The following is a 41,419-nucleotide window of genomic DNA, read 5'->3' as shown; positions in this document are numbered from 1 at the left end:
CGGGACCGACGGCGCCGGGACCGACGGCGCCGGGACCGACGGCGCCGGGACGGCCGACGGCGGGACGCCCGGCGGGCCCGGTCCGGCCCGCGCACCGGAACACGAACTGACGGGAGCCTCCACGTGAGCGCCATGGCCGCCCGCACGCCCGGCGCCGCGGCCCGGCTCGCGGCCCTCCTCGCCGCCGGGCTGGCGGCCTGCGCCCTCGCGCTGCTGCCCGCGCCCCCGGCCGCCGCCGACGAGGGCGAGCCCGCCGTGGCGCTCTCGCTCCAGGAGGCCGCGAAGGGCACCGAGATCACCGTCACCGGGACCGGCTGGCGGCCCAAGACGCTCGTGATGCTGCTGGTCTGCGGCGAGAACATGATCGGCGGCACCAACAGCTGCGCCAACGCCGACGGGGTCGCCGTCGCGGTCGCCGACGACGGCCGCTTCACCGCCCGGCTGCCGGTCGTGGCCCCGCCCAAGCCCTGCCCGTGCGTCGTGAACGTCACCTCCGTCAACGGCGACCAGTCCACCGTCGCCGCCCCGCTGAAGATCACCGACCACCCGGTGGCCGAGTTGCCCGCCGCCTCCGGCACGGCCCGCCTCGCGATGCTCACCGGGGTGGAACTGGAGGGCGGGGACGGGGTCCTGACGTGGTTCGGCTCCCCGCCCTCACGGAAGTTCAAGGTCACCGTCGGCAACCTCGGCTCCGCCCCGGTCAAAGACCCCGTCTTCCAGCTCGGGATCGCCCACGGGGTGTTCGCGCCCCTGTGGGAGGAAGCCCGCTGGAAGGGCACCATCCCGCCGGGCGGGAAGGCGGAGATCGCCCTGGACGTCGCCCTCACCGCGGGTGCGTACGGCGACTACACGATCTCCCTCAAGTACGGGGACACGGTCGTCGCCGCCCAGCCCTGGGGCGTGGACCGCCCGTACGGGGTCCTGCTCTTCTGGGGTCTGCTCCTGGTGGTGGTCCCGGCCGCGGTCTTCCGCCTGGGCATGGCCGTGGTCGACCGGGTCCGGCCGCGCGCCGCCCCCGCCGGCGGGCGCCACCGCGGCGCCGACACGGCCGCGGCCGTCACGGCCCGGCTGCCCCGGATCCCGGCCGTACGCCGTCCCGCGCGAGCGGACCGCACCGGCCCGCAGCCGCCGTCGGCCCCGCCCCCACAGACCACCACGGCGGTCCTGCCGTGGTTCACCCCGGACAGCGCGCCGGAGACAGCACCACAGACGTCCGCACCGTCTGAGAACCGTTCGACGACGAAGGGACATTCGTGAAGACCCAACGGAGGGTAAGCGCGGCCGCGGTCGCGCTGCTGCTCGGCGGCGCGGGCATCGCCCTGGCGGCTTCTCCCGCCCTGGCGGCCGAGACCACGTACAAGGTCAAGTGCATCCCGCCGGCCGGCGGTGGCAGCCCGGTGGAGGGCGACACCACGGCCAAGATCACGGCTCCGGCCACCGCCAAGGTCGGTGACGAGGTCGACGTGGTCTGGGAGACGGTCAAGCCCGCCTCGAACAACACCGACCTGATGGTGATCCCCAAGGACTCCGTCCTGCCCACCGGGTGGATCGCGCTCGGCGGCGGGATGGGCGAGCTCAAGGTCGTCGGGGAGAAGAAGAACCCGGAGATCGCCAAGAAGGCCCCCATGGTGATGTCCGCCATGAAGGGCAAGCTGAAGCTCACCAAGGCCGGAAAGATCACCCTGAGCCCCGGCAAGTACGACGTCGCCGTCACCTTCTCCATCGGCACGTTCACCACCAAGTGCGCGCCGACGGGCGAGGTCGGCGCCGGCGCGACCATCGACGTGTCGGCCGGATCCACGGGCGGCGCGACGAACGGAGGCGCCACCAACGGAGGCGCGACGAACGGCGGCGCCACCAACGGCGGTACCACCGCCGGGGGCGGCGGCCAGACCGACTTCCCCGGCAAGGCCGTCGACGTGAAGTTCGACTGCGGCGAGACGGTCCCCGGCGGCATCACCACCCCGGTCACCGTCAGCGCCAAGAAGAACGGCGGCAGCTACGACCTGACGGTCAAGACCGCCAAGGACGCCATGAAGGCGCCGGTGCCCCTGCCCAAGGGCGCGCTCAAGCCCTCGATGCAGATCAAGCTCGGCGGCGCCGACAGCGGCGCGGTCACGGTCACCGGCCCGGCCAACGCCGAGCCGATCGGCCAGGGCGCGGGCGTCAGCCTCAGCGACATGACGGGCACCTACAAGCCCGGCAAGACGGGCAAGGTCACCCTCAGCCCGTCCGACATGACGATCGAGGTCACGATGGTCGCGGGGTCCAGCCCGCTCAGCGTCCCCTGCAAGGCGGCCACCAGCGCCGTCTCGCTGGAGCTGGACACCACCGCCCAGCAGGGCGGCTCCGGCGGCCCATCGTCTTCCGGTGGCTCCGGCAGCGCCGCCTCGGGCGGTCTCGCCGAGACCGGCGCGGAGGACGAGGGCGGCATCAAGGCCCTGGCCCTGGTCGCCGGCACGGTGGTCCTGCTCGGCGCGGCGGTCTTCACCTTCACCCCCTGGCGCCGCCTGCGCGGCACCCGGTAGGAGCGGGTCCGGACAACGCGACGGCCCGGCACACCTCGTGGTGTGCCGGGCCGTCGCGCGTGCGGGGCGGGACGCGTCAGTTCACGTCGCCCATCAGCGCGTTGACCTTCTTGCGGTACATGTAGATCGCGACACCGGCGAGCACGGCGGCGGCCGCCTGGAAGAGGATCACCCCTACGCCGTTCAGCTTCACGTCGGCCAGGCTGAGCAGACCAGTGATGCAGTCACCGGCGGTGACGGCCAGGAACCAGACGCCCATCATCTGGGAGGCGTACTTCTGCGGTGCCATCTTCGTCGTGACCGACAGGCCGACCGGCGAAAGGAACAGCTCGGCGATCGTGTGCATCAGGAAGATCAGCACCAGCCACCACATGGTGACCTTGGTGTCGTTGCCCGCGACCTGGCTCAGCGGCACGGCGAAGACGAAGAACGAGGCGCCGACGATGACCAAGGCGATCGAGAACTTCACGATGGTGCTGGGCTCGCGGTTGCGGCGGGCCAGGGCCACCCACACGGCGGCGAAGATCGGGGCCAGGGCCACGACGAAGAGCGGGTTCAGCGACTGGAAGACGACGGTCGGAACCTCCCAGCCGAGCAGGTTCCGCTCGGAGCTCTTGTCACCGAACAGAGAGAGGGTCGAACCGCCCTGGTCGTAGATCATCCAGAACACGGCGGCGGCCACGAAGAACCAGATGTAGGCGCTCATCCGGGTCTGCTCACCGACGGAGAGCTCCTTGTCCCGCTTGATGCGCACGAGCACCGTGACCGGAATGATCAGACCTGCGATCGTGATCGGGTACAGCGCCCACTTGATGGTGAACATGTCCGCCGCGACCACGGCGCCGTAGAAGACGGCGACGGCGGCCAGGACGGCGAGGGCCTTGACGATCACGGTCTTGCGCTCGGCGGGAGACAGCGGGTTCGGGACGATGCTGCTCTTCGGGCTCAGGGTCTTGCCGGCCAGCAGGAAGATGACCAGGCCCACGCCCATGCCGATGGCGGCGAGGAAGAAGCCGAGGTGCCAGTTGACGGTCTCGCCGATGGTGCCGATGGCGAGCGGCGCCGCGAAGGCACCCACGTTGATGCCGATGTAGAAGATCGTGAAGCCACTGTCACGGCGCGAGTCGTCCGCGTCCTTGTACAGGTGGCCGACCATCGTGGAGATGTTGGCTTTCAGCAGGCCGGAGCCGATCGCGACCAGCAGCAGGCCGACGAAGAACGCCAGCTGGCCGGGCACGGCGAGCGCCACGTGGCCCGCCATGATCACGAAGCTGGCGATGGCGACCGTCTTGCGGGCGCCCCAGACGCGGTCACCGAACCAGCCGCCGGGCATGGCCATGAGGTAGACCATGGCCACGTACACGGAGTAGATCGCCGTGGCCGTAGCCGCCGTGAAGCCGAGCCCGCCGCCCTGGCTTCCCGTCGCGGCGTCCACACCGCCGGAGACCAGGTACAGGACGAGAAGTGCACGCATGCCGTAGTAGGAGAACCGCTCCCACATCTCGGTCATGAACAGCGTGGCCAGGCCGATCGGGTGGCCGAGGACGGTCTTCTCGTGAGCGGGGCTCGGTGAGGCCGTCGTCAGGCTGGAAGCCATGGTCGATCCTTGCTTGCTCGGGACGCTGGGCTTCGTGAGCCTGGTAGCGCCCGGTGGGGGTGGCCGGCACCGGCGACCGGCGTTCCGCCCCACGCCTCGGGGTCCGCACCCGAGGGGGAGCGGTGGAACGTCCGTCGCAGGGATCCACGCCCGTCGCGCACCATCGCGCGCAGGGCCCGGCCCACAGGTCATTCACTGCCATCGCACCGGACAGGGCGGTCCGTCACGTCGGTGCGTGGGGACAGCCAATCCGGCCCGTGCAGAATCGAAGACCTCCGGCGCGCTTTTCGGCACAAAGGTCCCCTGAGTAGTGCATCAGGCGTCTCGCCACCATACGACACGACACTGCGGCATATGGAAGGACTTGAGACATGAATCACAGGATTTGAGGGAACCGTTCGGCTCTATTCGAAGGTCATTAGTCCCTCGTATGCCCAGTTCCAGAGGGCTATGCGAGCAGGCCCCAGGGGGGACTCCCTGCGGACTACCATCACCCACATGACGCGTGTACTGCTCGCCGAGGACGACGCATCCATCTCGGAGCCCCTGGCCCGCGCCCTGCGCCGGGAGGGGTACGAGGTCGAGGTCCGGGAGGACGGCCCCGGCGCCCTGGACGCGGGACTGCAGGGCGGCGTCGACCTCGTCGTCCTCGACCTCGGCCTGCCGGGCATGGACGGCCTCGAAGTCGCCCGCCGGCTGCGCGCCGAGGGCCACGGGTTCCCGATCCTCGTGCTCACCGCCCGCGCGGACGAGGTCGACACCGTCGTCGGTCTGGACGCGGGCGCCGACGACTACGTGACCAAGCCCTTCCGCCTCGCGGAGCTGCTCGCCCGGGTCCGGGCCCTGCTCCGGCGCGGGGCCACCGAGGCGGCCCAGCCGGCCGCCACCCACGGCGTCCGCATCGACGTCGAGTCGCACCGCGCCTGGATGGGGGAGGAGGAGCTCCAGCTCACGGCCAAGGAGTTCGACCTGCTGCGCGTCCTGGTCCGGGACGCGGGCCGGGTCGTCACCCGCGACCAGCTGATGCGCGAGGTGTGGGACACCACCTGGTGGTCCTCCACCAAGACCCTCGACATGCACATCTCCTGGCTGCGCAAGAAGCTCGGCGACGACGCCGCCAACCCGCGCTACATCGCCACCGTCCGCGGCGTCGGCTTCCGCTTCGAGAAGAGCTGAGCCCCCATCGGATGGGCTCTCGCCCCGCACCGGAAGGGCTGACCCCGTACCTGAAGAGCTGACCCCCGCACCTGGGGCATGCTCTAGGTCATGCGCCGCCGCCTGATCAACTCCACGCTCGCCGTGGTGCTCGTCGTCATCGCCGTCTTCGGGGTCTCCCTGGTCATCGTGGAGACCCGCACCATCAGCAGCAGCGCCCAGGACCGGATCGAGTCCGAAGCGCTCCGGCTGGTGGGCGTCGTCGAGTCCGACGTCCTGGAGAAGAAGCCGGTGGACACCGCCGCGCTCGCCGAACTGCTCGAAAGCGGCAAGTACGCGCGCATCACCATCCCCGGACAGCCCGCCGTCGAGGTGGGCGACCGCATCGACGAGGGCGTGATCCGCGGCACCGCGCGCGGAGAACAGGGCGAGGTGGTGGTCGTCGAGGAGGCCCGCTCCACGGTCACCCGGGAGGTCGTGCGGACCCTGGCCGTCGTCGGCGCCGTCGCCCTGCTGGCCGTCGTGGCCGCCGTACTCCTCGCCGTACGCCAGGCCAACCGGCTGGCCTCTCCGCTCACCGACCTCGCCGAGACGGCGGAACGCCTCGGATCGGGTGACCCGCGCCCCCGGCACAAGCGGTACGGGGTGCCCGAGCTGGACCGCGTCGCCGACGTGCTGGACTCCAGCGCCGAGCGGATCGGCCGCATGCTGACCGCCGAGCGGCGCCTGGCCGCTGACGCCTCCCACCAGCTGCGCACCCCGCTCACCGCCCTGTCCATGCGGCTGGAGGAGATCACGGTCACCGAGGACCTGGAGACCGTGCGGGAGGAGGCGACGATCGCCCTGACCCAGGTCGAGCGGCTCACGGACGTGGTGCAGCGGCTGCTCACGAACTCGCGGGACCCGCGGACCGGCTCGGCGGTCCCCTTCGACCTCGACGAGGTCGTCAAGCAGCAGGAGGAGGAGTGGCGCCCCGCCTACCGCAGCGCCGGCCGGGCCATCGTCCGGTCCGGAAAGCCGGGCGTACGGGCCGTGGGCACCCCCGGCGCCGTCTCGCAGGTCCTGGCCACCCTGGTGGAGAACGCACTGATGCACGGCGGCGGCACCGTCGCCCTGCGGACCCGGGTGATCGGCAACCAGGCGGTGTTGGAGGTCACCGACGAGGGCCCGGGCGTGCCCCCCGACCTCGGCAACCGGATCTTCGAGCGGGCCATCAGCGGCCGCAACTCCACCGGGATCGGCCTCGCCGTCGCCCGGGACCTCGCGGAGGCGGACGGCGGCCGCCTGGAGCTGCTCCAGGCGCAGCCGCCGGTGTTCGCGCTGTTCCTCAGCCGCACGGCCCCGGAGCGGTCCGATCCGGGGGCCACGGTCCGCTAGCGGGCCCGGTACGGGGCAGGCGTGTGCCGTACATCGCACTGCGGCCGGGGGACCGACGGCCCGCCGGAGTGACGTCTACCATGAACGGGTTGACGAAGAAGGGGCTGGACCACCACATGAGCACACCGAGGCACGGATCCGCCCTCGAACGGGTACGCGGACTCGCACGCGAGGTCGCCAAGTTCGGGGCGGTTGGCGGTCTGGGGGTGCTGGTCAACCTGGGTGTCTTCAACCTGATCCGGCACACGACCGACCTCCAGGTGGTGCGCGCGAGCGTCATAGCCACCGTCGTGGCCATCGCCACGAACTACCTCGGTTTCCGGTACTTCGCCTACCGGGACCGGGCGCAGAGCGGCCGCACGCGCGAGCTGGCCCTGTTCGCCGCCTTCAGCGGGATCGGCCTGGTGATCGAGAACGGCGTGCTGTACACCGCCACGTACGGGTTCGGCTGGGACGGCCCGGTCGCCTCCAACGTGTTCAAGTTCGTCGGCATCGGCACCGCCACCGTCTTCCGCTTCTGGTCGTACCGGTCCTGGGTCTTCAAGGCCCTGCCCGAGCCCGAGCCGGAGGCCGCGCAGCCCGCGGCCTCCGTACCGGCTCCGGCCGCGCCGCCGGCCCCCGCCGGCCCCGCCCACCCGGTCACCGGACCGGTGCCGGAGCCCGCGAACAACTAGGGCGCGCCGGGGTACCCGGTGCCTGCGGATACCCTGGACCGGTGACGTTCCCGGTAGTCGGCATGGTCGGCGGCGGACAGCTCGCCCGCATGACCCACGAGGCGGGCATCCCCCTCGGCATCAAATTCAAGATCCTCAGTGACACCCCACAGGACTCGGCGGCCCAGGTCGTGAGCGACGTCGTCATCGGCGACTATCGCGATCTGGAGACACTGCGCGCCTTCGCGCGCGGCTGCGACGTGATCACCTTCGATCACGAGCACGTGCCCACCGAGCACCTCCGGGCGCTGGAAGCGGACGGCATCCCCGTCCGCCCGGGGCCCGACGCGCTGGTGCACGCCCAGGACAAGGGGGTGATGCGCGCCAGACTCGACGAGATCGGCGCGCCCAGCCCCCGCCACCGGATCGTGCGCGATCCGGCGGACGCGGCGGCCTTCGCGGACGAGGTGGGCGGCTTCCCCGTCATCCTCAAGACGGTGCGCGGCGGGTACGACGGCAAGGGCGTGTGGTTCGTCCGCACCCCCGAGGACGCGGAGGCCCCGTTCAAGGCGGGCGTCCCGGTCCTCGCGGAGGAGAAGGTCGAGTACGTCCGCGAGCTCGCGGCCAACATCGTCCGCTCCCCGCACGGCCAGGCGGTGGCCTACCCCGTCGTGGAGTCCGTCCAGGTGGACGGGGTCTGCGACACGGTGATCGCCCCCGCCCCGAACCTCTCCGAAGAGCTCGCGGGCGAGGCCCAGGCCCTCGCCCTGCGCATCGCCGGGGAACTCGGCGTGACCGGCCACCTGGCCGTCGAGCTGTTCGAGACCACCGACGGCCGCATCCTCGTCAACGAACTGGCCATGCGCCCGCACAACAGCGGCCACTGGACCCAGGACGGCGCCGTCACCTCCCAGTTCGCCAACCACGTGCGCGCGGTCCTGGACCTCCCGCTGGGCGACCCGCGCCCCCGCGCCCGCTGGACGGTCATGGCGAACGTCCTCGGCGGGGACTTCCCCGACATGTACGCCGCGTACCTGCACTGCATGGCCCACGACCCGCAGCTGAAGATCCACATGTACGGCAAGGACGTGAAGCCCGGACGCAAGGTCGGCCACGTCAACACCTACGGCGACGACCTGGACGACGTGCTGGAGCGCGCCCGCCACGCTGCCGACTACCTCAGAGGAACGGTCACCGAATGAGCACCTCCGCCACCGGGCCCGTCATCGGCATCGTCATGGGCTCCGACTCCGACTGGCCGGTCATGGAGGCCGCAGCCCAGGCCCTGGACGAGTTCGAGATCCCCTACGAGGTCGACGTCGTCTCCGCGCACCGGATGCCGCGCGAGATGATCGGGTACGGCGAGCAGGCCGCCGGCCGCGGCCTGAAGGCGATCATCGCCGGCGCGGGCGGGGCCGCCCACCTGCCGGGCATGCTCGCCTCCGTCACCCCGCTGCCGGTCATCGGCGTGCCGGTACCGCTGAAGTACCTCGACGGCATGGACTCGCTGCTGTCGATCGTCCAGATGCCCGCCGGGGTCCCCGTCGCCACCGTCTCGGTCGCCGGCGCGCGCAACGCCGGGCTGCTCGCCGTACGGATGCTCGCCGCCCACGACTCGGAGCTGCTGGGCCGGATGCGGGAGTTCCAGCAGGAGCTGAACGACCAGGCCACCGACAAGGGCAAGCGGCTGCGGACGAAGGTCGCGGGAGCGGACGCCTTCGGATTCGGCAAGTGAGCGCCGCGCAGCGCCTGGCCGAGGCGCGCGAGCTGCTGGCCGAGCACCCCGTCGTCGACGGCCACAACGACCTGCCCTGGGCGCTGCGCGAGCAGGTGCGCTACGACCTGGCGCGCCGGGACATCGCGGACGACCAGTCCGCCCACCTGCACACCGACATCCCCCGGCTGCGCGCCGGCGGGGTCGGCGCGCAGTTCTGGTCGGTGTACGTGCGCTCCGACTACGCGGGCGACGAGGCGGTCAGCGCCACCCTGGAGCAGATCGACGCCGTCGCCCAGCTGATCGACCGCTACCCCGGCGACCTGGTGCGGGCGCTGACGGCGGACGACATGGAGGCGGCCCGCGCCGACGGCCGGATCGCCTCGCTGATGGGAGCCGAGGGCGGCCACTCCATCAACAACTCGCTCGCCACCCTGCGGGCCCTGCACCGACTGGGCGTGCGGTACATGACGCTCACGCACAACGACACCATCGACTGGGCCGACTCGGCGACCGACGAGCCCCGGCACGGCGGCCTCAGCGACTTCGGCCGCGAGGTCGTCCGCGAGATGAACCGCGTCGGCATGCTGGTCGACCTCTCCCACGTGGCCGCCACGACGATGCGCGACGCGCTGGCCGTCTCGGCCGCCCCGGTGGTCTTCTCGCACTCCTCCGCGCGGGCCGTCTGCGACCACCCGCGCAACATCCCCGACGACGTGCTGGCGCTGCTGCCGGCCAACGGCGGGGTCGCGATGGTCACCTTCGTACCGAAGTTCATCCTCCCGGCCGCCGTCGAGTGGACCCTGGCCGCGGACGCGAACCTGCGCGCGCACGGCTTCCACCACCTGGATACCTCGCCCGCGGCGATGGCCCTGCACCGGGCCTTCGAGGCGGAGCGCCCGCGGCCGGTGGCCACGGCCGCGACGGTCGCGGATCACCTGGACCACATGCGGTCGGTGGCCGGGATCGACCACATCGGCATCGGCGGGGACTACGACGGCACGGCCTTCACCCCGTCCGGACTGGACGACGTGGCGGGCTACCCGAACCTGGTCGCGGAACTGCTGGACCGCGGCTGGTCGAAGGCCGACCTGGCGAAGCTGACCTGGTCCAACGCGGTACGGGTGCTGCGCGACGCGGAATCGGTGGCGCGCCGCCTGGCGGAGACCCGGGGCCCGTCGAACGCGGTGATCCCGGCGACGGCCACGGGCCCGGCTGCCGCGTGAGGCCCGCGCCCGGCGGCGCGTGAGCCGGCGCCCGGCGGCAGCGTGGAGCCCGGCGGCCGTGTGGAGCCCGGCGGCGGCGTGAGCCCGCGCCCGGTGGATGCGGTGACCTGGTGTGCCCGTCGGTTACACCCGAACGCCGCATCCGCCGGGCGACCCGGGCGTCCCACATGTCACGGTGGCACCACCTCTCCCCGCTGCCGCCGAGACCGGAGCGAACGCCATGGCCGACCTGCAGGATGAACCCCACTTCGTGGGCATCGGAGCGGAGCACCTCCCGGCTCCCCCGCTTCCCGCGGTTCCCACGGCAGTGCCCGGAGCCCTCGACCGGGCCGCCGCGCTGCTGTCCGTGCACCCCGTCGCGGACGGGTGCAACACGCTCGTCCGGACGCTGCGCCGGAGCCCGCACCACGACATCGGCACCCCCGACGCCGGCGTGGACACCGACATCCCGCGGCTGCGCGCCGGGGGAGTGGGGGCACAGTTCTGGTCCCTGCTCGCACCACCGGACGGCCGGGACGTCCTGGGCGGCCCGGACGGGGCCGCGGACACCGACCGGATCGTCTCCGACACCCTGGAACAGATCGACGTCGCGCTGACCCTGGTGCGCGGCTACCCCGACAGCCTCCTCCTCGGCCTGACCGCCGACGACATGGCCGACGCCCGCAACCGCGGCCGGATCGCCTCGTTCCTCGGTCCCGTCCCCGGTCGTACGCTCACCGACTCGCTCGGCGCGCTGCGCGCGTTCCACGCGCTGGGCGTGCGCCTGCTCGCGCCCGCCGGGGCGGCCTGGGCGCAGGACGGCCTGACGGCCTTCGGCCACGAGGTGGTCCGCGAGGCCAACCGGCTGGCCGTACTGCTGGACCTCACCGACTGCCCGCCGGAGACCGCCTGCCAGGTCGCCGGGTCCTCGAAGGCGCCGGTGATCATCTCGAACACGGGGGCGGCCGCCCTGAACCCGCACCCGGGCAACGTGACCGACGAGGTCCTGCTCGCGCTGCGGGCGGCGAACGGGCTGGCGATGGTCACCTTCGACCCCGCGCGCACCGGCGACTCCCTGCACGCGGTGGCGGACCACGTGGACCACGTACGGGCCGTGGCGGGCCCGCACGCCGTCGGCCTCGGCGCTGCCTTCGGCAGCGAACCGGGCCGCCCCCGCCCGGCGGGCCTCACGGATCCCGCCGGCTACCCGAAGCTGATCGCCGAGCTGCTGGAGCGGGGCTGGCCGGAGACCGACCTCGCCCTGCTGACCTGGGGCAACGCCCAACGGGTGGTGCGCGACGCGGAGTTCACCTCCCGCGCCGCCCAGCACCGCCGCCCGTCGCCCTAGGCCGCCACGACCCGAAAGGGACAGCCCTCAGCCGGCGCAGAGGCAGACCGGGTGACCGGCCGGGTCGGCGTAGACCCGCCAGCCCCGGCCGTGGTCGCCGGTGTCCAAGGGCACGGCCCCCAGGGCGAGGATGTGCTCCTCCGCCGCGTCGAGGTCCCGCACGGTCAGGTCCAGGTGGAACTGCTGCGAGCCCTCCGGCGCCGGCCACTTCGGCGGGACGTGGCCGGGGGCCAGCTGGAAGGCCAGCGGAGTGCCCCCGTGACCCTCCAGGTCCACCCAGGTGTCGTCCCCGGAGCTGGGCGTGCCGCCCAGCAGGCCGGCGTAGAAGGCGGCGAGGGCGTGCGGGTCGGGACAGTCGAGGACGACGGTGCCGAGCGTGGCGACGGCCATGGTTCTCTCCTTGCGGTTACCGGTAGATGACTTCAAGCGGTAACCGCACCCTACGCGTTACCTCCTGTCGAAGCCAAGAGGTAACGTCGTGTCCATGACTGGACGCGCACCGGCACCCGGCGGGCTCGCCCTGGTGGAACGACTCGTCAACACGCTGAGCGTGGACACGGGAGACGACCGCCTCGCGGCCGAATTCGGCCTGTCCGGCGCCGCCCTCGCGGACGCCGCGGAACTCCGCGAAGCCCTGCGCGACGCCCTGCTGGCGCACGCGGGCCACGCGTTCCCGGCCGGCGCGGCCGAGCGCCTGAACCGGCTGCTCGCCGCTGCCCCGCTGACCGTCCGCGTCGACGCGGACGGCGCCGCGGCCCTGGTCCCCGCGGGGGACCCGACCCTGGCCTCGGGGATCGCCGAAGCCGTCGCCGGGGCGGCCGCGGACGGCACCTGGCCCCGGCTGAAGGCCTGCGCGGCGGACGACTGCCGGTGGGCGTACTACGACCGCAGCCCGGCGGGCCGCGGCCGCTGGTGCAGCATGTCGGTCTGCGGCGCCCGCGCCAAGATGCGCACCTACCGCGCCCGCGGCTGACCGGCCGCGCCGGTGGCGCCGTACGCCGCGGCCGAAGACCGGCTACGCGCGGGGGCGGCCCATCGCGCGGTAGGTCCAGCCGGCGGCGCGCCAGCGCTCGGGGTCCAGGGCGTTGCGGCCGTCCAGGACGAGCGGATCGGTGACGACCGCGGCCAGCTCGGCCGGGTCGAGGTCGCGGAACTCGCGCCACTCGGTCAGGTGCAGGACCACCTCCGCGCCGCGGGCCGCCGCGAGCGCGGAGTCGGCGTACCCGAGGGTGGGGAAGACCCGCCGCGCGTTGTCCATGCCCTTGGGGTCGTAGACGGTGACCTGGCCGCCCTGGAGGTGGATCTGCCCGGCCACGTTCAGCGCGGGGGAGTCGCGGACGTCGTCCGAGTCGGGCTTGAACGTGGCCCCGAGCACGGCGACCCGCTTGCCGAGGAACGAGCCGCCGACCGCGTCGCGCGCCAGCTCCACCATGTGTCCGCGGCGCCGCATGTTGATGGAGTCGACCTCGCGCAGGAAGGTCAGCGCCTGGTCGGCGCCCAGCTCTCCGGCCCGCGCCATGAAGGCACGGATGTCCTTGGGCAGGCAGCCGCCGCCGAAGCCGATGCCCGCCCGGAGGAACTTCTTGCCGATCCGCTCGTCGTGCCCGATGGCCTCCGCCAGCTTCACCACGTCGCCGCCGGCGGCCTCGCAGACCTCCGCCATCGCGTTGATGAAGGAGATCTTGGTCGCGAGGAAGGAGTTGGCGGCCGTCTTGACCAGCTCGGCGGTCGGGAAGTCGGTGATGACCAGCGGGGTCCCCTCCGACATCGGCTTCTCGTACACCTCCCGCAGCAGCTTCTCCGCGCGCTCGCCCTGGACGCCGATCACGATCCGGTCCGGGTGCAGGGTGTCCTGTACGGCGAAGCCCTCGCGCAGGAACTCCGGGTTCCACGCCAGCTCCACGTCCGCGCCCGCCGGAGCCAGCTCGGCGAGCCTGGCCGCGAGGCGCTCCGCCGAACCCACCGGCACCGTGGACTTGCCGACCACCAGCACCGGGCGCGTCAGGTGCGGGGCGAGCGAGGCCATCGCCGCGTCCACGTAGGACATGTCGCAGGCGTACTCGCCGTGCTTCTGCGGAGTGTTCACGCACACGAAGTGGACGTCGCCGAACGCGCCGACCTCCTCCCAGGAGGTGGTGAACCGCAGCCGCCCCGTGGAGCCCGGAAGCCCGGCCACGTGCGCCGCGAGGAGGTCCTCCAGCCCGGGCTCGTACATCGGCACCCGGCCCGCCGCCAGCATGGCGACCTTCTCCGGCACCACGTCCAGCCCCAGCACCTCGAACCCCAGCTCCGCCATCGCCGCGGCGTGCGTGGCGCCGAGGTAACCGGTGCCGATCACAGTGATCCTGAGGGGGGCCATGAGTGCTCCAGAGGTGCGGGGCCGTTTGCGGCCACTGAGCATAGTCGGGCCCGGCAGGGGGGACGTTCCCCAGGACGGGCCCCCGCTGTCACGCACCTCACGTATGCGGCCCGTATCGCCATCCGGACGCCGGACACTAAGCTTCGGTTACTTAACGGTAGTTAGCATCACGCATCACCTTTGGGGAGTGAGAGTCTTGGCGGGTTCTGCCGACTTCGACCTGTACCGCCCGGCCGAGGAGCACGACATGCTCCGTGAGTCGGTCCGCTCGCTCGCCGAGGCGAAGATCCTGCCGTTCGCCGCCGCGGTCGACGAGGAGTCCCGCTTCCCGCAGGAGGCCCTCGACGCCCTGGTCGCCAGCGACCTGCACGCCGTCCACGTGCCCGAGACCTACGGCGGCGCGGGCGCCGACGCCCTCGCCACCGTGATCGTGATCGAGGAGGTGGCCCGCGTCTGCGCGTCCTCCTCCCTGATCCCGGCCGTGAACAAGCTCGGCTCGCTCCCGGTGATCCTGTCCGGTTCCGAGGAGCTCAAGGCCAAGTACCTCGGCCCGCTGGCCAAGGGCGACGCGATGTTCTCGTACGCCCTCTCCGAGCCGGACGCCGGCTCCGACGCCGCCGGCATGAAGACCCGCGCCGTGCGCGACGGGGACTTCTGGGTGCTCAACGGCGTCAAGCGCTGGATCACCAACGCGGGCGTCTCCGAGTACTACACGGTCATGGCCGTGACCGACCCCGAGAAGCGCTCCAAGGGCATCAGCGCCTTCGTCGTGGAGAAGGGCGACGAGGGCGTGTCCTTCGGCGCCCCGGAGAAGAAGCTCGGCATCAAGGGCTCCCCGACGCGCGAGGTCTACCTCGACAACGTCCGCATCCCGGCCGACCGCATGATCGGCGCCGAGGGCACCGGGTTCGCCACCGCGATGAAGACCCTGGACCACACCCGCATCACCATCGCCGCCCAGGCGCTCGGCATCGCCCAGGGCGCCCTGGACTACGCCAAGGGCTACGTCCAGGAGCGCAAGCAGTTCGGCAAGCCGATCGGCGACTTCCAGGGCGTGCAGTTCATGCTCGCGGACATGGCCATGAAGATCGAGGCCGCCCGCCAGCTCACCTACTCGGCGGCGGCCCGCTCGGAGCGCGTCTCCGGAGGCGGACCCCACGAGGACCTGACCTTCTTCGGCGCCGCGGCCAAGTGCTTCGCCTCCGACGTCGCGATGGAGGTCACCACGGACGCCGTCCAGCTCCTCGGCGGCTACGGGTACACCCGCGACTACCCGGTGGAGCGCATGATGCGCGATGCGAAGATCACGCAGATCTACGAGGGAACGAACCAGGTCCAGCGGATCGTGATGGCGCGAAACCTCCCGTAACACCCACACCACACGCATACGGGGCCCCCGGCAGCCGCCGGGGGCCTTCGCATCCGTGTCCGCCGGACCGACGAGCGCCGAGAACGCCGTCCTCCGGCGTTTCCCATTCCCCGGATGGGCTAACTTTGAACCTTCGTACGACCGAATCGGCTGGGGAGAGAACAATGACGGAAGCGATCCTGCTGGTCGGCGGGCAGGGGACGCGTCTGCGCCCCGTGACGGTGAACACCCCGAAGCCGATGGTCCCGGCCGCAGGTGTCCCGTTCCTCGCCCACCAGATAGCCAGGGCTGCTGCCGCCGGTGTCACGCACATCGTGATGGCCACCTGCTACCTCGCCGAGGTCTTCGAGCCGTACTTCGGCGACGGCGCCGCCTTCGGCCTCACCCTCGAATACGTCGTCGAGGACGAGCCCCTGGGCACCGGCGGCGCCATCCGCAACGCCGCGCAGCGCCTGACCGGCGGCCCGGACTCCTCCGTCCTTGTCTTCAACGGCGACATCCTCACCGGCCTCGACATCGCCGGCCTGGTCGCCTCCCACGAGAAGGCCGCGGCCGACGTCTCCCTGCACCTCGTGCAGGTCGAGGACCCGCGCGCCTTCGGCCTGGTCCCCACCGACCCCGACGGCCGGGTGCTGGCCTTCACCGAGAAGCCGCAGACCCCCGAAGAGATCATCACCGACCAGATCAACGCCGGCTGCTACGTGTTCCGCCGCAGCGTGATCGACTCCATCCCGGCCGGCCGCCCGGTCTCCGTCGAGCGCGAGACCTTCCCCGGTCTCCTCGCCGCCGGAGCCAAGCTGCACGGCGTCACCGAGAGCACCTACTGGCTGGACCTCGGCAAGCCCGAGTCCTTTGTCCAGGCTTCCGCCGATCTGGTGCGCGGTGTGGTCTCCTCCCCGGCGGTTCCCGGTCCCCGCAGCGAATTCCTGGTGCTTCCCGGTGCCCAGGTGGCGGACGGAGCGAAGCTTTCTGGAGGTACTGTGGTGGGCGCCGGTGCCCGCATCGAAGCCGGCGCGGTCGTCCAGGGCTCCATCGTGCTGGACGGCGCGATCATCGGTCCGGACGCACAGGTGCGCGCCAGTCTGATCGGAGCTCGTGCCTCGGTGGGATCGCGCACCGTACTGGACAGTGCGGTCATCGGCGACGGCGCGGTGGTCGGGGCCGACAACGAACTCCGCGCAGGGGTGCGGGTGTGGTGCGAGGCTGAACTGCCTCCCGCCACAGTCCGTTTCTCCTCGGACCGGTGATCCCGGGACGTGCGCGTACCGACCGACTTCAGTGAGGCATAGCCCTGTGATAGGTGAGCAGCAGACCCCCCGCGCGACGGACGTCGCGACCACCCAGCTCCCCGGCGCCTGGGCGCTGACCCCGCTCACGGTGGTCATGCCCACCTACAACGAGGCGGGCAACCTGCCGGGCATGGCCGAGCTCATCATGAGCCTGGACCAGCCCGGCCTGCGGCTGCTGATCGTCGACGACTCGTCGCCCGACGGCACGGGCCGGATCGCCGACGAGCTCGCCGAGGGCTACCGCACCGAGGACGGCTCCCCGCGGATGTCCGTACTGCACCGGACCGCGAAGGACGGCCTCGGCCGCGCCTACGCCGCCGGCATGGCCAAGGCCGTCGAGGACGGCGCCCAGTACGTCCTCCAGATGGACGCCGACGGCTCGCACCCGGCCGGGAAGATCGCCGAGATGCTCGGCGTGGCCCTGTCCACCGGAGCCGGCCTCGTCGTCGGCAGCCGCTACGTCCCCGGCGGCACCCTGTCCGACGCCTGGGGCGCGCACCGCAAGCTGCTCTCCCGCTGGGCCAACGCCTACGCGAGCACCATCCTGGGCACCCGCGTGCGTGACATCACGGGCGGCTTCAACCTGTGGAGCGCGGACGCGCTGCGCGCGATCGACCTGGAGTCGGTCGGCAGCGCGGGCTACAGCTTCCAGGTGGAGATGAAGTTCAAGGCCCTGCGCCGCGACTTCCAGGTGATGGAGGTCCCGATCCACTTCGAGGACCGCACCATCGGCGAGTCCAAGATGAACCTCGCGGTCCAGCTGGAGTCCATCGCCATGCCCTGGAAGCTGCGCGCCCGCGCCGGCAAGCGCTGACCCGCCCGTACCAGGACGGAAACCCGCACCACACCGAAGACCCGCACCACACGGAAAGGGGCACCCCCGAGGGGGTGCCCCTTTTCCGCGCCCGCCGCTCACTGTCCGCGGACGGTGACCTTCTCGTCGTTCTGGATCTGCTTCACCAGCTGCTGCACCTTCGCCTTGTCCCAGACGAGGTTGCCGCCGCGCTGGCCGGAGATCGGCATGTTCATCGAGACGCCGTCACCGCCGTTGACGCCCTTCATCGCGAAGAACATCTGGCCCATGTCCCACAGGCCCATGTCCTTGTCCACGATGAGCGTGTCCAGTCCCGCGCCCAGCATCGGGTACAGGGAGAACGGGTTGAGTACCGTGGACGGCGTCGCCGCCTGGGAGGCCAGCGCCGACAGGAACTTCTGCTGGTTCTTGGTCCGTTGCAGGTCCGACTCGGCGAAGGCGTACCGGGTCCGCACGAAGGCCAGCGACTGCTCGCCGTTGAGGGTCTGCTTCCCGGCCTGGAAGTCCGCGCCCGACTTCTCGTCCTTGAAGCCCTTCTCGATGTCGAGCTCCACCCCGCCCAGTGCGTCCACGATGTTCGCGAAGCCGGCGAAGCCGATCTCCGCGTAGTGGTCGATGCGCAGACCGGTGTTGTGCTCCACCGTCCGCACCAGCAGCTCCGGACCGTCCTCCGCGTACGCCGCGTTGAGCTTGACCCGCCGGCCCTGGCCGGCGAACTTCTTGCCCGACTGGGAGCCGACGAAGGACGGGATCTCCACGTCCGAGTCGCGCGGCAGCGAGATCATCGTGTTCCCGCTGGAGCACTTGGCGAGGATCATCATCGAGTCGGTCCGCTTGCCCTCGGCCGAACCGGTGTGGAGCTTCTTCTTCTCCTCCGCGGACATGCCCTCGCGGCTGTCGGAGCCCACGATCAGGTACGTGGTGCAGTCCCCCTCCTTCGGCCGCTCGACGACCTTGGCGAGGTCCACCTCCCGGCGCACCTTGGAGTCGGCCCAGAAGTAGGTGGCGACCGTGGTCACCAGCAGCGCGGAGACCAGCACGATCGAGCCGACCTTGATGCGCCTGCGCCAGTCCGGGGCCGGACCCGGGGCCCGTCCGGGGCGGCCGGGCCCCGAGGGCGGCTGCGCGGGCCCGCCGGGCCCGGCGGGCGCCCCGTAGACCTGCCCCGTGTTGTAGCCGCTGTCGAAGCCGCCGTAGGTGTCGTGGGCGCCCCCCGCCTGCTGCGGGGGCACCCCGGGCGCGGGCGGCGGGGTCCCGGGCCGCCGGGCGGGCGGCGGGACCGCCGGCTGCTGCCGCTGGACGTGCCGCATCCGCTGCGCGCCTTCGGGCTGCGCCTGCGCGCTGCCGCGTCCGTACCCGTCGTCACGGCGGTCGCGCTCGCCGCGCTCGCCGTTCCACCCTGCTGGCCAGTCATTCATGCGCCCTAGGATGCACGCCCGGGCGTGTCGTCCGACAGCCCGGGTGGCGTTCCGTACCGGTGCTGTTGCAGAGCTGATGCCTCCGGTACCCAACTAAGGTGTGCGTATGACAGACATACCGGTCGAGCTGCCGGGGAAGCCGACCTCGGCCTCCCGGACCACCCTCAGCCACATCATGACGGCCAACGACACCAACCTCCTGGGCACCGTGCACGGCGGCGTGATCATGAAGCTGGTGGACGACGCGGCCGGGGCCGTGGCCGGCCGCCATTCCGAGGGCCCCGCGGTCACCGCGTCCATGGACGAGATGGCCTTCCTGGCCCCCGTGCGGGTCGGCGACCTCGTCCACGTGAAGGCCCAGTGCAACTGGACCGGCCGCTCCTCCATGGAGATCGGCGTACGGGTCCTCGCGGAGCGCTGGAACGAGTCCACCCCCGCCACCCAGGTCGGCAGCGCCTACCTCGTCTTCGCGGCCGTGGACGCCGACGGCAAGCCCCGCACGGTCCCGCCCGTGCTCCCCGAGACCGAGCGGGACGAACGGCGCTACCAGGAGGCCCAGATCCGCCGCACCCACCGGCTCGCCCGGCGCCAGGCGATCACGGCCCTGCGCGAGGAGCGGGCCGCCCAGGGGTTCGACGACTGACCCCGTGTCCGCGTGTTTCGGATCACGGATCCGCCGCATGGCCGTGCACCTCTGCGGGCCGCCCTTAAGGTGGCGTCTGACGTCCCGGCGCGCTCGCAGGCGCATGCGACGTCGGATCCCTCAGCCGGACACATCGCGGAGTCGTCCCCCCATGTCAGCTGTCATACCGCCCCTGCCTGTGCACGACGCCGTGCCGGCCCAGCCGGCCCGCCCGGCCGCCGGAACGCCGAAACGGCCCCGGCTGTACGTGCTGGACGGGCTGCGCCTGATCGCGGCGCTCTCCGTGGTCGCCTTCCACTGGGCCGGCGTCAACATCCACCCCGAGGTGTGGGGCAACACCCCGCGGAACCTGATGCCGAGCGTCCACCGGGTCGCCTCGTACGGCTGGATGGGCGTCCAGCTGTTCTTCCTGATCAGCGGTTTCGTGATCTGCATGTCGTGCTGGGGCCGTTCGCCCCGGGACTACTTCACCTCCCGGATCGTGCGGCTCTACCCGGCCTACTGGGTCGGCATCATCATCACGACCCTCGTGGTGAACTTCGCCGCGACCGTCCGCGCCAGCCGCGAGCCGATGAGCGTCAGCGACGTGCTGACCAACCTCACGATGCTGGAGCGCCCCCTCGGCGTGACCGAGGCCGACGGCGTGTACTGGACGCTCTGGATCGAGCTCCGCTTCTACCTGCTGTTCGCGGTCGTGGCCGTCATGGGGCTGACCTACCGTCGGGTGCTGGCCTTCTGCGGCATCTGGACGATCCTCGCGGTGATCACGCCGGGCACCGACAGCAAGCTGATGGACACCGTCTTCATGCCGCAGGACGCCCCGTACTTCATCGCGGGCGTGGCCATGTACCTCATCTACCGGTTCGGTGTGAACCCGATGCTCCTCGGGGTGGTCGGCTTCTCCTGGCTGTACGCGCAGAACCGGCTGCACATCACGGTCGGCGCCTATGAGTACGAGGTCCACCACGGCCTGTCCTGGTGGGTGATGGCGGCCGTCTCGGCGGCGGCCTTCCTGGTGATGCTGGCTGCCGCCATGGGCACCCTCAACTGGATCCGCTGGAAGTGGCTCACGGTGGCCGGCGCGCTCACGTACCCCGTCTACCTGCTCCACCAGGAGCTCGGCTGGGCGATGATCCGCTGGGGCCGCGACCACGGCATCGCCCCCTTCCAGCTCCTGGCCCTGTGCCTGGCCGCCATCCTGCTGCTGTCCTGGCTCGTCCACCGGTTCGCCGAGCGGCCGTTGTCGGCGCTGCTCAAGCGGCTGCTGGACGGGGCGAAGGTCTCGCTGCCCAAGAGCGATCCGCCGGTGCGCCCCAGGTGACGCAAGCCCCCGGAGGCCGCCCGGGATTGGTTGCGGCCCCGGACACTGATCTACCCTGACACGTCGAGCTCGGTCCGGATCCTCATGCGACGGGGCCCACTCGCGCAGCTGCCCCCGATGGATCCGGAAGGTTCGTGCAATGACCATGAGCAGTGCTGCCGTCGCGGCCGGGGCCGGCTCCGACCGCCCCGCCGATGACGACGGGGTGGGGCGCCGCCCCGCTCCGCCCGCGACGGGCCGGGCCCGCTTCGACTGGCTCTGGGCCGCCGTACTGACCTTCGCCGCGGCCGTCGCGGGCAGCGGCACCCCGAACCTGTGGCGCGACGAGCTCGCCAGCTGGAACGCGGCCGTCCGCAGCACCGGCGACCTGGTCGAGATGCTCGGCAACGTCGACGCCGTCTCCGGGCTCTACTACCTGCTGCTGCACGGCTGGATATCCGTCTTCGGCGACTCCCAGACGATGCTCCGGATGCCGTCGGCACTCGCCATGGCCGGCGCCGCGGCCTTCGTCGTGCTCACCGCCCGCACGCTCTTCGACCGCCGCACCGCGGTCTTCGCGGGCCTGCTCTTCGCCCTGCTGCCCTCCGTCACCCGCTACGGCCAGGAGGCCCGTTCCTACGCCTTCGTGGTGTTCGCGGTCACCGCCGCCACCTGGCTGCTGCTGCGGGCGCTCAAGCGCCCGTCCCCGGCGCGCTGGGCCCCGTACGCCGTCGCCGTCGCGGCGGCCGGGCTGTTCCACATCGTCTCGCTGCTGTTCCTGCTGCCGCACGCCCTGATCGTGCTGATGCGATGGCGGCAGGACCGGCGGGGGCGCACGCTCGTCGGCTACGCGCTGACGGTCGCCGTAGCCCTGGTTCCGGTCGTCCCGCTGGTGCTGCTGGGCCAGCGCCAGGTGGGCCGGCAGATCAGCTGGATCAAGACCCCGCACCTGCGCAGCATCGCGGAGGTCTGGGACGCCCTCTTCGGCTCCCCGCTCATCGCGCTGGCCATCGCCGCGTTCGCGCTGCTCCCGCTCGCGTGGCGCCGGGGCCGACGGCCCGCGGTGGAGCTCGCACTGGTCGGAGCCGCCCCGATCGCGGCCGCCTGGGTCGTCTCCCAGGGCAGCACCTCGTACTTCATGGACCGCTACCTCCTCTTCACGATGCCCGCCTGGGTGGTGCTCGCCGCCGCCGGCCTGGCCGCGCTCCGGCCCCGGCCGGTGGGGGTGGCCGGCCTCGCCGCGGTGATCCTGCTCGGCCTCCCCGACCAGCGTCAGATCCGTACCGAGACGGTCAAGAGCGGCCGGGAGGGCGAGGAGGCGGCGGCCGTCATCGCCAAGGGCTACCGGCCCGGCGACGGCTTCGTGCCGGTCCGCGGGGCCGACACCGTCTACATGACCGACTTCCAGGTGGAGTACTCCCTGCCGGAGGGGGTCGTGCTCCGCGACGTGTTCGCCCAGCGCACGGCCGTGGCGAGCGACGACCTGTTCCCGGTGGAGTGCGAGCAGCCCGAGCAGTGCCTGGGCACCACCCGGCGGGTGTGGGTGGTCACCTGGAGCGGTACGGCGAACCCGTACCACAAGCTGCCCGACGCCCAGGCCCGGGCGCTGGAGAAGCATTACAAGGTGGTCCAGAAGACGAAGGTCCGCAGCCTCCAGGTCACCCTGGTGGAACGGGTCCGCTAGGCCGCTCCGGCCGCCGGACCGCCACCGCCGCCGCCACCGTCACCGCCGCCGTCCGGGACCGCCCGGGCGGCGGCGCGCTCATGTCCCGCAGACCACCTGGTCGCCGGTGACCGCCCCGGTCGCCCCGCCCTGGTACGGGTCCTCCGCGCGCACCGGGACCACCTTGCGGTAGTCCGCGCCCGCGAGCACCACCACCGTCCGCCCCTGCCCCGGCACCGCCCGCAGCTCGCTGCCGGGCAGGGCCGTGGACACCGTACGGGCGGAGCGGTCCCAGCGCGGGTCGTACGTGATCACCGTGCGCTTGACCTCGCGGCTGGCGCCGTTTCCCGGGGCCCGCGTGGTGTCGAAGCCGGTGGCGCGCAGGGCCGCGTCCACCCGGCCGCCCAAGCCGTCGATCCGCGTCCCGTTCTCCACCTGGACCCGGACCTGCTGCGGGGGGACGTCCACGGGCACGGACGCGGGCCGGCCCCGGTCCGGACCGGGGCGGACGGGGGCCAGCGGCCGGTCCTCCCGTACCGCGGCGAACAGCTTGGCCGCCTTCGCCTCGTCCCACTTCACGGTGGAGCCGATGCCCTTGACCCGGTGCGAGGGGCTGCCGATCGGCACCGAGGCGAACTCCGACGAGGACGGGGTGAAGTCCCGCATGGCCTGGCCGAGCGCGAGCATCTGCTCCGAACCGAAGCCGGTGTCGGCCCGGACCGAGCCGAGCAGGGTGGAGCTGACCTGCTTGAACTTGACGGGGTTCAGCAGCACGCCGCCGCCGGTCGCCTGCTTGATCAGGGCGGCGATGAACCGCTGCTGGCGCTGCATCCGGCCGAGGTCGGACGCCCCGTCGATGTGGCGCGAGCGCACGTACTGCAGGGCCTGGCCGCCGGTGAGCCGGTGCGTGCCGGGCAGCAGGTCCAAGCCGGTGGCGGTGTCGCGCATGGTCTTGGCGGTGCAGATCTCCACGCCGCCCATCGCGTCGACCGTCCTCATGAAGCTGGTGAAGTCGACCTCCAGGTAGTGGTCGATCTTCACCCGGGTCATGTTCTCCACGGTCCGCACGGTCAGGTTGGGCCCGCCCTCCGCGTACGCCGCGTTCAGCTTCACCGGGTGCGGTTTGTGGGCCTTGCCCGTGACCAGGTCCTGGTGCGCGGGCACTTCGGCGTAGCTGTCGCGGGGCAGGCTGATCACGCTGGCCCGCTCCCGGTCCGCCGACAGGTGCACCAGCATGATCGTGTCGGTGCAGTGGCAGGGCGCGCCGCCGAGGCGGTACTCGCGCTTCTCCTCCGGGGTGATCTTCTCGCGGCCGTCGGTGCCGACCAGCAGGAAGTTCATGCCGTGCCCCGCTTCGGGGCGGTTCTTCATGTCCTTGAACGGGTCCACCCGCTCGATCCCGGTGTCCAGCCCGGTCATCACGGCGTGCCCGACGGCTCCGGAGCCCAGCACCACCACCGACAGGCCGGCCGCGAGCCGCACCCCCCACCGGGGCCGGTCACCGCGGTGCCGGGCCGGGCCGCCGCCGGCTCCGCGCCGCGCGCGGCGCGGCTCGGGCGGCCTGGCGGGACGGGTGGGACGGTGCGGCTGGGGCACGGGGGACACCTCCGCGGGGACAGCAGGGGACGGTCGGCAGTTCCGTCTGATGCGGCAGAACAATAGGCCCATACGATCAGCCTCTGTCCGTACCGCTCGCTCGGCGCGCACCCGGTTCCCCCGTACGCGGTAACGTGACACCGATACCCGACCTTGAAGGACGACATGCCCGCCCAGCAGCCCGCAGTCTCGGTGATCATGCCGGTGCTCGACGAGGAGCACTACCTCCGCGAGTCCGTCCGCCACATCCTGGAACAGGAGTACGCGGGCGAGATGGAGGTGGTGATCGCCCTCGGGCCGTCCACGGACCGCACCGACGAGATCGCCGCCGCACTCGTCGCGGAGGACCCCCGCGTCCGCACCGTCCCGAACCCCACCGGCCGGACCCCGGCGGCCCTCAACGCCGCCATCAAAGCCTCGCGCCATCCCATCGTGGTGCGCGTCGACGGCCACGGCATGCTCTCGCCGAACTACATCGCCACCGCCGTCCGCCTCCTCGAAGAGACGGGCGCGCAGAACGTCGGCGGCATCATGCACGCCGAGGGCCAGAACGCCTGGGAGCAGGCGGTCGCCGCGGCGATGACCTCCCGGATCGGCGTCGGCAACGCGCCCTTCCACACCGGCGGCCTGGCCGGACCCGCCGAGACCGTCTACCTCGGCGTCTTCCGCCGCGAGGCGCTGGAGCAGCAGGGCGGCTACAACGAGGAGTTCATCCGCGCCCAGGACTGGGAGCTGAACTTCCGCATCCGCGGGGCCGGCGGCCTGATCTGGTTCTCGCCGGAGCTGAAGGTCCAGTACCGCCCGCGGCGTTCCGTACGGGCCCTGGCCAAGCAGTACAAGGACTACGGGCGCTGGCGCCACGTGGTGGCCCGTTACCACGCGGGCTCCATCAACCCTCGCTACCTCGCCCCGCCGACCCTCGTCTGCGGTCTCGCGGCGAGCGTGGTCGTCGGCGCGGCCGTCACCCCCTGGGCCTTCGCCGTCCCGGCCGGCTACCTGGCGGGCATCGTCGCCGGCGCGGTCCCGGCGGGCCGCGGCCTCCCGCTGAAGGCGCGGGCGCAGATCCCGGTGGCCCTCGCCACCATGCACCTGTGCTGGGGCTTCGGCTTCCTGACGAGCCCTCGCGCGCTGGCGAAGCGGGTGATCGCGAGCCGCCGCCCGGCGGTGCAGCGCGACGCCTCGCAGGTCTGACCCGTACCCGGACCGGCACGACGAAGGGGCCCGGCGACTGTGACCACACAGCCGCCGGGCCCCTTCGTCGCGTACGCGGCTACCAGGTGAAGCCGGGCTGGACCGGCATGCAGGCCTGGTCGTCGTCGCCGTTGAGCGGGCGGGCGGAGTCCGGGGCCTTGGTCGGGGCGGGCGGCGGCGCGGTCGGCGCGTCGCCGGTCCGCCAGTCCTTGCCGACGAACAGCACGATCCCGGACACCTCGTCGGACTTCTGCACCGAGGACGCCGGCAACCCGAGTGCGGTCGCCAGGGCGTTGGCACTGCCCGCCTGCTCCGCGGAGTTGAAGCGGACCACCGTCACGTCCTCGGCGCCGGTGCGGTTCTCCGCGGTGGCCTTGGTGTACCCCTTGGCGGCCAGCAGGGCGGTGACGTCACGTGCCCGGTTGCGGGCGGGGGCCTGGGAGCCGTCCTTGCCGCCGGTGGCGTTGCGGACGCCGACCGCGGTCCTCGCGGGCGGCTCGGGCGCGGCCGCCGGCGGGGCCGAGGGGGTGGCCGGGGCGCCGGTGGCGGCCGACGGGGAGGCGGTGGGGTCCGCGGGGGTACCGGAGCCCTTGCCGTCGAGCGCGATGTCCTCGCGGACCATCCGGAACAGGTCCTCGGCCTCGCCCGACTTGGGCTCGACCCGTCCGTTCATGCCGGGCCGGTTGCTGTAGACCCACGGCATGGTGGTCATGGTGATCCGTCCCGGCGGGACCTTCTTCAGCTCCATGCTGAGGTCGTACAGCTTGTCTATCTTGTTCAGGCCGGTGTCCACGACCATGGCGTCGATGGCGGCCTGCGCCAGGCTGTTGAGCTTCACCGGGTTGGTGAGCTTGGCGTTCTTGCGGAACTCGCGGGCCATCGAGTTCATGTACTGGTGCTGGGCGTGGGTGCGGCCGATGTCGGTGCCGTCCTCGAAGCCGTAGCGGGTGCGCAGCCACTGGAGGGCCTGCTCTCCCTGGATGACGCTCACGCCCTTCGGCAGCTTCAGGCCGGAGCCCTCGCCCGCGCTGTTGCGGGAGTAGACGTTCTGCTCGACGCAGACCGGGACGCCGCCGATGGCGTCCGCCATGGAGACCACGCCCTTGAAGTCGATCATCATGAAGTGATCGATGGGGATCTTCGTCAGTTCCGTCCAGGTGGCCACCGTGCAGCCCGGTCCGCCGCGGCCGAGGGACTCGTTGGTCTGGACGAGTCCCTTGCTGGCCTCGTGCACCTTGCCGTCCGGCTCGGTGCACTTGGGCATCATCAGGATGGTGTCGCGCGGCATCGACACCACGGACATGTTGCTGCGGTCCGCGGACAGGTGCAGCAGCATCTGCACGTCCGCGAGGGGCGGGCCGTCGAAGGTGTCGGTGGCGCCGCCGAGGGCCTGGTTGGCCGCGTCGTTGCGCGCGTCGGAGCCGATGAGCAGGATGTTCAGCGGGGTCTGGCCGAAGGCGTTGGGCTTGGAGCCGCCCAGTTTGTTCTCGCCGAGGTTGAGCGCGTCGGTCTGGATGCTGCCGTTCAGGTGGCGGTAGTAGAGGTACCCGGCCGCCGCCGTCCCGAGTATCAGCAGGGACAGGACGGAGGCCGTCCAGCGCAGCACGCGCCGCCGTCCCCGCCGTCCGGTGGCCGCACGCCTGCCGCCCGTCGCCCGTTTGCCACCGGCCGGCCGCCGGGCGGCCCGGGAGCCGCCTCGCGGTGCGGGCACCGCGCCGGTGGCGCCCGTATCGTCGCCGGACGTACCGTCGGCCGCGCCGTCGGTTATGCCGCCGGCTGCGTCACCGGCGGTCTGAGCGGTCGCCCCCTCCCCCCGCACGCTGCTGTGCCTCACGCGTCCCCCCATCAAGATCCCTTCGTGCTTCGTGTGGTGCCGGTCCTACCGGCCGTGGTCGGTCATTTCACGCAGACAGCCTTGTCCGCCTCGGTGCGCTGGACGTCCTGCGGCAGCTGCTGCGGCGGCGCAGGGGTGAGCGGGGTGCCCGGCTCCTTGAAGTCCGGCCCCAGCGTCAGCTTCATCGGGGTCTTCGCCGCCGCGTCCGCCGTGCCCACCTTCATGGCGGTCACCGGGAGGCCCAGCAGGTCCGCGAGCGCCCGGGCCTGGTCGGCCTGGTTGGGCGCGTACTCCAGCCGGGTGGCGTCGACCTTCGCGGGCGCGTTTCCGCGGTTGCTGCTCTTGGACACGCCCTTGGTGTTCTGCAGCCAGTTCAGGGTGGTGGAGGCCGAGCCCTTGGGCCCGCCCCCGTTGTACACGTCCACCCGTACGTCGGCCGCGGCCGCCCGGCCGCCCTGGAGGAGGGCGTCCTGCTTGGCCTTCGCGTCCGCGTCGGCCGCCTCCTTCGCGGCGGCCTCCTTCTTCTCGACCTCCGTGAGCGAGACGTCCCCCCGGATCATCTGCAGCAGCGGATCGGCGAGCCCCTGGTTGAGCACGACCGTCGCCTTGACCTTCTCGGCCGGGTTGTCGAGGACCGGCAGGGTGGTGAAGGTGACGTTCTTGAGGTCTATGTCCTTCAGTTCGCCCGCGAGGTCGGTGAGCTTGTCGATGGATCCCAGACCCTGGTCCACGGTCAGCGACTTGGTGGCCGCCTCCGCCAGCGAGAAGAACTTCTTCGGACTGGTCAGGGTCTCCTTCGATTTCATCTCGCGCATCATCGAGCTGAGGAACGCCTGCTGGGTCTTGATGCGGTCCAGGTCGCTCTCGTTGCCGAAGGCGTGCCGGGTCCGTACGAAGGCCAGCGCGTCCTCGCCCGCCAGGCGGTGTTCGCCGGCGCCCAGTTTGAGCTTGGAGTCCCTGTCGTCGACGGCCTTCTCCAGGCAGACGGGCACTCCGCCGACGGCCGTGCTCAGGTTCTTCACCGCGTTGAAGTCGACCATCATGAAGTTGTCGATCTCGATGCCGGTGAGCGCCTTGACCGTACGCATCGTGCAGCCCGCGTCGCGGCCCTCCTGCCCGAGGCTGTTGTTGAAGCGGGTGCCCTTGGTGGCCCCGATCTCCTTCGTCGAGCCGTCGGGCTGCTTCGTCGGGCAGGCCGGGATGTCCGTGATCAGGTCGCGGGGGATGGACAGCGCGGTCGCGTTGCTGCGGTCCTTCGCGACGTGGAACAGGATCGTGGTGTCGGCGTGGCCGACGCTGTTCGCGTCCCCGTAGCCCTCGTTGCCGGCGCCGCTGCGCTTGTCGGTGCCGATGACGAGGATGTTGATGGCCTCGTTCTTCCGGAAGCCGCCGGTGCCGGCGCCCGCCGTGTCCGTGATCGTGAGGTTGCCGTTCAGGTGCTGGTAGTAGAGGTACCCCGCCACCGAACCGCCGACCAGCAGGAACGCCAGGGCCCCGCCGGTGATGACCAGCGACTTCTTGCGTCCGCCACCGCCACCGCCCTTGCGGGAGCGGCCGGTACGCCGCCCGGGCGGGCCGTCGCCGCGGCGGGGCTTCGGGACGGCGGGGGAGGGGGCGGTCGGCGCGGGAGCCGTGGCGGATCTCGATCTGCGCGGGGCCGACACGGAGGGCCGCTGCTGCCGCTGTTGCTGCTCAACGGAGTTGCCCAGTCGCAGTTCGTAGTGGCCGGTGCGGGGGTTGATCACCCACTGGTCTGCGGGGTCGATCTCGTCGGCCCGCCCACGGCTTTGCGCATCCACGGTTGCTCGAATCCTCCGTCGGTGCCTCGCGACGCGCCTCCCCCGGGCGCACGGTCAACGATCCGGCTGGTGCGTGGCCTCTTGGTCGGCCGGGCACCGGATCGCTCACCCTATCCGTCAGGTTCGGCTGCAAACCATGCTGGTGACAAATTCCACTTCCCTGATAACGGGGCGAAACGCCCATCACGCTCGGTTCGGTCACCGGCTTTTGGGATTGCTTTACCGGCAGTCGGCCGGACCCGCCGTGGTCCCGGTGAAAGTGGGGACGGGGGTGGGGCCGGTTCCGGTTCCCGTGGGGGTGCCGGCGGGCTCCGACGGGGCCCCGGAGGGCTCGCCGGACGGCCGCGCGGAGGCCGGTCGCGAGGTGTCCTGCGGCTTCGGCGGGGTCACCGTCACGGCCCGGTCCATCCGCAGCCGCTCGAACAGCCGGTCCGCGTCCGGCTGTACCAGTTCGTCCCGGTTCGGATTGGACGGGTACGGGCGCCGCGGCACCGTGAGGAATTTGACCTGCTCCGTCGGTATGTCCCGTACGCTCCGCACGAGTTCGTACAGCCCGCGCAGCGAGGCCAGCCCCGGGTCGGTGGTCACCGAGGAGGTCGCCGCGTCCAGCAGCGGCACCAGGCGGGCCGGATTGAGCAGCACTCCGTTGCTCTGCACCTTCTTGACCAGCGAGCCGAGGAACTCCTGCTGGCGCAGCATCCGTTCGGTGTCGCTGCCGTTGCCCAGGCCGTGCCGGGCGCGGACGTAGCCGAGAGCCTGCTCGCCCCGCAGCGTGTGCAGTCCGGCGGGCAGCTTCGCCTTGGCGGCCGTGTCCTCCACCGGCTGTTCGAGGCAGACCTCCACCCCGCCGACCGCGTCGACCATCTTCTTGAAGCCGCCGAAGTCGACGACCATGTGGTGGTCGACGCGGATGCCGGTCAGCTTCTCCACCGTACGGATCGTGCAGGCGGCCCCGCCCCACTCGAAGGACCAGTTGAACTGCGCGTACCGGGGGGCGGTGCGGGTCCCGTCCGGCTTCAGGCAGGACGGGATGTCGCTCATCAGGTCCCGGGGTATCGAGACCGCCGTGGCGCTCTTCCGGTCCGCGGGCAGGTGCAGCAGGATCACGGTGTCCGAGCGCTGCGTGCCCTTGTCCGCCCCGTAGCGGGCGTTCTCCTTGCCGGAGCGCGAGTCCGAGCCGATCAGCAGGATGTTCTGGGCCCCGGTGGCGAAGTTCGCCGGGCGCTCGCGCTCGTAGCGCCGGAGCTCGGCCTCGGCCGAGTTGTCCGCGGTGATGTTCCCGTTGAGCCGGTCGTAGAGCCACCAGCCGGTGGCCGTGCCCGCCAGGACCACCACCGCGGCACCGAGGCAGCTCCAGCGCAGCAGCCGGCGCCTGGGGCCGTGCGGAGGCGGGGGAGTGCCTCCGCCCGTCCCGGCGCCGCCCGGTATGCCTGCGCTGTCCGTCACCCGCGTCAGTCCCCTCGCCGCTCCGGTCGCCGCTCCGGCAACAAGCCGTACGAGTGAGTGCGGCCATTGCCGATCCTGCCCCCGGTGCGCCGGGGCGGCCCGGGGGCGGGGTCCTGTCAAGGGCCGAGCGGGTGACAAATAGACCGTTCTCCGCGTGCGGAGCGGTACCGGAGTGCCCCGGGCCGCGGGAAACGCGGCAGGTCAGACGGGGTGCCGCAGACGCGGCGGTCAGATCCGGTGCGTCACGCGCTCGCTCTCGACCCGCTGGGCCAGCCCGTCCGCCGAGAGGGCGTCCAGGTTCCGGCACAGCACCACGGAGCCGCCGGACGCCAGGGCCGCGTACAGCCCGGCCGAGAGGCCCTCCCAGGTGTCGTAGCCGAGGCCGGTCAGCACCCGCGAACCGGCACCGAGCCCGAGCTTCGCGGCGTCCTCGCGGGCGCGGTCGGTCAGCTGCGCGTACGAGAGCTCCTCGCCGCCGACGGCCAGCCCGGGCCCCTCCGGGTCCACCGGGACGAAGGGCGCGAAGCGGTCGCCCTGCCCGGGCACCTCCACCGCGTAGTCCGCGAACCCGGCCGGCGGCTGCGGGAACCGCCCGCCCAGCGGCCGCAGGGCCAGCGCCACGCGCTCCCCGGAACAGGCGCGGGCCTCCTCCAGCGCGTCCGGCCCGCTGACCACGAGGTCGGCGCCGGCGGGATCGCCGCCCACCTCGGCGACGACACCGACCGAGGCGCAGGCGAGCAGCCACACGGCGCTCTGCCAGTGCGCGGGGAGCAGCAGCGCCAGCCGGTCGCCGGGCTCGGCGCCCAGGTCGCCCTGGAGCAGGTTGGCGGTCTTGGCCACCCAATTGGCGAAGGTGGCGACGGACAATTCGACGCGCTCGCCCGTGGCGTCGTCGTAGAAGGTGACGAGCGGGCGGCCCGGATCGGCGGCGAGCGCGGATCGCAGCAGGTCGGCAGGGGTGCGGTCAGTGGCGTTCACCCGGCACAGGGTACGCGGGCCCGTCCCCCGTACGAGGGGCCGCGGCTCCTCCGTACGGGGGAGGGGTGCGCGGGGTCAAGCGGACGGTTCGTCAGTTCTCGGATGGCGCCGGGGGGTACGGGTGCCCAGCATCCTTGTCATGCGTGGATTCCTTGCTTCCTCGATCGGCGTCGCGACGGCCGCCGTACTGGCCCTGCCCCTCGCGCTTCCTACTCCGGCCCTGGCCGCCACGTCCCCGGACGCGGTCTCCCCCGTGACACCCGCCGGGTCCACCCAGTCGCTGCCGCTCGTCCCCGTGGGACGCGCCGCGGACCGCAGCCCCGGCGTTCCCGGCATGAGCGCCTCGCCCCGCCTCCCCGAGACGCAGGGCCTGGCGGCCCGCGAGGTCACGACGTTCTCACTGGTCGGCGTCGTCTGGGACGACGCCGCCGCCCCGCTCCACGGCCGGGTCCAGGTCCGTACCCGCTCCGCGGTGACCTCCGTCTGGTCCGGCTGGCAGGACGTGGAGACCCACAACGACGAGCACGCGGCCGACCCCGACGCGGTGGAGCGCGGCTCCGGCCGCGTCCGCGGCGCCACCGCCCCGCTGTGGGTCGGCGCGTCCGACGGGGTGGAGGTCCGGGTCCAGGCCGAACCGGGCACCCCGGCCACCCGCGCACCGGCCCGGCTGCCGTCGGGCCTGCGGATCGAACTCGTCGACCCGGGCGCGGAGGCGCCGGTCCGGGGCACGGACGGCAAGAACGCCGGCCCCGGGGGCGACGACAAGGGCGACCTGGCCGTGCCGGGCATGACGATGGAGATGGCCGAGTCCTCCGCGGCCAACCTGCCGCACGCGGAGCTGGGCGCCACCGAGATCGGCGCCCTCGACAAGGCCGACTCCACCGCCGACGCGGTCTTCGCGAGCGACGGCAGACTGACGGCCGCGGCCGCCCCGTACATCGGTCCCCGCCCGCGGATCGTCACCCGTGCGGGCTGGGGCGCGGACGAGAAGCTGCGCGAGCCCGGCTTCGGCTACACGAACACCGTCAAAGCCGCCTTCGTCCACCACAGCGCCTCCGGCAACAACTACACCTGCAAGGACGCGCCGGCGGTGCTGCGCAGCCTGTACCGCTACCACGTGGTCAGCAGCGGCTGGCGGGACATCGGCTACAACTTCGCCGTCGACAAGTGCGGCACGGTCTACGAGGGCCGCGCGGGCGGCGTCTCCAAGGCGGTCCTGGGCGCGCACACCATGGGGTTCAACACGGACAGCATGGGCGTCGCGGTCATCGGCTCCTACACCGGCACGGCCCCTCCGGCGGCGGTCGTCGACTCGGTGGCCCGCCTCACGGCCTGGAAGCTCGGCCTGTTCGGCGCGGACCCGCGGGCGAAGACCACCCTGAAGTCGGGCGGCGGCAACCTGTACGCCAAGGGCAGCAACGTGAGGATGAACGTGATCGCGGGCCACCGGGACGGCTTCGCGACGGAGTGCCCCGGAAGGCTCCTGTACGGCAGGCTCCCCGCCACCCGCACGGCCTCGGCCCGGCTCCAGGGCCGCCCGTAACCACCCCCGGGACGTCCCGGCCCCCGGCGTTCGGGGCCGCGGGGCACGGGGCGGGGCCCGGGACCGGCGGGGGTCCGGGCCCCGCCCCGGGGAACGGGGGCGGGGCGGGGACCCGCCCCGCAGGGCTACGCTCGAAGGCATGGCCGGCCGCTTCGACCCCCTCACCCGCACCGCCGTACGCGGCGGCCGCACCACCGTGCCCGCCGTGCGGCCCGCGCCCCCCGCGGCGGCCCCGGCCGGGACGACCCCGCCCCGCGGCGGAGCCGTCCGGCGCCGCTGGACCCCCGACGGACCCCTCGACCTCGGGACCACCCTGGGCCCGCTCCGGCGCGGCCCCGGCGACCCCACCTTCCGCGCGGCCCCCGACGGCTCCGTGTGGCGCGCCAGCCGAACCCCGGCGGGCCCGGCCACCCTCCGGGTCTTCCGTACGGGCACGGGCAGCGACACGGAGATCGGTGCCGAGGCCTGGGGGCCGGGCGCCGACTGGATCCTCGAACACCTGCCGGCCCTGCTCGGCGCCGGCGACGACCCGGCGGTGTTCGTCCCCCGCCACCGGCTCGTCCACGCCAGCCACCGCCGCCGCCCGGGCCTGCGCCTCACCCGCACCGGCCTGGTCCTGGAGTCCCTGATCCCCACCGTCCTGGAGCAGAAGGTGACCGCCGACGAGGCCTACCGGGGGTGGCGCCGGCTCGTGCGCCAGTACGGCGAGCCCGCCCCGGGCCCCCAGGAGCTCGGCCTCCACGTCATGCCCGCCGCCCGGACCTGGGCCCTGATCCCGTCCTGGGACTGGCACCGGGCCGGGGTCGACGACAAGCGCGCCGCCACCATCGTCCGGGCCGCCCGCGTGGCGAACCGGATGGAGGAGGCCGCCGCGATGGAGCCCGGGCCGGCCGCCGCCCGGCTGGAGGCGGTCCCCGGCATCGGCCCCTGGACCTCCGCCGAGACGCTCCAGCGCAGCAACGGCGACCCGGACGCCGTCACCACCGGCGACCTCCACCTGCCCGGCATCATCGGCTACGCCCTCGCGGGGGACCGCGACGCCGACGACGCCGCCATGCTGGAGCTCCTCGCCCCGTACGCGGGACAGCGCCACCGGGCCGCCCGGCTCGTCCTCCTCGCCGGCCGCACCCCGCCCCGCCGCGCCCCCCGGATGCCGCGGAGCGACATCGGCAGGCTCTGACGGAACCCGCCGGACCCGGCGGCGTACGGCGGCCGCGCCGCCCGGCTTACCGGACCCCGGCTCAGCGGACCCCGGCTCAGCGGACCTCGATGAAGTCCGCCGCCACCCGTGCCGGCCGCTCCGGCGCGGCCGCGGCCGGGTGGCCCACCGCCACGGCACCCATCGGGTCCCAGTCGTCGGGCAGTCCCAGCACGCCGCGCACCACGTCACGGCAGAACATCGTCGAGGACACCCACGCCGAGCCCAGCCGCTCCCCGGCCAGCGCGACGAGCAGGTTCTGCACACCCGCGCCCATCGCGACCACGAACATCTCCCGCTCGGCCGCGTCGCGCCGCGCGTGCCCGTAGTCGTGCGCGCCGTCCGTCACCAGACAGGGCACCACCAGGTACGGGGCGGCCCGCAGCACGTCCCCGCGCCGGACCCGCCGCGCCACGGACTCCTCGGACTTCCCGTCCGCCCGCAGATCGGCGATCCACGCGTCCCGCATCGCGTCCAGCAGTTCCAGCCGGGCCGCGGCCGACTCCAGCAGGACGAACCGCCACGGCGTCGTGTGGTGCGGCGCCGGGGCCGTCACGGCCGCCGCCACCGCCCGCCGCACCGCGCCGGGGTCCACCGGCTCGGCGGTGAAGGACCGGACCGTACGGCGCTGCGTCACGGCCTCGCGGACCGCCTCCGAGGTGCCGAGGCGGAACATGTCGTCGGCCGGCGGGCGGACCAGGTCCCGGGCCGAGGAGCCCTCCCCCAGGACGTGGGCCAGCCCGCGCACGACGGCGACCGGCAGCCCGGCCGCCTTGCCCTTGACCAGGTCCCCGGCGGCGGCCAGCTCGTCGGCCGTGGCCACGACGGTGGCGCTCAGCGGATTGCCGTGCGTGTCCGTCCCGCCCCGCAGGTCGTCCAGGACCCGTACGCCGGCCGAGCCGATCGCCACGTCGGTGAGACCGGTGCGCCACGGCCGCCCGAACGTGTCCGTGACGACCACGCCCACGTCGGCGCCGAGGGCGTCGCGCAGCCCCGCACGGATCGCGGCGGCCGAGGCGTCGGGGTCGGCGGGCAGCATCAGCACCGTGCCGGGGGCGGTGTTGGAGGCGTCCACGCCGGCCGCGGCCATGACCAGACCCTGCCGGTTCTCGACGATCCGCAGCGGGCCCCGGCGCGCCACCACCCGTACCGTCTCGGCGTCTATGGCCTCCTCGCGCGAGGAGGCTTCGACGATCCGGCCCTCGGCCTTGGAGACGATCTTCGAGGTGACCAGCAGGACGTCGCCGTCGCGCAGGTCGGGCGCGGCCACCGCGATCAGCTTCGCCAGGTCGTCACCGGGCCTGACCTCGGGAATCCCCTCGACCGCCCGCACCTCGTACGCGGGACCGCGCCCGCGAGGGGGGTGCGCCGCCGTCACCGCGCGGCCCCGGCCAGCTCCAGCGCGGCGCGGGCCATCTCGGCGGTGGCCTCCAGGTCGGTCATCATCAGGGGCACCGCGCGGCAGGTGATACCGGCGGCCTCCACCTCGGCGACGGAGTCCGCGTCGGCGGTGTCCACCAGCCAGGCGTCCAGCAGCCCGGTCCCGTAGTGCAGGGCGACGGCCGCGGCCGTGGACTCGACGCCGACCGCGGCCAGCACCTTGTCGGCCATGCCGCGTACGGGCGCGCCCCCGACGATGGGGGAGAGGCCCACGACCGGCGCCGGGGCGGCGGCCACGGCCTCCCGGATGCCGGGCACGGACAGGATCGTCCCGACCGACACCACCGGGTTGGACGGCGGGAAGACGATCACGTCGGCGGCCGCGATGGCCTCCAGTACGCCGGGCGCGGGCTTGGCCTGCTCGGCGCCGACCGGTACGACGGCCTCCGCGTCGACCGAGGCGCGCAGCCTGACCCAGTACTCCTGGAAGTGGACGACCCGGCGCTCGCCGGTGCCCGCCTCGGTGATGGCGACGTGGGTCTCGACCCGGTCGTCGGACATGGGCAGCAGCCGGACGCCGGGCTGCCAGCGGTCGCAGAGGGCCTCGGTGACCGCGCTCAGCGGGAAGCCCGCGCCGAGCATCTGCGTACGGACGATGTGGGTGGCGAAGTCGCGGTCGCCCAGACCGAACCAGGTGGGTCCGACCCCGTAGGCGGCGAGCTCCTCCTTGACGGTGAAGGACTCGTCGGCGCGCCCCCAGCCCTGGTCCTCGTTGATGCCACCGCCGAGGGTGTACATCACCGTGTCCAGATCGGGGCACACCTTGAGCCCGAACAGGTGAATGTCGTCACCGGTGTTGCCGATGACCGTGATGTCCGCGTCGGGGACTGCCGACTTCAGTCCGCGGAGGAACCGGGCGCCGCCTATACCGCCGGCCAGAACAACAATGCGCATGGACCGAAGTCTGTCAGGCCGCGTCACGGTCAGACGGGAAGGGCCTCCGGCCGGGCCGGGGAGCAGCTGTGCATCGGCATCTCGGTCAGCCCGGGGAAGTAGACGTGCAGGCTGACCGCACCGTCGAGGGTGTCGTTGACGACCTCGTGGGCGTATCCGGGGGCGAAGACCCGCTGGGAGCCGGCGCCGAGGGAGAGCCGGCCGCGGGCGCTGTGCTCGGTGAGCTCGCCGTCGAGGACGGTCATCACGCCGGAGGAGCTGCCGTGGTCGTGCGGGCCGCTGCCCTGGCCGGGGACCCAGCTGAGCAGCCAGACCTCGTAGCCGGGGCCGGTGCGCAGCCGGTGGTACCAGCGGGTGGTGGCGTCGTAGCGGACCAGGTGCTCCCAGGAGGCGCGGTCCCCGGCGATGGAGCGGGCGAGGCCCACGAACTCGGCGACGGTGGCCGGGTGCTCGCGGGCGGGCTGGAGGAGGTGCTGGACGGCGAGGATGTCGCCGGCGATCTGGAGGTCGCTCTCGCCGCCCGTGGCGGGCGCCGGGGCGGTGACGGCGGGGATGGCGCTGTTCATCGTGGGGATACCTCGACGTATGTCAGTCGTGCTGGCGGTTGCTGTGGGGGGCCGGCCGGAGCTCAGCGGAGCCGGAGCTCCGAGGGCATCAACAGCTGCAACAGCAACAGCGAACCTGGGCAGCACGCAGGAACCCACGAATGGGGGTCCGGGTGGCGGCTGCGGTCGCTGACATGCGGACAAGGAGAGCGGGTCGGGGGCGGGACTGTCAACTCGGTGACCGTTTCGGGGCAAAAGTTTCACCTCATCCGGTTAACGCGTCCGGAGAAAGGTTTGTGCAGGCCGGACCAGGGGATGTGGCGCTGTGTCGCGACTCAAACCACCGCCCACCATCTCGTGACCTGAATGTGATCTGCGCCGCTTCCGTGACCGGATCGCAACCAAGCCGCCGAATGGGACGTCGATTACGGGCAATGGGCGCTGTGTGATGAGCGCGGAGCATGTGTCACGGTTTTTGGCGATTTGAACACTTACTGCATACGCTTGGTTCCGCAGAGTGAATAAGGGCCCCAATAGCAGACCCCAGCTTGACTGCTCAGGAGCCACGCACTTGTAATTTCACTCGTGTCGTTACGTAGCTATCAGTGACGACATCATCACGGGGACGCACAGACAGAGCGAGGGGCGCACATGACCGAGCTGTTTCAGGAACTGCTGGTCGAGGAAGCGGACGAGGAGCTCGGATGGCAGGAGCGCGCTCTGTGCGCCCAGACCGACCCCGAGTCCTTCTTCCCCGAGAAGGGCGGCTCCACCCGCGAGGCCAAGAAGGTCTGCCTCGCCTGCGAGGTCCGCTCCGAATGCCTTGAGTACGCCCTCGCCAACGACGAGCGATTCGGCATCTGGGGCGGCCTCTCCGAGCGCGAGCGCCGCCGGCTGAAGAAGGCAGCGGTCTGAGGAGGGCCCGGCGCCCCCGCGCCGGCACCCACGGCACATCGCACGACATATCCCGCGGCACCACCCACGGCATATCCGACGGCACACAGCCCGGCACGTCCGGCGGCACGGCCGACGGCGCACCGCACCGATCGGGCAGAGCAAACGGTCCGCCTCCCGCACCTTCCCCGCAGGAGGCGGACTGCCTTGTTCCCAGCCGTTAGTGTGGGGCGCTGTCCAGCAGCCTCCGAGGGTCCACCACCCCCGGACCCCCGGCCGGAGGGCCCGTACCGCGATGTCCCTGCACAGCCAGTCGACGGCCTCCCACCAGGCCCCCGCCACCCCGGAGTTCCCCCGGCACGTCGTCACCGCGGTCCTCGTCGCCCATGACGGCGCCCGCTGGCTGCCGCGGACCCTCGCCGGTCTCCTCGGCCAGGAACGCCCCGCCCAGAACCACGTCGCCGCCGACACCGGCAGCGCCGACGACTCCGCCCGGCTCCTCACCGAGGCCTTCGGCGACGCCCGGGTCCTGCACCTCGCCCGGCGCACCGGATTCGGCACCGCCGTCGACGAGGCCGCCCGGACCGCGGGCACGCTGACCCCCGAGGACCTCCCGTACCTCAAGCGCCCCAGCGGCTGGGACCCCGTCAGCCGCACCTGGCGCGACGACGCGTACGACCTCCCCGAACTCCCGCACGGCGAACCGGTCCAGTGGCTCTGGCTGCTCCACGACGACAGCGCCCCCGAACCCGACGCCCTCGCCGAGCTGCTCCGCGTCGCCGACGAGAACCCGGAAGCCGCCGTCATCGGCCCCAAGCTGCGCGGCTGGTACGACCGCAAGCAGCTCCTCGAAGCCGGCGTCACCGTCGCCCGCAGCGGCCGCCGCTGGACCGGCCTGGACCGCCGCGAACAGGACCAGGGCCAGCACGACCAGATCCGCCCCGTCCTGTCCGTCTCCACCGCCGGCATGCTCGTGCGCCGCGACGTCTACGACGCCCTCGGCGGCTTCGACCGCCGGCTGCCGCTCATGCGCGACGACGTCGACCTGTGCTGGCGCGCCCACAGCGCGGGCCACACCGTCCTCGTCGCCCCCGACGCCGTCATGCGGCACGCCGAGGCCTCCGCCCGCGAGCGGCGCACCGTCGACTGCGCCGGCCGCACCGCCTCCAGCCCGCACCGCGTCGACAAGGCCGGCGCCGTCTACACGATGCTCGCCAACAGCTCCGGCCGAGCCCTCCCGTACGTGCTGCTGCGCGTCCTCGTCGGCACCGTCCTGCGCACCCTCGCCTACCTCGTCGGCAAGGCACCCGGCCAGGCCGTCGACGAACTCACCGGCCTCCTCGCCACCCTGCTCCGCCCCGGCCGCGTCCTCGCCGCCCGCAAGACCCGCCGCCGCCCCGCCGTCCCCGCCGCCGAGCTGCGCCCGCTCTTCCCGCCGCCCGGCGCCTCCCTGCGCGCCAACGCCGAAGCCCTCGCCGGGTACTTCGGCGAAGGGCGCGCCACCGACACCGCCCCCGCCGGCCGGCACGGCGGAGCCAGCATCCTGACCGCGCCCGATGAGGACGGCGACTACCAGGACACCGAACGGTTCGCGCGCCTCAAGCGGATCGCCCGCAACCCCGCGCCCGTCCTGTTCGGCCTCCTCCTGCTCGTCTCCCTCGCCGCCTGCCGCTCCCTCATCGGCGGCGGCTCCCTGATGGGCGGCGCCCTGCTGCCCGCCCCCGACAGCGGCCTCGACCTCTGGCGCGCCTACACCGACGGCTGGCACACCGTCTCCACCGGCTCCACCGCCGACGCCCCGCCGTACCTCGCCGTCCTCGGCGCCGTCTCCACCCTGCTGTTCGGATCCACCCAGGCCGCCCTGACCCTGCTGCTTGTCGGCTCCGTGCCGCTCGCCGGACTCACCGCGTACTTCGCCTCCCGGCCGCTCGTCGAGTCCCGCCTGCTGCGCGCCTGGGCCGCCGTCGCCTACGCCTTCCTGCCCGCCGTCACCGGAGCCCTCGCCGGCGGCCGCCTCGGCACCGCCGTCCTCGCCGTGCTGCTGCCGCTCATCGCCCGCTCCGCCGTCGCCGCCTTCGGCCTCGGGGGAGCGGACACCGACCCGGGCCGGCGCCCGGTGTGGACCCACACCCTCCTGCTCACCCTCGCCACCGCCTTCACCCCCGTCGTCTGGCCGCTCGCGGCCGCGCTGGGCGCCGCCGCGCTCGTGGCCCGCCGCGACCGCTGGAAGACGTACGGCCCCCGGCTCGCGGCCACCCTCGGCGTCCCGCTCCTCGTGCTCGCCCCCTGGTCCCTCGGGCTCCTGACGCACCCCGGCCGCCTGCTCCGCGAGGCCGGACTGCCGTACGGAGCCGGCTCCGCCTCGCCCCTCGGCCTGCTCGGCATCAACCCCGGCGGCCCCGGCACCGGCGCCTCCCTGCTCCTCGCCGGCGTCGTCCTCGCCGCCCTGGCCGCCCTGCTCCGCGCCGACCGGCGGTCCGCCGTACGCACCGCCTGGGCCGCCGCCCTCGCCGGGCTGCTGTGCGCCGTCCTCGTCGCCCGCACCGCCTGGGCCGGGCCCGCCACCCTCGTCTACGGACTCGCCCTCCTCGCGGCCGCCGTGCTCGGCGCCGACGGAGCCAAGCACCGCGTCGCCGCCCGCAGCTTCGGCTGGCGCCAGCCGCTGGCCGCGCTGGTCGCGCTCGCCGCCGCCGCCGGCCCCCTGCTCGGCGCGGCCGGCTGGGTGCTCGACGGGGCCGCCGGCCCGCTCCAGCGCCGCGACCCCGTACAGGTCCCGGCCTTCGTCGCCGACGCGGGCGGGGACGACAACCAGACCCGCACCCTCATCCTCGACCTGGACGGCCCCGCCGGCGTCTCCTACAGCCTCGTCCGCGGCTCCGGAGGCCGCCTCGGCGACGCCGAGACCACCGCCGCGACCGGCGGCGACGCCCGCCTCGACAAGGTCGTCTCCAACCTCGTCGCGGGCTCCGGCGCCGACCAGTCCAGCCAGCTCAGCGCCTTCGCCATCCGCTTCGTCATGTTCCGGCCGGGCGGCCCCGAGGAGATCCGCCGCGTCCTCGACGCCACCCCCGGCCTCAGCCGCCGCCACCAGCAGGACGGCACCGCCCTCTGGGGCGTCGAGCCCTGGCTGCCCCGCACCGTCATCGTCCCCGGCAAGCCCGGGGAGGCACCCGTCCCGGTCGCCTCCGGCCCGGTCGAGGCCCACGCCGAGATCCCGGCCGGCGAAGCGGGCCGCACGCTGCGCATCGCCGACCGCGCCGACTCCGGCTGGCGGGCCACCCTCGACGGCAAGCCCCTCAAGCCGAAGACCCTGGACGGCTGGGCGCAGGGCTTCGAACTGCCCGCCGCCGCCGGCCGCCTCGACCTCGTCCACGAGACCTCGCCGGTCCGCACCGCCTGGCACTGGACGCAGGGCCTCCTCGCCCTGGTGCTGCTGGTGATGGCGCTGCCCGGCCGCCGGGCCCGGCTCGACGACGACCTGCCCGAGGAGGAGGCCGCACCGCCGTCCCGGCCCGGTCCCGGCGAGGCCGGAGAGGGCCGCCGCGCCCGCCGGCTGCGCGCCGAGGCGGAGGCCGGGGCCGCGCCCGCCCCCGCGCAGCCCGCCCCCGCGCAGGACCCAGGTATCGCCG

The 41,419-nt window shown here is 72.9% G+C and carries 33 protein-coding genes; 21 read left to right on the top strand and 12 right to left on the bottom strand.

The window, feature by feature from the left end; translation table 11 throughout:
* Positions 1-132 precede the first annotated feature (132 nt).
* Together ACFWW8_RS33100 and ACFWW8_RS33095 are read left to right on the top strand one after the other, a co-directional pair.
* Entirely contained in the window at positions 133-1,257 is a 1,125-nt protein-coding gene (locus ACFWW8_RS33100) for a hypothetical protein (RefSeq protein WP_386535093.1), read from the top strand.
* Positions 1,254-2,528, top strand: a complete 1,275-nt coding sequence (locus ACFWW8_RS33095; RefSeq protein ID WP_386535073.1) for a hypothetical protein — start codon at positions 1,254-1,256, stop codon at positions 2,526-2,528. The genes ACFWW8_RS33100 and ACFWW8_RS33095 overlap by 4 nt, the downstream gene beginning before the upstream one ends.
* A gap of 76 nt (positions 2,529-2,604) precedes the next feature.
* On the opposite strand, the gene ACFWW8_RS33090 is transcribed toward ACFWW8_RS33095, so the two are convergent.
* Positions 2,605-4,125 (bottom strand): peptide MFS transporter, encoded by a 1,521-nt coding sequence (locus tag ACFWW8_RS33090; protein ID WP_386535070.1) that lies wholly within the window; start codon positions 4,123-4,125, stop codon positions 2,605-2,607.
* Positions 4,126-4,623: 498 nt separating this feature from the next.
* Here ACFWW8_RS33090 and ACFWW8_RS33085 point away from each other — a divergent pair, with 498 nt between their 5' ends.
* The 7 genes from ACFWW8_RS33085 (at position 4,624) to ACFWW8_RS33055 (ending at position 11,577) form a co-directional block, all read left to right on the top strand.
* A complete protein-coding gene (locus ACFWW8_RS33085) occupies positions 4,624-5,301 on the top strand; it encodes a response regulator transcription factor (protein ID WP_386535067.1) in 678 nt (225 codons plus the stop codon).
* Between the two features lie 90 nt (positions 5,302-5,391).
* Complete coding sequence (locus ACFWW8_RS33080; RefSeq protein ID WP_386535064.1) at positions 5,392-6,657, top strand: ATP-binding protein; 1,266 nt, start codon at positions 5,392-5,394, stop codon at positions 6,655-6,657.
* A 116-nt stretch (positions 6,658-6,773) separates the two neighbouring features.
* Complete coding sequence (locus tag ACFWW8_RS33075; protein ID WP_386535090.1) at positions 6,774-7,331, top strand: GtrA family protein; 558 nt, start codon at positions 6,774-6,776, stop codon at positions 7,329-7,331.
* 41 nt (positions 7,332-7,372) lie between these two features.
* Positions 7,373-8,512, top strand: coding sequence for a 5-(carboxyamino)imidazole ribonucleotide synthase (locus ACFWW8_RS33070; protein ID WP_386535062.1), 1,140 nt, complete (start codon positions 7,373-7,375; stop codon positions 8,510-8,512).
* Entirely contained in the window at positions 8,509-9,045 is a 537-nt protein-coding gene (purE, locus tag ACFWW8_RS33065) for a 5-(carboxyamino)imidazole ribonucleotide mutase (protein ID WP_386535059.1), read from the top strand. The genes ACFWW8_RS33070 and purE overlap by 4 nt, the downstream gene beginning before the upstream one ends.
* Entirely contained in the window at positions 9,042-10,250 is a 1,209-nt protein-coding gene (locus ACFWW8_RS33060) for a dipeptidase (RefSeq protein ID WP_386535058.1), read from the top strand. The genes purE and ACFWW8_RS33060 overlap by 4 nt, the downstream gene beginning before the upstream one ends.
* 220 nt (positions 10,251-10,470) lie before the next feature.
* On the top strand, positions 10,471-11,577 hold the full coding sequence (locus ACFWW8_RS33055; protein ID WP_386535056.1) for a membrane dipeptidase: 1,107 nt from the start codon (positions 10,471-10,473) through the stop codon (positions 11,575-11,577).
* Between the two features lie 27 nt (positions 11,578-11,604).
* Here ACFWW8_RS33055 and ACFWW8_RS33050 read toward each other — a convergent pair whose 3' ends face one another.
* Positions 11,605-11,967: a VOC family protein gene (locus ACFWW8_RS33050; RefSeq protein WP_386535053.1), complete on the bottom strand. Its 363-nt coding sequence runs from the start codon at positions 11,965-11,967 to the stop codon at positions 11,605-11,607.
* Positions 11,968-12,061: 94 nt separating this feature from the next.
* On the opposite strand from ACFWW8_RS33050, the gene ACFWW8_RS33045 reads away from it, so the two are divergent.
* On the top strand, positions 12,062-12,550 hold the full coding sequence (locus ACFWW8_RS33045) for a CGNR zinc finger domain-containing protein (protein WP_386535050.1): 489 nt from the start codon (positions 12,062-12,064) through the stop codon (positions 12,548-12,550).
* A 42-nt stretch (positions 12,551-12,592) separates the two neighbouring features.
* Here the strand turns inward: ACFWW8_RS33045 and ACFWW8_RS33040 are convergent, their stop codons facing one another.
* Positions 12,593-13,936 (bottom strand): UDP-glucose dehydrogenase family protein, encoded by a 1,344-nt coding sequence (locus ACFWW8_RS33040; protein ID WP_386535047.1) that lies wholly within the window; start codon positions 13,934-13,936, stop codon positions 12,593-12,595.
* Positions 13,937-14,132: 196 nt separating this feature from the next.
* Here ACFWW8_RS33040 and ACFWW8_RS33035 point away from each other — a divergent pair, with 196 nt between their 5' ends.
* The 3 genes from ACFWW8_RS33035 (at position 14,133) to ACFWW8_RS33025 (ending at position 17,408) form a co-directional block, all read left to right on the top strand.
* The gene (locus ACFWW8_RS33035; protein ID WP_031147482.1) at positions 14,133-15,305 is read left to right on the top strand and encodes an acyl-CoA dehydrogenase family protein; all 1,173 of its coding nucleotides are present in this window, start codon (positions 14,133-14,135) and stop codon (positions 15,303-15,305) included.
* A 164-nt stretch (positions 15,306-15,469) separates the two neighbouring features.
* Positions 15,470-16,552 (top strand): sugar phosphate nucleotidyltransferase, encoded by a 1,083-nt coding sequence (locus ACFWW8_RS33030; RefSeq protein ID WP_386535044.1) that lies wholly within the window; start codon positions 15,470-15,472, stop codon positions 16,550-16,552.
* A 46-nt stretch (positions 16,553-16,598) separates the two neighbouring features.
* Positions 16,599-17,408, top strand: a complete 810-nt coding sequence (locus tag ACFWW8_RS33025) for a polyprenol monophosphomannose synthase (RefSeq protein ID WP_386535041.1) — start codon at positions 16,599-16,601, stop codon at positions 17,406-17,408.
* A 98-nt stretch (positions 17,409-17,506) separates the two neighbouring features.
* On the opposite strand, the gene ACFWW8_RS33020 is transcribed toward ACFWW8_RS33025, so the two are convergent.
* On the bottom strand, positions 17,507-18,826 hold the full coding sequence (locus ACFWW8_RS33020) for an LCP family protein (protein WP_386535039.1): 1,320 nt from the start codon (positions 18,824-18,826) through the stop codon (positions 17,507-17,509).
* 106 nt (positions 18,827-18,932) lie between these two features.
* On the opposite strand from ACFWW8_RS33020, the gene ACFWW8_RS33015 reads away from it, so the two are divergent.
* From ACFWW8_RS33015 to ACFWW8_RS33005, 3 genes are all read left to right on the top strand, one after another.
* On the top strand, positions 18,933-19,469 hold the full coding sequence (locus ACFWW8_RS33015) for an acyl-CoA thioesterase (RefSeq protein WP_386535037.1): 537 nt from the start codon (positions 18,933-18,935) through the stop codon (positions 19,467-19,469).
* 151 nt (positions 19,470-19,620) lie between these two features.
* Positions 19,621-20,790, top strand: a complete 1,170-nt coding sequence (locus ACFWW8_RS33010; RefSeq protein ID WP_386535034.1) for an acyltransferase family protein — start codon at positions 19,621-19,623, stop codon at positions 20,788-20,790.
* Between the two features lie 139 nt (positions 20,791-20,929).
* Positions 20,930-22,453, top strand: coding sequence for a glycosyltransferase family 39 protein (locus ACFWW8_RS33005; protein ID WP_386535031.1), 1,524 nt, complete (start codon positions 20,930-20,932; stop codon positions 22,451-22,453).
* 78 nt (positions 22,454-22,531) lie between these two features.
* Here ACFWW8_RS33005 and ACFWW8_RS33000 read toward each other — a convergent pair whose 3' ends face one another.
* A complete protein-coding gene (locus ACFWW8_RS33000) occupies positions 22,532-23,914 on the bottom strand; it encodes an LCP family protein (protein ID WP_386535089.1) in 1,383 nt (460 codons plus the stop codon).
* A gap of 279 nt (positions 23,915-24,193) precedes the next feature.
* On the opposite strand from ACFWW8_RS33000, the gene ACFWW8_RS32995 reads away from it, so the two are divergent.
* Positions 24,194-25,219: a glycosyltransferase family 2 protein gene (locus tag ACFWW8_RS32995; RefSeq protein ID WP_386535029.1), complete on the top strand. Its 1,026-nt coding sequence runs from the start codon at positions 24,194-24,196 to the stop codon at positions 25,217-25,219.
* A 79-nt stretch (positions 25,220-25,298) separates the two neighbouring features.
* On the opposite strand, the gene ACFWW8_RS32990 is transcribed toward ACFWW8_RS32995, so the two are convergent.
* The 4 genes from ACFWW8_RS32990 to ACFWW8_RS32975 all read right to left on the bottom strand — a co-directional run bounded on the left by ACFWW8_RS32990 (position 25,299) and on the right by ACFWW8_RS32975 (position 31,276).
* Positions 25,299-27,065 (bottom strand): LCP family protein, encoded by a 1,767-nt coding sequence (locus tag ACFWW8_RS32990; RefSeq protein WP_386535026.1) that lies wholly within the window; start codon positions 27,063-27,065, stop codon positions 25,299-25,301.
* 50 nt (positions 27,066-27,115) lie between these two features.
* A complete protein-coding gene (locus ACFWW8_RS32985) occupies positions 27,116-28,852 on the bottom strand; it encodes an LCP family protein (protein ID WP_386535023.1) in 1,737 nt (578 codons plus the stop codon).
* A gap of 219 nt (positions 28,853-29,071) precedes the next feature.
* Positions 29,072-30,298, bottom strand: coding sequence for an LCP family protein (locus ACFWW8_RS32980; RefSeq protein WP_386535020.1), 1,227 nt, complete (start codon positions 30,296-30,298; stop codon positions 29,072-29,074).
* Between the two features lie 228 nt (positions 30,299-30,526).
* The gene (locus ACFWW8_RS32975) at positions 30,527-31,276 is read right to left on the bottom strand and encodes a TIGR03089 family protein (protein ID WP_386535017.1); all 750 of its coding nucleotides are present in this window, start codon (positions 31,274-31,276) and stop codon (positions 30,527-30,529) included.
* A 139-nt stretch (positions 31,277-31,415) separates the two neighbouring features.
* Between ACFWW8_RS32975 and ACFWW8_RS32970 the strand changes: the two genes are divergently transcribed.
* Both ACFWW8_RS32970 and ACFWW8_RS32965 read left to right on the top strand, forming a co-directional pair.
* On the top strand, positions 31,416-32,819 hold the full coding sequence (locus ACFWW8_RS32970) for a peptidoglycan recognition protein (protein WP_386535014.1): 1,404 nt from the start codon (positions 31,416-31,418) through the stop codon (positions 32,817-32,819).
* Positions 32,820-32,958: 139 nt separating this feature from the next.
* Entirely contained in the window at positions 32,959-33,999 is a 1,041-nt protein-coding gene (locus ACFWW8_RS32965; RefSeq protein WP_386535011.1) for a DNA-3-methyladenine glycosylase family protein, read from the top strand.
* A 76-nt stretch (positions 34,000-34,075) separates the two neighbouring features.
* Here the strand turns inward: ACFWW8_RS32965 and ACFWW8_RS32960 are convergent, their stop codons facing one another.
* From ACFWW8_RS32960 to ACFWW8_RS32950, 3 genes are read right to left on the bottom strand one after another with little or no spacing between them, the layout of a single operon-like run.
* Entirely contained in the window at positions 34,076-35,395 is a 1,320-nt protein-coding gene (locus ACFWW8_RS32960) for a coenzyme F420-0:L-glutamate ligase (protein ID WP_386535008.1), read from the bottom strand.
* Positions 35,392-36,351 (bottom strand): 2-phospho-L-lactate transferase, encoded by a 960-nt coding sequence (cofD, locus tag ACFWW8_RS32955; protein WP_386535006.1) that lies wholly within the window; start codon positions 36,349-36,351, stop codon positions 35,392-35,394. The genes ACFWW8_RS32960 and cofD overlap by 4 nt, the downstream gene beginning before the upstream one ends.
* A gap of 29 nt (positions 36,352-36,380) precedes the next feature.
* Positions 36,381-36,917: a cysteine dioxygenase gene (locus ACFWW8_RS32950; protein WP_386535003.1), complete on the bottom strand. Its 537-nt coding sequence runs from the start codon at positions 36,915-36,917 to the stop codon at positions 36,381-36,383.
* A 630-nt stretch (positions 36,918-37,547) separates the two neighbouring features.
* On the opposite strand from ACFWW8_RS32950, the gene ACFWW8_RS32945 reads away from it, so the two are divergent.
* The gene (locus ACFWW8_RS32945; RefSeq protein ID WP_003983763.1) at positions 37,548-37,811 is read left to right on the top strand and encodes a WhiB family transcriptional regulator; all 264 of its coding nucleotides are present in this window, start codon (positions 37,548-37,550) and stop codon (positions 37,809-37,811) included.
* Between the two features lie 274 nt (positions 37,812-38,085).
* A partial coding sequence (locus ACFWW8_RS32940; protein ID WP_386535001.1) for a glycosyltransferase occupies positions 38,086-41,419 on the top strand: 3,334 nt, incomplete at its 3' end.

Source organism: Streptomyces sp. NPDC058701, assembly GCF_042715295.1.
GTDB lineage: Bacteria > Actinomycetota > Actinomycetes > Streptomycetales > Streptomycetaceae > Streptomyces.
Note: the sequence above shows the minus strand (reverse complement) of the source record. Positions and strands in the feature narration are given on the sequence as shown.

What these genes read in the sequence shown, in the direction of transcription:
- ACFWW8_RS32990 (WP_386535026.1), bottom strand. Translation starts at nt 27,065, where the DNA reads ATGGGGGGACGCGTGAGGCACAGCAGCGTGCGGGGGGAGGGGGCGACC.
- ACFWW8_RS33045 (WP_386535050.1), top strand. Translation starts at nt 12,062, where the DNA reads ATGACTGGACGCGCACCGGCACCCGGCGGGCTCGCCCTGGTGGAACGA.
- cofD (WP_386535006.1), bottom strand. Translation starts at nt 36,351, where the DNA reads ATGCGCATTGTTGTTCTGGCCGGCGGTATAGGCGGCGCCCGGTTCCTC.
- ACFWW8_RS33020 (WP_386535039.1), bottom strand. Translation starts at nt 18,826, where the DNA reads ATGAATGACTGGCCAGCAGGGTGGAACGGCGAGCGCGGCGAGCGCGAC.
- ACFWW8_RS32950 (WP_386535003.1), bottom strand. Translation starts at nt 36,917, where the DNA reads ATGAACAGCGCCATCCCCGCCGTCACCGCCCCGGCGCCCGCCACGGGC.
- ACFWW8_RS33100 (WP_386535093.1), top strand. Translation starts at nt 133, where the DNA reads ATGGCCGCCCGCACGCCCGGCGCCGCGGCCCGGCTCGCGGCCCTCCTC.
- ACFWW8_RS32995 (WP_386535029.1), top strand. Translation starts at nt 24,194, where the DNA reads ATGCCCGCCCAGCAGCCCGCAGTCTCGGTGATCATGCCGGTGCTCGAC.
- ACFWW8_RS32970 (WP_386535014.1), top strand. Translation starts at nt 31,416, where the DNA reads ATGCGTGGATTCCTTGCTTCCTCGATCGGCGTCGCGACGGCCGCCGTA.
- ACFWW8_RS33005 (WP_386535031.1), top strand. Translation starts at nt 20,930, where the DNA reads ATGACCATGAGCAGTGCTGCCGTCGCGGCCGGGGCCGGCTCCGACCGC.
- ACFWW8_RS33030 (WP_386535044.1), top strand. Translation starts at nt 15,470, where the DNA reads ATGACGGAAGCGATCCTGCTGGTCGGCGGGCAGGGGACGCGTCTGCGC.
- ACFWW8_RS33040 (WP_386535047.1), bottom strand. Translation starts at nt 13,936, where the DNA reads ATGGCCCCCCTCAGGATCACTGTGATCGGCACCGGTTACCTCGGCGCC.
- ACFWW8_RS33015 (WP_386535037.1), top strand. Translation starts at nt 18,933, where the DNA reads ATGACAGACATACCGGTCGAGCTGCCGGGGAAGCCGACCTCGGCCTCC.
- ACFWW8_RS33075 (WP_386535090.1), top strand. Translation starts at nt 6,774, where the DNA reads ATGAGCACACCGAGGCACGGATCCGCCCTCGAACGGGTACGCGGACTC.
- ACFWW8_RS33050 (WP_386535053.1), bottom strand. Translation starts at nt 11,967, where the DNA reads ATGGCCGTCGCCACGCTCGGCACCGTCGTCCTCGACTGTCCCGACCCG.
- ACFWW8_RS33055 (WP_386535056.1), top strand. Translation starts at nt 10,471, where the DNA reads ATGGCCGACCTGCAGGATGAACCCCACTTCGTGGGCATCGGAGCGGAG.
- ACFWW8_RS33080 (WP_386535064.1), top strand. Translation starts at nt 5,392, where the DNA reads ATGCGCCGCCGCCTGATCAACTCCACGCTCGCCGTGGTGCTCGTCGTC.
- ACFWW8_RS32965 (WP_386535011.1), top strand. Translation starts at nt 32,959, where the DNA reads ATGGCCGGCCGCTTCGACCCCCTCACCCGCACCGCCGTACGCGGCGGC.
- ACFWW8_RS32945 (WP_003983763.1), top strand. Translation starts at nt 37,548, where the DNA reads ATGACCGAGCTGTTTCAGGAACTGCTGGTCGAGGAAGCGGACGAGGAG.
- ACFWW8_RS33090 (WP_386535070.1), bottom strand. Translation starts at nt 4,125, where the DNA reads ATGGCTTCCAGCCTGACGACGGCCTCACCGAGCCCCGCTCACGAGAAG.
- ACFWW8_RS33010 (WP_386535034.1), top strand. Translation starts at nt 19,621, where the DNA reads ATGTCAGCTGTCATACCGCCCCTGCCTGTGCACGACGCCGTGCCGGCC.
- purE (WP_386535059.1), top strand. Translation starts at nt 8,509, where the DNA reads ATGAGCACCTCCGCCACCGGGCCCGTCATCGGCATCGTCATGGGCTCC.
- ACFWW8_RS33085 (WP_386535067.1), top strand. Translation starts at nt 4,624, where the DNA reads ATGACGCGTGTACTGCTCGCCGAGGACGACGCATCCATCTCGGAGCCC.